At 71.1% G+C, this 54,359-nt stretch carries 59 protein-coding genes and 2 pseudogenes (2 of these 61 cut by a window edge); 26 read left to right on the top strand and 35 right to left on the bottom strand.

Annotated features, from left to right (window positions below; genetic code table 11):
* Window positions 1–134: the start of an APC family permease gene (locus tag ABZ851_RS12460; protein ID WP_361125312.1), read on the bottom strand. It extends 1,351 nt beyond the left edge of the window; the window shows 134 of its 1,485 coding nt (coding positions 1–134); the start codon lies at window positions 132–134; its stop codon lies beyond the left edge, outside the window.
* 165 nt (window positions 135–299) lie between these two features.
* A complete protein-coding gene (locus ABZ851_RS12455) occupies window positions 300–926 on the bottom strand; it encodes a YigZ family protein (RefSeq protein WP_336049612.1) in 627 nt (208 codons plus the stop codon).
* A 263-nt stretch (window positions 927–1,189) separates the two neighbouring features.
* Between ABZ851_RS12455 and ABZ851_RS12450 the strand changes: the two genes are divergently transcribed.
* Both ABZ851_RS12450 and ABZ851_RS12445 read left to right on the top strand, forming a co-directional pair.
* Window positions 1,190–1,978, top strand: coding sequence for a type VII secretion system-associated protein (locus ABZ851_RS12450; protein WP_361125310.1), 789 nt, complete (start codon window positions 1,190–1,192; stop codon window positions 1,976–1,978).
* 189 nt (window positions 1,979–2,167) lie between these two features.
* Window positions 2,168–2,575 carry a CoA-binding protein gene (locus ABZ851_RS12445; protein WP_361125308.1) on the top strand — a complete coding sequence of 136 codons (408 nt, stop codon included), beginning with the start codon at window positions 2,168–2,170 and terminating at the stop codon, window positions 2,573–2,575.
* Window positions 2,576–2,600: 25 nt separating this feature from the next.
* Here ABZ851_RS12445 and ABZ851_RS12440 read toward each other — a convergent pair whose 3' ends face one another.
* The 3 genes from ABZ851_RS12440 to ABZ851_RS12430 form a co-directional block, all read right to left on the bottom strand.
* Complete coding sequence (locus ABZ851_RS12440; RefSeq protein ID WP_361125306.1) at window positions 2,601–2,828, bottom strand: hypothetical protein; 228 nt, start codon at window positions 2,826–2,828, stop codon at window positions 2,601–2,603.
* A gap of 334 nt (window positions 2,829–3,162) precedes the next feature.
* On the bottom strand, window positions 3,163–3,720 hold the full coding sequence (locus ABZ851_RS12435) for a YbaK/EbsC family protein (RefSeq protein WP_361125304.1): 558 nt from the start codon (window positions 3,718–3,720) through the stop codon (window positions 3,163–3,165).
* A 42-nt stretch (window positions 3,721–3,762) separates the two neighbouring features.
* Complete coding sequence (locus ABZ851_RS12430) at window positions 3,763–4,335, bottom strand: XRE family transcriptional regulator (protein WP_361125302.1); 573 nt, start codon at window positions 4,333–4,335, stop codon at window positions 3,763–3,765.
* 106 nt (window positions 4,336–4,441) lie between these two features.
* On the opposite strand from ABZ851_RS12430, the gene ABZ851_RS12425 reads away from it, so the two are divergent.
* Entirely contained in the window at window positions 4,442–5,311 is an 870-nt protein-coding gene (locus ABZ851_RS12425) for a DMT family transporter (protein ID WP_361126216.1), read from the top strand.
* A gap of 41 nt (window positions 5,312–5,352) precedes the next feature.
* Here ABZ851_RS12425 and ABZ851_RS12420 read toward each other — a convergent pair whose 3' ends face one another.
* Entirely contained in the window at window positions 5,353–6,117 is a 765-nt protein-coding gene (locus ABZ851_RS12420) for an acyltransferase (protein ID WP_361125300.1), read from the bottom strand.
* A gap of 143 nt (window positions 6,118–6,260) precedes the next feature.
* Between ABZ851_RS12420 and ABZ851_RS12415 the strand changes: the two genes are divergently transcribed.
* A complete protein-coding gene (locus tag ABZ851_RS12415; RefSeq protein ID WP_361125298.1) occupies window positions 6,261–6,797 on the top strand; it encodes a gamma carbonic anhydrase family protein in 537 nt (178 codons plus the stop codon).
* A 105-nt stretch (window positions 6,798–6,902) separates the two neighbouring features.
* Here the strand turns inward: ABZ851_RS12415 and ABZ851_RS12410 are convergent, their stop codons facing one another.
* From ABZ851_RS12410 to ABZ851_RS12370, 9 genes are all read right to left on the bottom strand, one after another.
* Window positions 6,903–7,667: an enoyl-CoA hydratase/isomerase family protein gene (locus ABZ851_RS12410; protein ID WP_361125296.1), complete on the bottom strand. Its 765-nt coding sequence runs from the start codon at window positions 7,665–7,667 to the stop codon at window positions 6,903–6,905.
* Between the two features lie 24 nt (window positions 7,668–7,691).
* Window positions 7,692–8,930 carry a cytochrome P450 gene (locus ABZ851_RS12405; RefSeq protein ID WP_361126213.1) on the bottom strand — a complete coding sequence of 413 codons (1,239 nt, stop codon included), beginning with the start codon at window positions 8,928–8,930 and terminating at the stop codon, window positions 7,692–7,694.
* A 132-nt stretch (window positions 8,931–9,062) separates the two neighbouring features.
* Window positions 9,063–10,427, bottom strand: coding sequence for a cytochrome P450 (locus ABZ851_RS12400; protein WP_361125294.1), 1,365 nt, complete (start codon window positions 10,425–10,427; stop codon window positions 9,063–9,065).
* Window positions 10,428–10,437: 10 nt separating this feature from the next.
* Window positions 10,438–11,028: an ATP/GTP-binding protein gene (locus ABZ851_RS12395; protein WP_088801398.1), complete on the bottom strand. Its 591-nt coding sequence runs from the start codon at window positions 11,026–11,028 to the stop codon at window positions 10,438–10,440.
* On the bottom strand, window positions 11,003–11,383 hold the full coding sequence (locus ABZ851_RS12390) for a DUF742 domain-containing protein (protein WP_088801397.1): 381 nt from the start codon (window positions 11,381–11,383) through the stop codon (window positions 11,003–11,005). Before ABZ851_RS12390 ends, ABZ851_RS12395 begins: the two co-directional genes overlap by 26 nt.
* Window positions 11,380–11,796, bottom strand: coding sequence for a roadblock/LC7 domain-containing protein (locus ABZ851_RS12385; protein WP_361125291.1), 417 nt, complete (start codon window positions 11,794–11,796; stop codon window positions 11,380–11,382). Before ABZ851_RS12385 ends, ABZ851_RS12390 begins: the two co-directional genes overlap by 4 nt.
* Window positions 11,793–13,031, bottom strand: a complete 1,239-nt coding sequence (locus ABZ851_RS12380; protein WP_361125289.1) for an ATP-binding protein — start codon at window positions 13,029–13,031, stop codon at window positions 11,793–11,795. The genes ABZ851_RS12385 and ABZ851_RS12380 overlap by 4 nt, the downstream gene beginning before the upstream one ends.
* A gap of 432 nt (window positions 13,032–13,463) precedes the next feature.
* The gene (locus tag ABZ851_RS12375) at window positions 13,464–13,820 is read right to left on the bottom strand and encodes a DUF4333 domain-containing protein (protein ID WP_361125287.1); all 357 of its coding nucleotides are present in this window, start codon (window positions 13,818–13,820) and stop codon (window positions 13,464–13,466) included.
* A gap of 132 nt (window positions 13,821–13,952) precedes the next feature.
* Window positions 13,953–14,945 carry an alpha/beta hydrolase-fold protein gene (locus tag ABZ851_RS12370; RefSeq protein WP_361125285.1) on the bottom strand — a complete coding sequence of 331 codons (993 nt, stop codon included), beginning with the start codon at window positions 14,943–14,945 and terminating at the stop codon, window positions 13,953–13,955.
* A 296-nt stretch (window positions 14,946–15,241) separates the two neighbouring features.
* Between ABZ851_RS12370 and ABZ851_RS12365 the strand changes: the two genes are divergently transcribed.
* Both ABZ851_RS12365 and ABZ851_RS12360 read left to right on the top strand, forming a co-directional pair.
* Window positions 15,242–17,311 (top strand): AAA family ATPase, encoded by a 2,070-nt coding sequence (locus ABZ851_RS12365; RefSeq protein WP_361125283.1) that lies wholly within the window; start codon window positions 15,242–15,244, stop codon window positions 17,309–17,311.
* A gap of 100 nt (window positions 17,312–17,411) precedes the next feature.
* On the top strand, window positions 17,412–17,621 hold the full coding sequence (locus ABZ851_RS12360) for a hypothetical protein (protein WP_164993110.1): 210 nt from the start codon (window positions 17,412–17,414) through the stop codon (window positions 17,619–17,621).
* A gap of 102 nt (window positions 17,622–17,723) precedes the next feature.
* On the opposite strand, the gene ABZ851_RS12355 is transcribed toward ABZ851_RS12360, so the two are convergent.
* Both ABZ851_RS12355 and ABZ851_RS12350 read right to left on the bottom strand, forming a co-directional pair.
* Complete coding sequence (locus tag ABZ851_RS12355) at window positions 17,724–18,374, bottom strand: DedA family protein (protein ID WP_361125281.1); 651 nt, start codon at window positions 18,372–18,374, stop codon at window positions 17,724–17,726.
* Window positions 18,375–18,628: 254 nt separating this feature from the next.
* Complete coding sequence (locus ABZ851_RS12350; protein ID WP_361125279.1) at window positions 18,629–19,084, bottom strand: DUF4442 domain-containing protein; 456 nt, start codon at window positions 19,082–19,084, stop codon at window positions 18,629–18,631.
* 339 nt (window positions 19,085–19,423) lie between these two features.
* On the opposite strand from ABZ851_RS12350, the pseudogene ABZ851_RS12345 reads away from it, so the two are divergent.
* Window positions 19,424–19,846: pseudogene (locus tag ABZ851_RS12345) on the top strand (MFS transporter); the annotation flags it as partial.
* Window positions 19,847–19,966: 120 nt separating this feature from the next.
* On the opposite strand, the gene ABZ851_RS12340 reads toward ABZ851_RS12345, so the two are convergent.
* The 3 genes from ABZ851_RS12340 to ABZ851_RS12330 all read right to left on the bottom strand — a co-directional run bounded on the left by ABZ851_RS12340 (window position 19,967) and on the right by ABZ851_RS12330 (window position 22,548).
* A complete protein-coding gene (locus ABZ851_RS12340) occupies window positions 19,967–20,821 on the bottom strand; it encodes a fused MFS/spermidine synthase (RefSeq protein ID WP_361125277.1) in 855 nt (284 codons plus the stop codon).
* A gap of 283 nt (window positions 20,822–21,104) precedes the next feature.
* Window positions 21,105–22,277, bottom strand: a complete 1,173-nt coding sequence (gene tuf / locus ABZ851_RS12335) for an elongation factor Tu (protein ID WP_093491089.1) — start codon at window positions 22,275–22,277, stop codon at window positions 21,105–21,107.
* Window positions 22,278–22,386: 109 nt separating this feature from the next.
* Complete coding sequence (locus tag ABZ851_RS12330; protein WP_177164734.1) at window positions 22,387–22,548, bottom strand: hypothetical protein; 162 nt, start codon at window positions 22,546–22,548, stop codon at window positions 22,387–22,389.
* A gap of 189 nt (window positions 22,549–22,737) precedes the next feature.
* On the opposite strand from ABZ851_RS12330, the gene ABZ851_RS12325 reads away from it, so the two are divergent.
* Window positions 22,738–23,439, top strand: a complete 702-nt coding sequence (locus ABZ851_RS12325) for a VTT domain-containing protein (protein ID WP_361125275.1) — start codon at window positions 22,738–22,740, stop codon at window positions 23,437–23,439.
* A 165-nt stretch (window positions 23,440–23,604) separates the two neighbouring features.
* Window positions 23,605–24,477: an undecaprenyl-diphosphate phosphatase gene (locus ABZ851_RS12320; RefSeq protein WP_361125273.1), complete on the top strand. Its 873-nt coding sequence runs from the start codon at window positions 23,605–23,607 to the stop codon at window positions 24,475–24,477.
* A gap of 111 nt (window positions 24,478–24,588) precedes the next feature.
* Here the strand turns inward: ABZ851_RS12320 and ABZ851_RS12315 are convergent, their stop codons facing one another.
* Together ABZ851_RS12315 and ABZ851_RS12310 are read right to left on the bottom strand one after the other, a co-directional pair.
* Window positions 24,589–24,981, bottom strand: coding sequence for a hypothetical protein (locus tag ABZ851_RS12315; protein ID WP_336053618.1), 393 nt, complete (start codon window positions 24,979–24,981; stop codon window positions 24,589–24,591).
* 383 nt (window positions 24,982–25,364) lie between these two features.
* Entirely contained in the window at window positions 25,365–26,225 is an 861-nt protein-coding gene (locus ABZ851_RS12310; protein ID WP_361125271.1) for a hypothetical protein, read from the bottom strand.
* 237 nt (window positions 26,226–26,462) lie between these two features.
* Here ABZ851_RS12310 and ABZ851_RS12305 point away from each other — a divergent pair, with 237 nt between their 5' ends.
* Window positions 26,463–27,320, top strand: coding sequence for a hypothetical protein (locus tag ABZ851_RS12305; RefSeq protein ID WP_361125269.1), 858 nt, complete (start codon window positions 26,463–26,465; stop codon window positions 27,318–27,320).
* On the opposite strand, the gene ABZ851_RS12300 is transcribed toward ABZ851_RS12305, so the two are convergent.
* Complete coding sequence (locus ABZ851_RS12300) at window positions 27,317–28,234, bottom strand: hypothetical protein (protein WP_361125268.1); 918 nt, start codon at window positions 28,232–28,234, stop codon at window positions 27,317–27,319. The genes ABZ851_RS12305 and ABZ851_RS12300 overlap by 4 nt on opposite strands.
* 101 nt (window positions 28,235–28,335) lie before the next feature.
* On the opposite strand from ABZ851_RS12300, the gene ABZ851_RS12295 reads away from it, so the two are divergent.
* Window positions 28,336–29,241 (top strand): S41 family peptidase, encoded by a 906-nt coding sequence (locus ABZ851_RS12295; protein WP_361125266.1) that lies wholly within the window; start codon window positions 28,336–28,338, stop codon window positions 29,239–29,241.
* A 77-nt stretch (window positions 29,242–29,318) separates the two neighbouring features.
* Here the strand turns inward: ABZ851_RS12295 and ABZ851_RS12290 are convergent, their stop codons facing one another.
* The 4 genes from ABZ851_RS12290 to ABZ851_RS12275 all read right to left on the bottom strand — a co-directional run bounded on the left by ABZ851_RS12290 (window position 29,319) and on the right by ABZ851_RS12275 (window position 32,207).
* Window positions 29,319–29,549: a hypothetical protein gene (locus tag ABZ851_RS12290; protein ID WP_361125264.1), complete on the bottom strand. Its 231-nt coding sequence runs from the start codon at window positions 29,547–29,549 to the stop codon at window positions 29,319–29,321.
* A gap of 2 nt (window positions 29,550–29,551) precedes the next feature.
* Window positions 29,552–29,788, bottom strand: a complete 237-nt coding sequence (locus ABZ851_RS12285) for a DUF6400 family protein (protein WP_336053626.1) — start codon at window positions 29,786–29,788, stop codon at window positions 29,552–29,554.
* Between the two features lie 312 nt (window positions 29,789–30,100).
* On the bottom strand, window positions 30,101–31,345 hold the full coding sequence (locus ABZ851_RS12280; protein WP_361125262.1) for a PP2C family protein-serine/threonine phosphatase: 1,245 nt from the start codon (window positions 31,343–31,345) through the stop codon (window positions 30,101–30,103).
* 97 nt (window positions 31,346–31,442) lie between these two features.
* A complete protein-coding gene (locus ABZ851_RS12275) occupies window positions 31,443–32,207 on the bottom strand; it encodes a helix-turn-helix domain-containing protein (RefSeq protein ID WP_361125260.1) in 765 nt (254 codons plus the stop codon).
* 224 nt (window positions 32,208–32,431) lie between these two features.
* Here ABZ851_RS12275 and ABZ851_RS12270 point away from each other — a divergent pair, with 224 nt between their 5' ends.
* A complete protein-coding gene (locus ABZ851_RS12270; RefSeq protein WP_361125258.1) occupies window positions 32,432–33,958 on the top strand; it encodes an APC family permease in 1,527 nt (508 codons plus the stop codon).
* Window positions 33,959–34,099: 141 nt separating this feature from the next.
* Window positions 34,100–35,815 carry an amidohydrolase gene (locus ABZ851_RS12265; RefSeq protein WP_361125256.1) on the top strand — a complete coding sequence of 572 codons (1,716 nt, stop codon included), beginning with the start codon at window positions 34,100–34,102 and terminating at the stop codon, window positions 35,813–35,815.
* A gap of 9 nt (window positions 35,816–35,824) precedes the next feature.
* On the opposite strand, the gene ABZ851_RS12260 is transcribed toward ABZ851_RS12265, so the two are convergent.
* Window positions 35,825–36,235: an organic hydroperoxide resistance protein gene (locus ABZ851_RS12260; protein ID WP_336053633.1), complete on the bottom strand. Its 411-nt coding sequence runs from the start codon at window positions 36,233–36,235 to the stop codon at window positions 35,825–35,827.
* Window positions 36,236–36,362: 127 nt separating this feature from the next.
* On the opposite strand from ABZ851_RS12260, the gene ABZ851_RS12255 reads away from it, so the two are divergent.
* From ABZ851_RS12255 to ABZ851_RS12225, 7 genes are all read left to right on the top strand, one after another.
* On the top strand, window positions 36,363–36,824 hold the full coding sequence (locus tag ABZ851_RS12255) for a MarR family transcriptional regulator (protein ID WP_361125254.1): 462 nt from the start codon (window positions 36,363–36,365) through the stop codon (window positions 36,822–36,824).
* 272 nt (window positions 36,825–37,096) lie between these two features.
* Window positions 37,097–37,330, top strand: a complete 234-nt coding sequence (locus tag ABZ851_RS12250; RefSeq protein WP_336053636.1) for an acyl carrier protein — start codon at window positions 37,097–37,099, stop codon at window positions 37,328–37,330.
* Entirely contained in the window at window positions 37,327–38,565 is a 1,239-nt protein-coding gene (locus ABZ851_RS12245) for a beta-ketoacyl-[acyl-carrier-protein] synthase family protein (RefSeq protein ID WP_361125252.1), read from the top strand. The genes ABZ851_RS12250 and ABZ851_RS12245 overlap by 4 nt, the downstream gene beginning before the upstream one ends.
* A 102-nt stretch (window positions 38,566–38,667) precedes the next feature.
* Complete coding sequence (locus tag ABZ851_RS12240) at window positions 38,668–39,573, top strand: alpha/beta hydrolase (protein ID WP_361125250.1); 906 nt, start codon at window positions 38,668–38,670, stop codon at window positions 39,571–39,573.
* Between the two features lie 62 nt (window positions 39,574–39,635).
* Window positions 39,636–39,953: a metalloregulator ArsR/SmtB family transcription factor gene (locus ABZ851_RS12235; protein WP_086721403.1), complete on the top strand. Its 318-nt coding sequence runs from the start codon at window positions 39,636–39,638 to the stop codon at window positions 39,951–39,953.
* A complete protein-coding gene (locus tag ABZ851_RS12230; protein ID WP_361125248.1) occupies window positions 39,950–40,801 on the top strand; it encodes an SRPBCC family protein in 852 nt (283 codons plus the stop codon). The genes ABZ851_RS12235 and ABZ851_RS12230 overlap by 4 nt, the downstream gene beginning before the upstream one ends.
* Window positions 40,802–41,332: 531 nt before the next feature.
* On the top strand, window positions 41,333–42,046 hold the full coding sequence (locus ABZ851_RS12225; protein ID WP_361125246.1) for a transglycosylase SLT domain-containing protein: 714 nt from the start codon (window positions 41,333–41,335) through the stop codon (window positions 42,044–42,046).
* Between the two features lie 217 nt (window positions 42,047–42,263).
* Here the strand turns inward: ABZ851_RS12225 and ABZ851_RS12220 are convergent, their stop codons facing one another.
* Window positions 42,264–42,479, bottom strand: a complete 216-nt coding sequence (locus ABZ851_RS12220) for a hypothetical protein (RefSeq protein ID WP_336053646.1) — start codon at window positions 42,477–42,479, stop codon at window positions 42,264–42,266.
* A gap of 713 nt (window positions 42,480–43,192) precedes the next feature.
* Here ABZ851_RS12220 and ABZ851_RS12215 point away from each other — a divergent pair.
* The 3 genes from ABZ851_RS12215 (at window position 43,193) to ABZ851_RS12205 (ending at window position 45,790) form a co-directional block, all read left to right on the top strand.
* On the top strand, window positions 43,193–43,837 hold the full coding sequence (locus ABZ851_RS12215) for a transglycosylase SLT domain-containing protein (RefSeq protein ID WP_361125243.1): 645 nt from the start codon (window positions 43,193–43,195) through the stop codon (window positions 43,835–43,837).
* 406 nt (window positions 43,838–44,243) lie between these two features.
* On the top strand, window positions 44,244–45,107 hold the full coding sequence (locus ABZ851_RS12210; RefSeq protein ID WP_336053649.1) for a lysozyme: 864 nt from the start codon (window positions 44,244–44,246) through the stop codon (window positions 45,105–45,107).
* 224 nt (window positions 45,108–45,331) lie between these two features.
* Window positions 45,332–45,790: a spore-associated protein A gene (locus ABZ851_RS12205; RefSeq protein ID WP_361125241.1), complete on the top strand. Its 459-nt coding sequence runs from the start codon at window positions 45,332–45,334 to the stop codon at window positions 45,788–45,790.
* A 63-nt stretch (window positions 45,791–45,853) separates the two neighbouring features.
* On the opposite strand, the pseudogene ABZ851_RS12200 reads toward ABZ851_RS12205, so the two are convergent.
* Both ABZ851_RS12200 and ABZ851_RS12195 read right to left on the bottom strand, forming a co-directional pair.
* Window positions 45,854–46,324: pseudogene (locus ABZ851_RS12200) on the bottom strand (hypothetical protein); the annotation flags it as partial.
* 299 nt (window positions 46,325–46,623) lie between these two features.
* Window positions 46,624–48,081: an SDR family oxidoreductase gene (locus ABZ851_RS12195; protein ID WP_361126210.1), complete on the bottom strand. Its 1,458-nt coding sequence runs from the start codon at window positions 48,079–48,081 to the stop codon at window positions 46,624–46,626.
* A gap of 522 nt (window positions 48,082–48,603) precedes the next feature.
* Here ABZ851_RS12195 and ABZ851_RS12190 point away from each other — a divergent pair.
* Window positions 48,604–49,854, top strand: coding sequence for an erythromycin esterase family protein (locus ABZ851_RS12190; RefSeq protein WP_361125239.1), 1,251 nt, complete (start codon window positions 48,604–48,606; stop codon window positions 49,852–49,854).
* Window positions 49,855–49,996: 142 nt separating this feature from the next.
* Here ABZ851_RS12190 and ABZ851_RS12185 read toward each other — a convergent pair whose 3' ends face one another.
* Entirely contained in the window at window positions 49,997–50,311 is a 315-nt protein-coding gene (locus ABZ851_RS12185) for a hypothetical protein (RefSeq protein WP_361125237.1), read from the bottom strand.
* A gap of 195 nt (window positions 50,312–50,506) precedes the next feature.
* On the opposite strand from ABZ851_RS12185, the gene ABZ851_RS12180 reads away from it, so the two are divergent.
* Window positions 50,507–51,532 (top strand): alpha/beta hydrolase-fold protein, encoded by a 1,026-nt coding sequence (locus ABZ851_RS12180; protein WP_361125235.1) that lies wholly within the window; start codon window positions 50,507–50,509, stop codon window positions 51,530–51,532.
* 136 nt (window positions 51,533–51,668) lie between these two features.
* Complete coding sequence (locus tag ABZ851_RS12175) at window positions 51,669–51,860, top strand: antitoxin (RefSeq protein ID WP_336053657.1); 192 nt, start codon at window positions 51,669–51,671, stop codon at window positions 51,858–51,860.
* A 157-nt stretch (window positions 51,861–52,017) separates the two neighbouring features.
* Here the strand turns inward: ABZ851_RS12175 and ABZ851_RS12170 are convergent, their stop codons facing one another.
* The 3 genes from ABZ851_RS12170 to ABZ851_RS12160 all read right to left on the bottom strand — a co-directional run.
* Complete coding sequence (locus ABZ851_RS12170) at window positions 52,018–52,221, bottom strand: cold-shock protein (protein ID WP_006601696.1); 204 nt, start codon at window positions 52,219–52,221, stop codon at window positions 52,018–52,020.
* Window positions 52,222–52,512: 291 nt separating this feature from the next.
* The gene (locus ABZ851_RS12165; RefSeq protein ID WP_361125232.1) at window positions 52,513–53,703 is read right to left on the bottom strand and encodes a serine hydrolase; all 1,191 of its coding nucleotides are present in this window, start codon (window positions 53,701–53,703) and stop codon (window positions 52,513–52,515) included.
* 241 nt (window positions 53,704–53,944) lie between these two features.
* Window positions 53,945–54,359: the end of an endonuclease gene (locus tag ABZ851_RS12160; RefSeq protein ID WP_361125230.1), read on the bottom strand. Its footprint extends 482 nt past the window's final position; 415 of the gene's 897 nt are visible here — the last part of the coding sequence; the start codon falls outside the window, past its right edge; the stop codon is at window positions 53,945–53,947.

The following is a 54,359-nucleotide window of genomic DNA, read 5'->3' as shown; positions in this document are numbered from 1 at the left end:
CCGAACGCGGCGACCATGAGCGGGATGGTCACGAAGGGACCGATGCCGCACATCTGGCTCATGTTGATGGCGGTGGCCTGGAACAGGCCGATCCGGCGCACGAATCCCACGCGCTCATCGAGGAGTTCAGGCATCGGGACCCCTTCTCGTGCCGGCGCGCACACCGGTTTCGCGGCCTTTTCCCGCCGCGCCACAGGCTGACACGATCGGCGCTCCGGCGCACCGGTGCGTCCCGGACGTTCCGGACCGGTCCGCATCCGCCGCCCCCTCTCTGCGGCAGGTCCGCGGGGCCCCGGCGGTCAGAGGTCGCCGTACGCCTCGCCGCCGAGCTCCAGCCTCGCCGTGCCGGCGGTGGTGTCGGCGAGCCAGGCGCGGAAGGCCTCGACGTCGGCCTCCGGCAGTCCGATCTCGATCCTGACCTCTGCCCCGTAGGTGACCTCACGCACCGCCCGCCCCGTCGTGCGCAGATCGTTCTCCACCCGGCCCGCGCGCTGGTGGTCGACGGTGACCGTCACCAGGCGGAAGCGCTGCCGGGTGACCGTGCCCAGCGCGTCCAGTGCCTCGCCGACGACGCCGCCGTACGCCCGGATGAGGCCGCCGGCGCCCAGTTTGACGCCGCCGAACCAGCGGGTGACGACGGCGACGACATAGCGGACCTCGCGGCGCACCAGCATCTGCAGCATCGGTACGCCCGCGGTGCCGCCCGGCTCGCCGTCGTCGCTCGCCTTCTGGATGCCGCCGTCGGCGCCCAGGACGTAGGCGAAGCAGTGATGGCGGGCGGTGGGGTGCTCCTTGCGGATGCGCGCGATGAAGTCCTGGGCCTCGGCCTCGGTCGCGACGGGCGCGAGCGCGCAGAGGAAACGGGACTTGTTGATCTCGATCTCATGGACGCCCTCGCGCGCGAGCGTGCGGTACTGCTCCTGCATCGGACCAGCCTATGCGGCCCCTGTGACATGCGGATACCGGCCGGCCGGGCCGGACCGCGCCGCGCTGGGGTGTCCGCCGTACGGGCGCGGGTGTCCGCCGTACGGGCGCAGAGCGCACGGCCGAGCGGCGTACCCACCCCGTCCGCACGGTGCGTCGGTGCGACGTCCGCCCCGGCCGTGGGCACTGTGAGGTCAGTGCGAGAGCCTCGTGTTTCCGGGGCCCCGCTCGTACATGTAGGAACGGCGGGTTTGCGGAGGGCTGCATGGAAGAGAGCACACAGTCGGCGATGACGGCGGGCGTTCCCGTCACGGGCGAGGCGATGCCCGAGCCCCCACCGGAGGTCATCGAGGCGGCACGCCAGGCACCCGATCACTGGCTGGCCATGGTGGATCTGACCTGGCAGGGAGAGGGGCCACCGCCCCTCTGGGCGCTGATCGGGCAGTGGCGCTCGGACGCGTCCGGCGAGATCGTCGAGTGGCGCGACAATCCGGAGTACCGGCCGTCGCCGCAGATGCTGGACTGGGCGGAGCCGACCGATGCGGTCGACAGCGCGCTGCAGCTCGCCGCGACCGGCTACGGACCGGGCGAGGCCGTCTCCGAGGCGCTGGCGCGCGCGGAGGTGTCCGTCCTGGTGACCGCGACCGGTACGCCACTGGCTGCCGCCTCGCCCGAGGGGACTCCGGTGATCCCTGTCTACACCTCGCAGAGCTACCTCGAATCGGTGGGCCGTCTGCTGTACGACCGGCGGCCGGTGGCCGCACTCGTCGAGCAGCTGCCGCCCGGGCATGCGCTGTACCTCAACCCGACCGGTCCGGTGAGCATGCTGGTGGACACCGAGGAGCTGCGCGCCATGCTGGCCGGCGCGTCCGGAACGGCCGATGAGCCGCGGGACGCGACCGTGCCCGTGGCGCCGCGCCCGGGTACCGGGGCCGGTGGGGCCGAGCCGGTGGGCAGCGGCCGGGGGATCGGCAAGCCGGCCCGCGCCGCGAAGGGCGGGACCGCCGTCGGAGCCGGAATGGCCGGCAGCGCCATGGCCCGCGGCGCCAACTGAGCCGCCGGCACCGAAGACCCGCCCCGCCCGTCTTCCCCTTCGGGCGGGGCGTCTGCCGTCCGGCGCGCGCCGGACGTGGCGCGCCCCACGACAGCCCCGCCGCGCCTTCGCGCCGTCCCGCAACGGGAATCTCCGGGTCCCGCCGTCCGTTGTCCGGCACAGGACCCTTCCACCCGCAGGAGGCAGTGCGTGTACGGCGACCCCAGCACGATCCGCAAGATCCTCACCGAACTCGGCGACACCTGGGCCGTCGTGGGCCTGTCCGGCAATGAGCAGCGTGCGGCGCACGGCGTCGCCGAGGTGCTGCAGCGTTACGGCAAGCGGATCGTGCCGGTGCATCCGAAGGCGGAGACGGTGCACGGTGAGCAGGGGTACCCGTCGCTGGCCGCCATTCCCTTCCCGGTCGATGTGGTCGATGTGTTCGTCAACAGCGAGCAGGCGGGCGGCATCGCCGACGAGGCCGTGGCGGTCGGCGCCAAGGCCGTCTGGTTCCAGCTCGGGGTGGTCGACGAGGCGGCCTGGGACCGGGTGCACGAGTCCGGGCTCGCCATGGTGATGGATCGCTGCCCGGCGATCGAGATACCCCGTTTGCGGTGAGCGGCAGGCTCGGGACGTCCCGTGCTCATTCCTCCGGGTGCCGGTGCGGGCTCCCGTCGTCGGAACACTCGACGTTCGGGCAGTGTCCGGTGATGACCACCATCGGCGTTTGCACGCTGGTGGCGCGCTCTCGCCCGGTGAAGATCAGGGGCATATCGCAGCGATCGCACAGGACGGCTTTCCCTTCGCGGCCCTGGGTGGCCGCATGGAGAATCCGAGTGACGTGATCACTGTCGCCATCGTTACCGGTCATGCACTCACCGTAGCCAACACGGGGGCCCGTGGGGGCCGGTTTGCGGCGCTTGAACGCCTGCCCCGGCCAATCGACGGATCCCGTGCGCCCGGCCTCCGCCCGTGGGCAGGTGGTGCGTGAGGGAGATACCCCGTCGGGGCCGAGTGGCGGAGGCGTTGTACCGGCGTCTGGGATTCACCGAGCACTCCACGGCGCTGTCGCTGGAGCTGCCCTCCGGCGCGTTCACCCCGTAGGGCCGGCCGAGCGGGCAGGCTGCCGGGCGGACGAGCGGGACGGACGGAGTTCGACGACCGGGCTTCGGGGGCTCCAGGGGAGCACCCCCCGGCGCCCGGCTCTAGGTGATTGCCAGCCCCTCCAGGACCGTGGCGCCGGGCAGTTCGGCCAGTGCCTTGCCGGGCACGATGAGCTTGCCGCGGCGGCTGCCGCTGCCGATCAGGGCGTAGGGGATGTCGGCGGCGGCCGCGTCCAGCAGCAGCGGCCAGCCGGCGGGCAGGCCGATCGGGGTGATCCCGCCGTACTCCATCCTGCTCTCACCGACCGCCTGGTCCATCGGCGCGAACGAGGCCTTACGGGCCCCCAGATGACGCCGCACCACGCCATTGACGTCGGCGCGGGTGTGCGAGAGGACGACACAGGCGGCCAGGGTGGTCTCGCCGCCGCGCTTGCCCGCCACCACCACGCAGTTCGCGGACTGTTCCAGGAGCCAGGAGCCGTGCCGCTCGATGAGCAGCGCGGTGTCCGCGACGGCCGGGTCCGTGTCGACGAAGCGCACCTCCTCGACGGGTACGGATCCACTCCAGGAGCGCAGCGCGTCGGCCACCGGCGCGGTCAGCAGGTCCAGACACTCCACGGCGGGCCGGACCTCGTCGAAGGCATCCATCGGCACAGGCATGGCGCCAAGTTAACAGTCCTGGCGGAGCGGCGGCCGGCCGTCTCAGCCGGCGAGCGGGATGATCACCGACATGGTCATCCCGACCGGTTCCGTGCCGTCGTTGCGGTAGCCGTGCGCGACCTTGGCCTCGAAGGTTGCCGAGGCACCGGCGGGCACCGTGTGCTCCACACCGTCCACGACCAGCGTCAGCGTGCCGGACCGGACGTGCAGCAGTTCGACGGTGCCGGGCGGGTGCGGATCGGAGGCGCTGCTGTCGCCGGGCATCAGCCGCCAGTCCCACAGTTCGTACGGGCCGGGCGCCTCGGCGCCCACCAGGAGCGTGGTGAAGCTGCCGCCCTCGGTGGACCACAGCCGGACCGCCTCGTCCGGCGCCACGATGCGGACCTGCGGCCCCTGTTCGTAGTCGAGGAGCGTGGTGATGCTGACGCCGAGCGCGTCGGCGATCTTGACGGTGGTGCCCACGCTGGGATTCGTCCGGGCCTGCTCGATCTGAATGATCATGCCGCGGCTGACCCCGGCGCGGGCCGCCAGTGCGTCGAGGGTGAAGCCGCGCTCGGCGCGCCAGTGCTTGAGGTTGCGGGCGAGCGACTGCGTGAGCTGGTCGAGGTCCGTCACGGTCCGTCCAAGTCGAAGGGCAATATATTGGATGCCGCAATACAGTCCGCTGCACTACGGTGTGGTGTACTTCAGCGTCCGGTTCACTGTACTGCGAGGTTTCACCATGACAGCGGTCTTCGCCCTGGCCACCAGCCTTCTGTGGGGGCTCGCCGACTTCGGCGGCGGACTGCTCACCCGGCGCCTGCAGGCGCTGACCGTGGTGGTCGTCTCGCAGACCCTGGCCGCCGTGGTGCTGGGCGCCGTGGTGCTGGCCACCGGGGGCTGGCGGGAGGCCGGGCCGCAGCTGTGGTGCGCGGTCGGAGCGGGCGTCGTGGGGCCCGCCGCCATGCTCTGCTTCTACCGCGCCCTGGCACTCGGTCCGATGGGAGTGGTTTCGCCGCTCGCGTCGGTCGGCACGGTCCTCGTACCGCTCGGGGTCGGGATCGTGGCGGGTGAGCGGCCGGGACTGCTGCAGGCCGCCGGCATGGTCGTGGCCGTGACCGGTGTCGTACTGGCCGGCGGCCCGCGGGTCAGCGGCGCGTCGGTGGCCCGCCAGACGATTGCGCTGACGCTGCTCTCGGCGCTCGGCTTCGGCGCGGTGATGGCGCTGATCTCGGAGGCGTCCACGACGGTGACCGGCCTCTTCCTCGCCCTGTTCGTCCAGCGGGTGTGCAATGTCGCCGTCGGCGGCGCCGCCCTGTACGCCTCGGTGCGGCGTGGTACCCCGGCACTGCCCGAGGGCGGGTTCCCGGCCCTCCGAAGTGCCCTGCCCGCGCTCGGATTCGTCGGGATCGCGGATGTCGCCGCCAACGGCACCTACGCCCTGGCCGCCCAGAACGGGCCGGTCACCCTCGCGGCGGTGCTCGCCTCCCTCTACCCGGTGGTCACCTCGCTCGCCGCGCTCGGCGTCCTCAAGGAACGGCTGCGGGCGGTTCAGACGGCCGGTGCCTCCCTCGCGCTGGTCGGCTCGGTCCTGCTCGCGTCGGGGAGCTGACACACACGGGGCGGGCGGTGGCTTGGCTGCCTGACGGCGGCTCAGGACGCTTCGTACGCCTCCTCGGCCTCCGCTGCCTGCCATGCCCGCAGCGCGACCAGCTGGTCCGGGGTGACGCCCTCGGGGATCGGTACCGGCGCCGGTGTGCGCAGCGGCGGCTGCCAGCCCTGCTCAGCATCCCAGCGACGGACGACCCGGGCGGGCGCACCGGCCACCACCGCATGATCGGGGACCTCGCCGCGGACCACGGCGCCGGCCGCGACCACCACGTTCCGGCCCAGCCGCGCACCGGGCAGGATCACTGCGCCGGTACCTATCCAGCTGCCGGGGCCGATGGCCACCGGGTCGCTGCGCGGCCACTGCTTGCCGACCGGCACCTCGGGGTCGTCGTAGCTGTGGTTGGTGGTGGTGACGTAGACCCCGGGGCCGAAGAAGCAGTCGTCGCCGATCGTCAGCCGGACATCCGCGATCACATGGCTGCCGCGGCCCAGCACCACGCCGTTCCCCAGCGTGAGGATCGGCTCCGGGCCGAGATCCAGGTCCGGCATCATGCCCGCGGTCAGCGTCACGTCCTGGGCGATGATGCAGTGGTCGCCGAGCTCGATCCACGGGTCACCGAAGACCGTGCCCTGCGGATAGGCGAGCCGGGTGCCGGTACCGATCCGCCGGAAGTGGTACGGGCCGGGGCGCTCGGCCGTGACGGCCGCGGCTTCCCTCACCCAGCGCGCGCCGCGGTGGACGGCACGCGACACGGCCCGGCGCCGCCAGGCCGCGAGGGATGAGAACACGTTCTGGTCTATCGGCACCCGCACACCGTACTCAGCCCGCCGGGCGGCGGACCGCGCCCCGGGCTGTGATCTTCGCCCCACCGGCCGCCGTCCCCGCCCGGCGCAGTGGCCGCCGTCTACGGTGCTGTTGGCGCGGCGCATCACGGCGAGGAGATCCACAGATGGCGGGACGGGCATTGATTTCACCGGTGGGCGGCAAGGAGCCGAAGGTCGATCAGGAGGCCTTCACCGCCCCGACGTCCGTCGTGCTCGGCGAGGTCAGCATGGCGGCGGGCGCCAGCGTCTGGTACCACGCGGTGCTGCGGGCCGACTGCGGTCCGATCGTGCTGGGCACCGACAGCAACATCCAGGACAACTGCACGGTGCACGTGGACCCCGGTTTCCCGGTGACCGTCGGCGCACGGGTCTCGGTCGGGCACAACGCGGTCCTGCACGGTTGCACCGTCGAGGACGACGTGCTGATCGGCATGGGTGCCACGGTCCTCAACGGCGCGCACATCGGCGCCGGCTCGCTGGTCGCCGCGCAGGCGCTGGTTCCCCAGGGCATGCGGGTGCCGCCCGGCTCCCTGGTCGCCGGGGTGCCGGCGAAGGTCAGGCGGGAACTGACCGACGAGGAGCGCGAGACCGTCAGCCTCAATGCCACGATGTACCGGGAGCTGGCGGCGCGGCACCGGGCGGATGTGGGCGCCGGGGACTGAGCCCGGCCGCCCAGCGGCGCAGCGGGCGGCCCCCGAGGCCCGACCGGTACGGGACGCCTGCGCGACCTCATCCGTGTGCCTGCGCCGCTGCCCACCGGCACCGCGTCAGCCGCGCCGTTCCGACCCGGCGGCCGCCAGCACCGACGTCAGCATCTCCGCGTCGAAAAGGGTGGCGTCGGCAAGGCGGCCGGCGCCCGCGTAGGCGTTCATCATGACCTTGGCGGTCCGCAGGGCCGCCGGAGACCTGCGGGCCAGCGGCCTGGTCCACCGAGCGATCGCCTCGTCCAGCTCGCCCTCCGGAACGGCCTGGTGGAGGAGGGAGAGCTTGACCGCCTTCGCCGCGTCGAAGCTCTCCCCGGTCAGGATCAACTCGCGGATCCTGGCCGCTCCCGCCTCGTTCAGCAGGCGTGGCAGTACACCTCCCCAAGCCGGCGGCATGCCCAGCGCGAGCTCCGGCAGCCGGAAGCGGCAGGTGTGCGCACCGGCCCGCAGATCACAGAACACCGCGAGCGCGATACCCGCGCCGATCACCCCGCCGTGCAGCCGGGCGATGGTGACCGCGCTGGTGGCCGCGAGTGCTTCACACACCCTTCGCGCCTTGTTGCCCATGGCGCGAAGGGCCGCTCCCGAGCCGTCCGCGGCAAGGGACTCCGCAAACTCCCGGCGGTCCCCGCCCAGGCAGAAGTCCGCTCCCGCGCCGGAGAGGACCACCACCCGTATCTCGGGGCTGTCGTGCAACGCACCCAGTACGGTGAGGAGTTCGTCGAGCATCGGCTCGCCGAGCGCATTACCGGTGTCCGGGCTGTTCAACTGGACGTTGAGCAGGGGTCCCTGGTGGGCAACGGCAAGGGTCTTGAAGTTATCGATCACGACGCTCTTCCTACCTCACGGCTCTCAGGACTCCACCACGGGCAGCGTCATGAGCCGGCGGAAAGCCACCCGCGGTGCCCAGTCGGGCGTACGGCTCAATCGCAGGGCGGGGAACCGCCGGAGCACGCCGGTCAGCAGGGTCGTCGCCTCCAGCCGGGCCAGCGCGGCACCGAGGCAGTAGTGGATCCCGCCGCTGAAGCTCAGATGGGTGGCCTTGCGGCGGACGTCGAAGAGCGCGGGATCGATGTGGTGTGCGGGATCGTGGTTGGCGACACCGACCATGAGGTGCACCATCTGGTCCTTCTCCACGGGAATTCCCGCGAGTGTGGTGTCCTCGCCGGCGATCCGGCTCACCACATGCGTCGGGGAGTCATAGCGCAAGACCTCTTCGACGGCCGCCGGTATGCACTCCGGATGGGCACGCAGCCACCCCCTCTGCCAGGGGTGTTCGGCGAGCAGCCACACCATCGTGGACAGCAGGTTGGAGGTGGTCTCCAGGGCGGCCAGAACCACGAACAGAGCGAGCCGGTAAACCGCCTCGTCCGCGGCGTCCTGATGTGGTTCGAGTTCGTCCCAGGTCCGTATCCACGACGAGATCGGGTCATTTCCGGGCGCCCGGCGGCGTTCCCGTACCAAGGCGATGAAATACTCGCGCAGAGTGCGGGTCGCGGCGTCGGACTGCGCGAGCTGACTCGCCGTGGGCAGCAATTCCTGGGCGAAAACCTGGTCGTGAGTGAGTGACCGCAGCAGCGGATAATCGGCCGTCGGCAGACCGAGCCATTCCCCTATCGTCATCACCGGCAATTCTTCGCTGACCACGGAACCGAAGTCCGCCTCACCGTCCTTCAGTCTCTCCGCCAGCCGGTCGAGCAATTCCTCCGTATTACGCTCGACCGAATCCTTGATGGTATCCAGGCACTTACGGTCGAACATATTGCCCACCGACCGCCTGGCCCGCGTGTGGTGCGGCGGATTGAGGCCGGGCAGTGTGCTGGCCATCTGCTGCGAGGAAGGTGCCATCCAGCGGGTCGCCACACCCTGCCTGGCCCGCCAGCCACTGTCCGGCACCAGCCATGACCTGTTGCGCAACACGTGGTCACACAGGCCGAAAGAGGTCACCAGATGGCCGCCCCAAGGTGCCGGAACGATATCTCCCATCGATCGGAGTTCCGCGTAGTGCGGCAGCGGATTCGCTTGGCCGTCCGGTGTGCGCAGGCGGGAGAAAAGCCTTATCACAGATCGGCGGTCCACGGATGTGACCATGGGTGGGGCAACCACGGCGGATTCCACTGCGAGAACTCCTTCATTCAATGCATCAGGCCAGGACGACCAACCCTGACTACCCCGGTGATTGAACGTTTACGCCCGACGGAAACCGAACCGTTGTCGTGAATGTCACACCTTCCACCAAGAGAGGAACGAGCTCCACCATTTCCCTCGTTGCACCTCATTCTTGTCCTGCCCAGAGGCATTTTCCGTCGCGCGGCCACCCGTTGCCGGACCGGCGGACGGACGCCGCTCGGGGCGTACCGGGGTGAAGCGGGCGGGCAGGGCTTCCAGTGCGCGGTGGAACGGGCCGGGCCGCCAGGTCAGGCTTTCCGCGGGCAGGGCCAGATCGATGTCCGGCAGGGTGTTGAGCAGTTTCTCGATGGCCAGGACGGACACCAGCAGGGCGGGATCCTTGGCGGGGCAGGCGTGCGGGCCCGCTCCCCAGGCGAGATGCGCCCGCTTGCTGAGCATCTGACGGCCCGTAGACAGAGTCGGGTCGGTGTTGGCGGCCGCGAAGCTGATGACCACGGGTTCGCCGGCCGGCAGCTCGGCTCCCCCGAGTTCCATGTCGTGCACGGGGTAGTGCACGCCGTAGTTGGCTATCGGAGGGCTGTTCCACAGCACGTCGTTGATGGCGTCGTCGACCAGCAGTCCGGCCGCGCTCTGGTCGCCCACGTACTTCTCATCCGTCAACAGCAGCCGCAGCGCGCTGGCGATGATGTTCTGCGTGGGCTCCGTCCCCGCCGCGATCAGGGTGACGAGCTGGTGGACCATCTCCTCGTCGGAGAGCCCGGAGGGGTGCTCCATCAGCCAGGAGGTGATGTCCTCACCCGGCGAACGCCGCTTGAGCGCCACCAGTTCCAGCAGTGCTTCGGTCAGGACCTCGTTGGCCTTCTCCGCGTCGACGCCGTCGAAGATGCCCGATATGCCGAAGACCAGGCGGTCACCGATCTCGGCGGGGCAGCCGAAGAGGTCGTTGAAGACCAGCAGGGGCAGCAACTGGGCGTAGTCGGCGACCAGATCCACTCGGCCCCGGCTGCTGAACTGGCTGATGAGGTACGCGGCAACGCGGTCGACATGACGGCTCAGCCGGTGGGTGTCCACCCGGCCCAGGCTCGCCGTGACCGACTGACGCAGCCGCATATGGTCCGCACCGTCGGAGAACAGACAATTCGGCCGGTACATCATCATCGGCAGCACGGGGCTGTCCAGGGGTACGCGCCCCTCGTTCAGGGCGCGCCAACGGCGTGAATCACGCGCAAAGGTGTCCGGATTCTGCAGCACGTGGAGCGCCGCGGCGTAGTCCGTGACGAGTTCGGCCTCCACCCCGGGGGCGAGCTCGACCGGCGCGCTGGGTCCGTGCTGCCGCAGGACCTCGTAGAAGGCCTCGGGGGCTGCGGCGAATTCCGGCCCGTGCAAGGGAGTCCGCTGACCGTCGGCGTGTGCGGGGCAGCCGGGCGGTGGGCCCTGGAATTCCGAGTGAGATTGCATGCCTGAACTCCTAGTTGAGGCGGGACTGTAGATAACGGACGAGCGCGATCAGCGAATCCGCCGAGGAACGTTGGTCCCGTGCGTCACAGTTGACGACAGGCGTCTCAGGAAGGAGGTCCAGCGCCTCCCGGATCTCGTCGAGCGAATGCGTGGGGGTCCCGTCGAAGCGGTTCACCGCGATGGCGTAGGGGATTCCGTAGTGTTCCACCAGGTCCATGACAGGGAAGGACTCGTCGAGCCGCTGGGGGTCGACGAGGACCAGCGCCCCGAGCGCGCCGCGCGTCATGTCTTCCCACACCTGGACGAAGCGCTGCTGGCCGGGCGTTCCGAACAGGTACAGGACCAGCTTCTCGCTGAGCGTGAGACGCCCGAAGTCCATGGCGACCGTGGTCGTCGTCTTGTGGGGCGCACCTGTGGGGTCGTCAATTCCAGCCCCCGCCTGGGTCATTACCTCTTCGGTCCGCAGCGGAGGAATCTCGGACATGGTCCCGATGAATGTGGTTTTACCCACGGCGAAGTGTCCGACCACAAGGATCTTCGCCGCGGTCTGCACTGAATTGCGCAAGTACACGCCGTCATCCAAAGCGAGCCTGGAGCCCATTCAGCACCTCCTCAAGGATTTGCCGGTCGACAAGCTGAGCGCTCGGTATGGGCGCACGTGAATACAGATGGCCCTCCCGCGCGAGATCGGACACCAGAATCTTGACGACACCCACCGGCAGCCGGGTGTGCCCGGCTATCTCGGCGATCGAGAGAAAGCCCCCCGAACACAGCTCCAGCAGACGCAGCTTCTCCGGATCGAGGGGTTTCGTCCTGGGTGGTTCCGCCTGCACGGTGACCAGGGTGATCAGCGAGAATTCATTGCCGTCAAGAAGATCTCGGCCGTTGGTGATGACGTACGGCCGTACTAATTCCGCTGCTTCGTGTTCCAGCTCCGGCTCGTCATCGGTGGTCATGACTGAATATCAGCCCTCTCGCGCGGCGGGCTGGTCAGTGCCTTACCGAGCTGGCCGACAAGCTGCTGCATACGGAACGTGATCTCCGCCATGTCGACATCGGGAGAAGCCGAAACCGCGAGATACGCACCCTCGCCGGCCGAGATGAGAAAGACCCAGCCGTGGTCGAACTCGACCAGCGTCTGCCGCCATTGCGGCCGGCCGGTGGAGGCTGCACCGCCGTGACAGAAATCGGCGACCGTACGGCTCAGCGACTGCATTCCGCTCATCGCGGCGGCGACGGTGTCGGCGTGGTCCCGGCCGACTTCCTTGGAGCGGGCCATGAGCAGGCCGTCAGCGGAGACGAGAATGGCGTGCTGCGCTTCGGGCAATTCCAGAGCACTGTCAAGCATCCACGACAGATCGTAGTTCACTGAACCTCATGCCCTTCATTGCGTGCATTGGTGGAACGACGGCCGGATTGCGTGCCGCGCTGGAATGCCCCCATGACGGAAGCGGTCTGTGCGCTGTCGCGGGCCGGAGTTTGTGTGCTTTCGGAATCGGTCGGCACGATGGATATCGCACCGCGCCGGCGGCGCTTCGGCAGACCGCCGGCCGTCGTCTCGGGAGCCGACTGGGCCGGGGCCTGCTGCCCCATGGGCGCGGCCCCGGGATACGGGGGTGCCGCGGCCGGGTAACCGGGGGCCGCGGGGACCGGAGCAGGTCCGCCGGCAACCGGCTGACCAGGGAGGTTCTCGGGCGGCAACGGCGCGGATGCGGCCACGGCAGGACTCTCCTCGGGCTCGTGCTGGGACGTCAGTAGATCCTCGGGGAGCAGGACGACCGCGCGCACGCCGCCATAGGGAGAGGTGGAGTCCACCGACACACTGAAGCCGTAGCGGGCGGCGAGCACTCCGATGACGGTGAATCCGAACTGCGGCGGGTTGCCGAGGCTGGAGACACTGGCCGCGTTCTCGCTCGACAGCAGCCGGGCGGCCCGCGCCTTCTCCTCCTCGTTCATCCCGACACCGGCGTCGTCGACGACGATGCACACGCCCTTGGGCACCGGGCGGATATTGATCTCGATCATCGTTTCCGGCGCCGAATAGCTGGTGGCATTGTCCAGCAGCTCGGCGAGCACCAGGGCCACCGGCTCCACGGCGCGGCTCAGAATCGCGAAATTGCTCTGCGAGCGGATCTCGACACGCGTGAAATGCCGGATACGGCCCTTCGCGCTGCGCACCACATCGTAGAGCGAGGCATTGTGCCGCCGCCGGCCGAGCCAGCCGTCGCAGAGTACGGCGATGGACTGCGCACGCCGCGCGAACTGCGAGTTCATGTGGTCGATGTCGAGCAGATCCTGGAGAATCTTGTGCTCGCCGTAGGCCTCCTGCAGCTTGGAAATCGCCAGCTGCTGCTCGCCCGCAAGGCCCTGCAGCGTCCGCATGGCGGCCTTCAGCGTGGTCTTGGTGGCTTCCTCCGCCCGGTCCTTGGCCTCTTCCACAGCTTCCGCGTAGTGGTTTTCAAGAGTGGCGTAATGCTGCTTGAGCTCGGCCTGTTCTTGTCGGAGTTCCGTAATCTTCTTTCTGCCGCGAATAATCGCGGTTGCGGCGACAGGGGTACCAGCGATCAAACCCCAGAACGCTGGATCCTGGAAGTATTGCGTCATAGGACTCTCTTCGGACGACGGAGCCACCAGGTGTCGTATATCTGGCCATGACGTGGCGAATCGATCGCGCTCCCAGACATACGTGAACGGCCACGCACAGTCGCCTGCCAGAAAGCCATCAAAGGGCCGGCTAATGGCATAGTTCTCCCCGGGGTGGCGGTTTTCTTAGGCCAATGCGCGGAATTTCTTTCATGCCATATCAGGTGACTACCCCGTTGGCAAGTGCGATGATCTTAGCATCACAGCAACACCCCCCGTCCAACCGCGATCTGATCATGAGACAGGTGTGGTGTTCATTCAACAAAGGCTTGTTCGGGGATCTTTGGGAGCGTTGTCGGGCCCGGCGACTACGGGCCGGCTCATTCCTGACGGCTCGTTAACACGTGTTCACGTGACCTGGACCACGTCGTGCGCGGCAATTGTCAGCCGCGGTCAGCGATGCGGGGCGTCGTGGACATAAGTGATCTCGCTCCCGCGGACCCGGACGACGCGTACCGTCATGCCGCGGTCCGTCCCTTGCAGGTAGTGCGCCGTGCAATGGGTCCGCGCCCCCTTGACCGCACGCAGGTCCCTGGCGCAGTCGACCGAGCGCGGCCCCCGGGAGATCACCGGCAGCGACAGATGACCCGAGATGGAGCGGGCGACCTCGGCGCGCGGAACGGCATCGGTCGTCCCGTTCACCTCGCTGGTCGCGCCCCGCTCCCCCAGCCACTGGGTCCCCGCCGTGAGGCTGCCGCCCAGCAGCGCCGTGCCGGCCAGCGCCAGACCGACGACTCGCAGCTTCCGCACGGCTCTCCTTCCAACGGGCACACCCGTCATGCGGCGGCCACGCCCGCCGGCCGGGTCACGGACAATTCTTGCGGCCGGCCCGGCACCGGCAACAGGAGGACCCTCCCGTGCGACCACCCGGGCGACGGTGCGTCAAACCGACGGTACGGGGCCCTGCATCTGCTCGCTGATCCAGTGCAGTGAGTCGGCCATCCGCTGGATATAGGTGTGAGGGCTGTGCACGCCGCCCGGTATTTCGAAGAGCGTGGAGTGGACCGGCCCGCCGGTGTAGTCCTTGATGAAGCGCTTCACATCGGGGACCGCCGCCTCCTTGCTGCCGAGTTCGAAGGCCAGATAGACCGGCGGGCTCCGCCGCGCGGCCAGCCGCCGCGCCAGGTGGCGTGGGTCGTTGGCACGCATCTCCGCCGGGTGCCCCTGCCACATCGGCGAATCCGGCGCCGTGTCCGGGCCGTTGACGATGGCCGCCTTGAACTTCCGCGGCTCCTTGAGCACGGCCTTCAACGCGGCGAACCCACCCGACGAGGACCCCATGAAGGCCCAGCCGTCACGGCTCTTGTAGGTACGGAAGTTGGCTCGCGCGAAGTCCGGCACGTCCTCGGTCAGCCAGGTGCCCATCTTCGGCTGCCCTGGTATGTCGCTGCCGTCGTAGTACTTCCTGCCGGGGTTCAGCACCGGCATCACGACGATGAACGGCAGTGTCTTGCCCTGCCGCGACCACCGGGCGATCCGCTCCTGCAGCGCGAAGGCGTCCCCGGCCCAGTAGTTGAACGGATAGCCGTACGCGCCGGGCAGCGCGATCAGCACCGGGAAGCCGCTCGCGGCGTACTGCGCCTGGTGGTACTCCGGCGGCACCCAGACCCAGATGTCCCCGGTGAAACCGGACTTGCGCCCGTGCCACTTCGTCGTCACGACCTCGGTGCCGTCCCCCGCCGTACGGAACGGGGTGAAGGAGGAGCGCGGGCCCCGCGGCACGGCCACCCGGGGCTTGCCGTTGCGGGCGTCCGCGGCGTGGACCTGCAACTGCGGCACGCTCGAGGCGTCGACGAAGTCCCGGCCGTCGCCGCAACCGGCCAGCAGCCCCAGGGCCACCACACTCGCCGCAGCACGGACACGCAGGCGCTTCATCGGGACGTACTCCTCGGGTACTCGGGCCGGCCGCGGACAGCCACGCTGCCACTGCCACGCCGGTCGAAAGACACCACTTTAAGATCGCCCGACGGGTCCTCGACGCCCGCCCCCTGCGCCGTGACCTGGTGCTCCGCCCGCCCCGGGGCCCGTGGAGACCTCGCGTCGCGTCAAATACGGCGCCGGGGTTTCCCTCGTTCGATGCGCCCACTCGTTCCTTACCGGACGGTCGGTTCTGGCATCGTGGGTGCCCAGTTCGGAAGGGCGCGGCACTGTGCCGTGGTTGGGGATGACCGATGACCGCGTGGGCCGATCACCGGCCACTGCCCGGCGTAGTGGGGCGGGCCGTTGAGCATGAGCAGGTGTCCGGGCTGCTGAACGGTGCTTCGCTGGTGACGCTCACCGGTGCCGCCGGGGTGGGCAAGAGCGTGCTGGCCCGCGCCGTCCTGGAGGAGCACACCGCTCGGCACGGCGGCACCGTCATCCGGGTCGGCTGCTGGGACGGACTGGCCGAGGGCGGTCCGGCCGAGGCGCTGCTCCGGGCGGCGGGGCAGGCGGACACCGTCTGCCGGGACACCGCCCGGCCCCTCGCCCGGCAGGCGGCCGACCCCGGTCCCGGCGCACCGCCGCCCGTTGGGGCGGACCGGACGGATGCCACCACGGCCCGCACTCCCCCGGGCGCAACGGCCCTCGCGGCGCTGGCCGCACACTGCCGCCGGCAGCGCGCGACCGTGCTGCTGGACGACTGCGACCCGGTGCTCGCCGAGTGCGCACAGCTCGTACGGCGGCTGCTGCGGGCCGATCCGTCGCTGCGCATCATGGCGACCGCGCGGGGCCCGCTGGGACTGGCCGAGGAGCAGGTAGTCGACCTGGCGCCGCTGCCGGTGACGCTGGGCGAGGGGATCGCCGGACCGGCGGTCGAGCTGCTGGCCACCCGGGTCGCCGGCACCGGGACGGCAGCCGCGGCGCCCGAACTCCTGGTCACGGTGTGCCAGGCACTGGAGGGCTCACCGCTGGCGATCGCCCTGGCCGCGCACCAGTTGGACCGGATGTCCCTGCCGCAGCTCGCAGCGCAGGTGGGCACGGACGGTCCGCTGTTCTACTCCGGGCCGGCGGCAACCGTGCGGCACACCTCGCTGCACGCCGCGCAGGCCGCGGGCTACGCCCTCTGCTCGCCCACCGACCGCCGGGTGTGGGCCAGGCTCTCGGTGCTGCCCGGCGACTTCGACCCCTGGCTCGCCGGATGCGTGTGCACCAGCAGTGACGTGCCTGCGGCGGCGGTCGACGGTGCGCTGGAACGGCTCCGTACGGCCTCGGTCGTCGAACGCGTACGGGACGCGGGCGGCGCGCACGAGGACACCGGGGCCGCACTGCCGCCGCGCTACCGACTTCCGCGCGCCGCCCGGGACTTCGGGCGGACGCAGCTGCGGGAGGCGGGCGAGGAGTCCGCGGCGCTGCGACGCTTCCGGCAGGCCTGTGCGGCCCTCGCGGCCGAGGCCCAGATCACCTGGCAGGGACCGAACCAGCAGGTCGCCGTGCGGCTGGTGGAGGACGAACGGGCCAATCTCGATGCGGCGCTGACCCGGCCGCCGCAGGACGCGGAGGATGCGCTCGGCGCGCTGGAGATCGCGGTGTCCCTGTGGTTCCACTGGGCGGCCTGCGGCTTCCGCCGGGAGGGACGGGCCCATCTGGACCGCCTGCTGCTGCTCTCCCGGGACGACACCGCGCTGCGGGCCCGGGCGCTGTGGCTGGCCGGCTATCTCGCCGCGCAGGAACATTCGCCCGCCGCCGCGGAGGCCCTGCTCGGCGAGGCCTGGACGGCGGCCGTGATGCATGCGGACTCCGACGGACTGGCCCGTATCGCGCATGCGCACGGCGTGCTGGAGCTGTACCGCGGGAACACCGCGGCGGCCATGGCGTGCCTGGAGGAGGCGGCCCGGCACCACTCCAGGGATCCGTGGTTCGGGCCGGGTCCCGCCCACAGCTGGGCGCTGCTCGCCATCGCCCTGGCTCCGCTCGACGCGGAGCGGGCGCGGACGGCGGCCCACCGCGCCTGGGAGACCCGGCACTGCGACGGCGATTTCTGGCTGTACTCGACGGTCCTCTACGCCCGTGCGATGACCGAGAGCGCCCATGGGAAGCCGACGGCGGCGCTGCGCGCCTGCCACAAGGCGCTGGTGGCCAAGAAACTCATCGGCGACCCGCTGTTCATCGCGGGGGTACGCCACATGCTGGCGGGCCTGCGCCGGACGGTGCGCGGCGGGACGGCACGGCCGGACGCCGACGAGGAGACGCCGTGGTGGCAGCGCGGCGGTCCCGGCGTCAGGGCCCGGCCGTTCTTCTCACGGTTGCGGGCCGGCTCCTGAGGGCCGGGCCGTCCGCGGCGTGCCGCCGGGGAACACGCTGGGTGACGCGCCGACCGCGTTCGGGATGCGGGAGCGGGGGGCCGGTCGCATGCTGGGAGGCATGAAGCGTGCCCCCGTGATCGTGCATCCGCCCTGCACCGGTGGTCGCCGTGTGTCGCTCAACGGACAGGATCTGGGCCGGGCGCTGCGGCCCGGTGACGTGGCCGCGATACTGCGCCGGGCCGGATTCGGCACCGCGAACTTCGTCTGGGACGACACCGGACTCTTCGAATGGCGCGACGGCGGGCCCGATGTCTGGCTGATGCCCTGACGTACGGGCCGCCAACGAGCCCGCGGCACCGGCTGAGTTGTGCCGGGTGAGCCGCGGACCGCCGTGGAGGGCGGTACGGACCCGCGCTGCGTCCCGGGGAAGTCAGTCGACCGTCGCGGTGACCGGTTCCTCCGCCGCCTCGCGCGCGGCGGCCGCCTTCTTCGCGCGGTACTTCATGAGGAGGAAGGACCCGGCGCCGAACAGCAGGGCGGCGACCAGCCCGAGCCAGGAGAAGCGCTTGAGCCACTCCTCGGCGATCATGCCCACGCTGTAGATCAGCGCGGTCGTACCACCGGCCCAGATGATGCCCCCGAGGACGTTGGCGATCAGGAACTTCCAGTACGGCATCTTCAGCACGCCGGCGAGCGGTCCCGCGAAGATGCGCAGCAGCGCGACGAAACGGCCGAAGAAGACCGCCCACATACCCCACTTGTCGAACTTCGCCTCGGCCATGGCGACATGGTCCGGGCCGAAGTGCTTGGGGAACTTCCGGCCCGCCCACTGCAGCAGGGGCTGGCCCCCCTTGCGTCCGATCAGATACCCGACGGAGTCACCGAGGATCGCACCCGCGGAGGCACAGGCACCCAGCACGACCGGATTGATGTGGTCCTGGGTCGCCGCGAGAATCGCCGCGCTGACGAGGACGATCTCGCCGGGCAGCGGAATGCCCACGCTCTCCAGTCCGATGACCACCCCCACCAGGAGGTAGACGCTCACGGCCGGTACGGTCTCGAGCCACTCCTGGATGTGCAACGCCGCTTCCTCCGCTGGTGTAGGGCCCCGTGGGCCGGGCGCCGGCAGCCATGACACCGGCGCCGGTCGATCCCCTGGCGCGCCTCGGCACGCCCGGGAAGCGTACTCGATGGCGCCGGCGGAGGGCCGAATCCGAGTGCGCTGCGCAACACCTGTTCCCGCGGCCCGGTCCGGGGGCCGAGCGCCCCCTCGGAAACGGCGACGGCCCGCCGTGCGCGGCACGACGGGCCGGGGAAACCCCGCTGTGAATCAGCTCACTTGTTGGGGCGCAGGGTCCACACGATGCTCATCTCGCCGGTGACGGCGCCGTCCTCGCGGGTGATGGCGATGTTCACGGGGAACTCCGGGCGCTCGCCGGCGTCGAGCTCGGCGACGACCTCGGCCACCGGCCGGCCCAGCTCCGCGGTGGCGGTGACCGGCCCCATGGCGAGCTTCTTGTAGCCGATCTCGGCGCGCACGGCCAGCGGCACCGCCCGGCCGAGCTGGTCACCGAAGGCCGCCATCACGATGGCGCCGCTCGCCGACTCGGCGAGGGTGAACATCGCGCCGGCGTGCGGTCCGCCGACGTGGTTGTGGAAGTCGGCCTGGTCGGGCATGCGGACCACGGCGCGCTCGGCGGTGGTCTCGGCGAACTCGAGGTTCAGGGTGCGGGCCATCGGCACGGAGGCCGCCATCATTGCGCCGATCGACGGCAGGGTCTCGGAGGACATGGGCGTCATGTTACCTAGCGGTAGCTTAGGTGTGAAGGGGCGGTCGCGCTCCGCCGCCGGACCGACCGGACGCCGCGGCCCCGCGACAGCGCCCTCCGGAGATATCCGTGTGCGGCCCACGTAACGCCTTGCCTGTCCTTGACCCCCGGCGCAGGAGGTGCGCCGGGGGTCCGCACCGCTCCGCCTTCGCTGTGCCGTTGTCCTGGCCGCATGGGCGGTCGCCGACCGACTGCCCCGGCACCGCGTGATGGTCGCCGCGAACGCCCTCAGCTGCGTCTCCCAGGGCCTGTTCGCACTGCTCGTCCTGACCGGTGAGCCACGGCTGTGGCAGGTGGTGTGCTGGCGGCCCTCGCGGGCACCGTGGGCGGCGCCCTCATGATGACCCGGGTCACACCGCACCGCCTCCCGCTCACCGGTTCGCTGTGCGTCTTCCCGCTCGCCCTCCCGTCCGCCGCGCTCGCCGTGCCCCTCCCCGCAACCGGGCTCGGCGTGATCATGTTCGGCACCGGGGTCGCGGTCGAGGTCTTCTCGATGGCGTGGATGACGGCGCTGTACCAGGAGATCCCCGAGGAGAAGTTCTCCCGGGTCTCGTCGTACGACTGGCTCGGGTCCCTGGCCATGGTCCCGCTCGCCACCGCGCTGGCCGGCCCCGTACAGGACCTCATCGGCCGGCAGGGTGCGCTGGGGGGCTGCTGCGCCGTGATCGTGCTGCTGACGGGGGCGGTGCTGTGCGTGCCCGACGTGCGGCGGCTGACCCGGCGGCCGGCTCCGGAGCCGGCCGCCACAGGGGCGGTCCCCCGCGCGGCCGGAGCCACGGAACCGCACACCGCGGAGGCGGAGTGACCGGTCGTCGCGGCCCTGCCCGCCCGCGGCGGACCGCGCTCAGCCGACGCTGAAAGCGCCGTCGGGCGGCATGGGGGACGCCACCGCCTCGGCATCGCGTACGGGTACCGCATCCGCGATCAGCCGCCGCAGCGCCGCACCGTGCTCGACGCGCGCCGGGAACGCGTCGCCGGCCGTCCGCCGGGCCAGTGCGGCGACGGGGAGCGGTGCGCGCGAGGCGAGCAGCACCGCATTGCCGAACCGGCGGCCGCGCAGCACCGACGGCTCGGCGATCAGTGCGAGATGGTCGAAGACCGCGGCGAAATTGGCGAGTTGGCCGCGCAGGAAGCCGAACGGCGCGCCGTCCGCGAGGTTCGCGGCGTAGCAGCCGTCCGGTCGCAGCACCCGGGCCGCGGCCCCGGCGTACTCGACCGAGGTGAGGTGCGCCGGCACTCGCGAGCCGCCGAAGACATCGGCCACGATGACATCGGCGCTGCCCTCCGGCGCGGCCTCCAGCGCCCTGCGGGCGTCCTCGGCGTGCACCGTGATCCCGCAGTCGCCGGGCAGTGGAAGATGTTCCTTCACCAGGGCGAGCAGCCCGCGGTCGGCCTCGATGACATCCTGCCGGGAGTGCGGACGGACGGCGGCGACATAGCGCGGCAGGGTCAGCGCCCCGCCGCCCAGGTGCAGCACATCGAGCGGCCGGCCCGGGGCGGCCACCTCGTCCAGGACGTATGCCAGCCGGCGTACGTACTCGAATTCCAGCTGGGTCGGCGCGTCGAGGTCCACGTACGACTGGGGTGCACCGTCCACCGTGAGCAGCCAGGCGCGCGGGCGGTCGACGTCCGGCAGCAGCTTGGCCGTGCCGCAGTCCACGGTCCGGGTGACGGGTATCGGCTCGGGTGCTTCGTCCACCGTCCCATTGTGCCGGTGCGGCCACGGTGTCCCGGCCCCGGCCGTCGCGGGCACCGGTCGCCGGCGCGGCCCCGCCCTGGCCTGGCCTGGCCTGGCCAGTGCGCGCCCGCCATCGGGGCTTCCTCGCTGCGCGGCCGACCGCCCGCGCAGCGTGGCGCAGCGGTGAGCCCTCGTACCCGTTCGTCCGGGCGAGCAGTCTCGCACCCACCCGTCCGCGGCGACCGGAGGCGGCTGCGCCCGGCACCCCGAGAGGTGCCGGGCGCAGCCCGCCGGCCTGCGGTGCCTACTCCCCGACGGTGCGCACCGTGCCCGCGCCGACGGTGCGTCCGCCCTCGCGGATGGCGAAGCCCAGGCCCCGCTCCAGCGGCACGTCCCGGCCCAGTTCGACCGACACCGTCACCGTCTCCCCGGGCCGGGCGACGCCCCGCTCGCCGAGGTCGAGGTCGCCGACCACGTCCGCGGTACGGATGTAGAACTGCGGCCGGTAACCGGTGGACAGCGGCGTACGGCGGCCGCCCTCCTCGGTGGAGAGCACATACACCTCGGCGGTGAAGCGGCGCCGCGGTGTGACGCTGCCCGGTGCGGCGACCACGTGCCCGCGGCGCACCTGGTCGCGGTGCAGACCACGCAGCAGCAGCGCGACATTGTCCCCGGCCTCGGCGGATTCCATGGGCTTGCCGAACGTCTCCAGCCCGGTGACCGTCGTCTCGGTCTCCGCGCCGAGCACCGCGACCCGGTCGCCGACCCGCACCGTGCCGCGCTCGACGGCTCCGGTGACGACCGTGCCGCGGCCGGTGATGGTCAGCACGTTCTCCACCGGCAGCAGAAAGGGCGCGTCGACATACCGCTCGGGCATCGGGACATAGGTGTCGACGGCGTCCAGCAGCGCGTCGATCGCCGCCGTCCAGCGCGGGTCGCCCTCCAGGGCACGCAGCCCCGAGACCCGTACGACGGGCACGTGCTCCCCGTCGTAGCCGTGCGCGCTCAGCAGTTCGCGCACCTCCAGCTCCACCAGGTCGGTGAGCTCCGGGTCGCCGGCGTCGGCCTTGTTGAGGGCGACGACGATGTGCCGGACGCCCACCTGCTTGGCGAGCAGCACATGCTCGGCGGTCTGCGGCATGATCCCGTCGAGCGCCGAGACGACGAGGATCGCGCCGTCGAGCTGCGCCGCGCCGGTCACCATGTTCTTGATGAAGTCCGCGTGGCCGGGCATGTCGACGTGGGCGTAGTGCCGGGTGCCGGTCTCGTACTCGACATGCGCGATGTTGATGGTGATGCCGCGGGCGGCCTCCTCCGGGGCCCGGTCGATCCGGTCGAAGGGCACGAACGTGCCACTGCCGCGCGCGCTGAGGACCTTGGTGATGGCCGCGGTCAGCGTCGTCTTGCCGTGGTCGACGTGGCCCATGGTGCCGATGTTCACGTGCGGCTTGGTGCGCACGTATGCCGTCTTGGGCATGGTGTTCTTCCTCGCAACGATGCGGTGAGAACGGCGACTTGGCGCCGTGGGGACCCCTGAACCCGGCCGACCCTCCCCCTGCGGGGTCCGCCGGACGATCCGGAGAGGGTCAGCTTCGTGCGCCGTCGGCCGCTGCGGCGGCCGGGACGGCGACCGCTGCGACGGCAGTGACTGCGGGAACGCAGGCGGCGATGGCCGCGAGGAAATCGACGGCAGCCTTCGGCTCGTCCGCGACTGCGGACGGGAGCGGGAGGAAGGCGTACCGGAACATGCGCCCTATGGTGCCGGGTGCCCGCCGCCGCGTCGACCGATTTATCCGGCCGCCGTCCCGATACGCCTGGAGGGGGCAGCCGGCCGCCGGTGTACCCGGCGATGCGTCAGGACGCACCGATGCCCGGCGGCTCACGCACCGTCGGCACCGTTACGGCTCCCCGGCAGCCCCGTCGGTTAGGCTCCCGGGGTGTTCCCACCCGCCGCAGCGCCCGCCGGCCTCACCGCGCGCTGCACGCGCGCGCTGTTGTCTCCCCGGTCCCGGCTGTGCCTGCTGCTCACCCTGCTGGCCTGCGGCGCGGCCGTGACGCTCTGGTGGCAGCCGCAGCATCTGCTGACCGGCGCCCACCCCGCCGGGTCGGCCGGCCCTGCCGCCCTGGCGCTCTTCGCCCTGGCATACGGCGCGTGCACCAGCGCCTTCGTCCCGCGCCCGGTCCTCAATCTCGCGGCGGGGGCCCTCTTCGGCAGCCAGGCCGGGCTGGCCACCGCACTGGCCGGCACGGTGCTGAGTGCCGCGCTGACGTTCGGGCTCGGCCGGCTGCTCGGACAGGACGCCCTGCGCCCGTTGTTGCGCACCCGCTGGCTGACGGCCGCCGACCGGCAGCTGAGCGAGCACGGCTTCCGCTCGATGCTGGTCGTCCGGCTCTTCCCCGGCCTGCCGTTCTGCGCCATGAACTACTGCGCCGCCATCTCCCGTATGGGCTGGGGCACCTACCTGGCCGCCACGGCACTCGGCAGCATCCCGAACACCGCGGCCTACGCCGTGGCCGGCGCGCGGGCTTCGACGCCCACCTCACCGGTGTTCCTCGCGGCCATGGCCTTCATCGCCCTCAGCGCTCTGGGCGCGCTGGTGGTGGCGTGGTGCAAACGCAAGGCGCTCCGCGAGGACTGACCGCGGGTCGGGCGGGCACCGCACGTCCAGGACCCTTTGGCCGCCCGGACATCTTCGGGCGTTACGCTGCCCCCTGTCGGCGATGAACCGCATCCGCCGCCACCGACCGTTTTCTCCCCTCTTGCGCAGGTCAGCGCCTGACCACCCTTGGATAGCGTATTTTCCATGTCTTGGTTTGAATCATTCGTCCTCGGACTCGTCCAAGGGCTGACCGAGTTCCTGCCGATCTCCTCCAGTGCGCACCTCCGTCTGACGGCGGCGTTCGCGGGCTGGCAGGACCCCGGTGCGGCGTTCACCGCCATCACCCAGATCGGCACCGAAGCGGCCGTCATCATCTACTTCCGCAAGGACATCGGGCGGATCATCTCGGCCTGGGCGCGCTCCCTCTTCCACCGGGAGCTGCGACACGATCACGACGCCCAGATGGGCTGGCTGGTGATCGTGGGCTCGATCCCGATCGGCGTCCTGGGCATCACGCTCAAGGACGCCATCGAGGGCCCGTTCCGCGATCTGCGGCTGATCGCCACCACCCTCATCGTGATGGGCGTGGTCCTCGGCATCGCCGACCGCCTGGCCGCCCGTGACGAGACCGGCGGCCGGCACCGGGCCGCCAAGCAGCGCAAGTCCCTCACGGATCTCAGCGTCAAGGACGGTCTGCTGTACGGCATATGCCAGGCCATGGCGCTCATTCCCGGCGTCTCCCGCTCGGGCGCCACGATCAGCGGCGGCCTCCTGATGGGCTACACCCGCGAATCCGCGGCCCGCTACTCCTTCCTGCTCGCCATCCCGGCGGTATTGGCCTCCGGCGTCTTCGAACTCAAGGACGCGGGCGAGGGCCACGTCTCCTGGGGCCCCACCCTCTTCGCCACGCTCATCGCCTTCGCCGTCGGCTACGCCGTCATCGCATGGTTCATGAAGTTCATCTCCCACAAGTCCTTCATGCCGTTCGTCATCTACCGCATCCTCCTGGGCATAGCCCTGTTCGCCCTGGTCACGGCGGGGACCCTGACGCCGCACGCGGGCGAGACGGCGGGCTGAGAGGGCATGGTCACGCGCTCGGGAAGGGCGGGCCTGTGACCGACCCGGCGGGCACTGAGCGAATCAGACGCCCAGGGGACTCATGGCCCAGGGGCTCGGAGGATCAGGAGATCAGGGGATCAGTACACAGTGGTTCTCGATCACCCTGCCGCTGCGGTCCAGGCCACCGCAGACGGCCAGTCGCGGATACGCCCTGATCTCGCGGTTGACGACGAACCGCCACCGCGACACGTTGGCCTTGCGGTTCCCGTAATCGCCCACGAAGGCGCGCAAGGTCCCCGGCAGTCCGTCCCGCGTCGTGACGGTGATGTCCTGGACGTAGTCGCGCCCCTGGTAGGCCGTGGCCACGCAGATGTAGGTGCCGCAGGTGGACTTGACCTCGGCGCTCGCCGGTGCCGCGGTCGCCAGCCCCAGCGCGCTGACTGCGGCGAGGGCCGCCCCGACCGCCGCCGAGCGCCGCCGTGCAGTGGTCACCGGCCGGACGCTCTCCTGTCGCGTGTGCATCACAAGACCCCCCTTGGCTGCTTGCGGTCGGCTGACCGCACCCCTCCCCACACTGTCGCGGGCCCGCCCGGATTCGACAAGTAGCAAGAGAATTACGGAGCGCTACGACCGGCGATGGCTCACGGGGTGGCAGCCGTCAGCGATAGCCGGTGTCATCAGCGGTAAGGCCCCGGTCCTGGACCTCCACGACGTAGCGCCCCGACCGGCTCCGGCCCGCCCTCTTCTCTTCTTTCTCTCTCCCTTTTCTCCCGCCTCTCTTCGTCCCCTCTTCGTCCCCTCTTCGTCCCCGCTCAGGAATTCCGGCGGGGACGCGTCGCCCTCGGCCGGGCCGGTGCCGGCCTGCGAGGCAGGGTGGGTACGTCTCGCAAGTGCATCGTGTGGGGTCAAGAACTGAGGTGGTATTGGGCCCAGGGCTGATGGGAGGGTGCGGCATCCTCGTGGGAGGGCGCGAGGGTCCCCCACGGGGCGAGAGCGTTGTCCCATTCCGAGGCCAGGGCGGTCATGTCCGGGACGGACTCCGCGGGCGGCATCGTGCCGGTGTGCCAGGCGGACGCCATCTGGTGCCCCGAGGGCGCGGCGTTCCAGGAGTTCGTCTGCTGTGCGGGGATGGTGTATTCGGACTCGTGCACATCGCCGGGGCCGCGCCGGTGGCGTCCCGCGTGGCTCTCCGCGGGGCCGGGGTAGAACCGCCCCTGGGCCGAGAGTTGTTGGGCGCGGGTGACCAGGCGGGTGAGGTCGAGCCCGAATTCGGCGGCGAGTTCGCGCAAATCCACGCCGGTCTGCCAACTGCCGATGAGGACCGCGTCCATCGCCGGCGACCAGCTCTGTTCCGCTGCCCCAGGGCCGCCGGCACCTTCGCGGGGCAGGCCGGTGGGACGTGTTCCGGCAATCGGGTTCTGGTGAGAATATTCGGCGGCGGGATCGGGCGCCGGTGAGACCTCTTCCGGTTCCCGCGGTGGCGCGGCGGGAGTGGCGGCCGCCAGCAGTTCCTCGGCGACCGCTCGGGCGTCGTCCTTGCCCACCGTGCGCCGGGCGATCCGTACTTCCCGCTCGTTCAAACCGAACAGACCGGCCACCGCGCCGGTGCTGCCCACCGTGACCGCGAATGCCGCCAAAACCCGTGACCGGTCCGCCTGCGCCTCGTCAAGTCGGGCCTGCGCCTCGCGCACCCGCTCATCGCCCAGACAAAACGCTTCTGCCAGCACGGCGTTGCGGTCCCACAACTCTCTAGGATCCATACCCATTCAACGGCTCTTGGTCAGAGGTGTCCCGACCCGGCCCAGCAAAGCACCCCAAAGCACTCATCGAACCACCAGATGACAATCACCCCGGCGCCCGGCCGGCGACCGCCCCCGGTCTGGTCGGGATGTCATATTCCCTGGTCACACGCTTGCGTAACTACTCAGCGCCGGTTGTCGGTGCCATGGGTTATTGTCATGATCGATGACATTTTCATAGTTCCATGTGCTCATGGGGGGGCCATGACTCATTTCTCCCGTATCCCGTCCCGCGTCGCGGGGGCGCTGCTCACCGGAGCCGTGCTGTGCGGCACGGCGGCCTGCACGACGTCAGGCGACCACACCGCCGCGTCGGGGAACATCAACGCCGCACCGGTCGCCGCGGTGCAAAAGGCCGTCGACAAGGGGGCCAAGCTGAACTCCGTCTCGTACCAGCTCTCCGGCAGGGTCCCGGGGCAGGGAACGGTCGACGGCAAGGTGTCGTTCAGCATGCGTCCGCGCGCCATCGACATGCGGATGAAGGCCTCCGGAGGCAAGGAGGAGGGCGAGTTCTCGGTGCGGCTCGTCGGGGACGCGGTGTATCTCGGCGGGGGCGGGAAGGCGACGGCCGCGTTGGGCGGCAAGCACTGGATCAAGTTCGCCATGAAGGACAAGGGGGCCGACGCCCTCGGGGGGATGCAGCAGCAGGCAGACCAGGACCCGGCGGCGCAGGCGTCCTTGCTGCCCCAGTCCGACGACGTCAAGAAAGTCGGCGAGGAGACCGTCGACGGGGTGCGGACCTCGCACTACGCCGGTGTGGTCGAGGTGGCGGATCTGCTGAACAAGCGGGGCGCCAAGAGCGCGCTGGATGCCGAGCGCCGCAAGAAGGTGATCGAGCAGTATCAGCAGCTCGGGGTGAGCAAGCTGACGCTCGACATATGGATCGGCCCCGGCGACCGCACCGTGAAGTTCCGTGAGCGTGCGCAGGCGGCCCAGGGTCCGCTGGACGTGAGCATACGGTTCTTCGACGTCAACAAGCCGGTCAGGGTCCAGGTGCCGCCCGCATCCGACACGGTGGATCTGGGGCAGAAGCTCAACGAAGCCGGAAGGCGCCTGGGTTAGGGGGCGTGGGGCGGCGCGGCCTGGCTGTGTTGGCCGGACAGGGTGCCGCCGCGTGGTGCGGGCTCGTCGAGGTGCGGCAGGCCGATCGGGTTGGGGAAGGGCAGGACATCCGCGGCCAGGAGGCGCCGGACCAGGGGTTCGAGCGTATGCAGCAGCCGCTCGGTCTCCGCCTCGGGCAGCGGGTGCAGCAGGCGTCCGGCCAGCCGGTCGGTCGCCGCCTCGATGCGCTCGCGTTCTTGCCGGCCGTGTTCGGTCGCGTCGCCCCGTGCGTCCACGAGGCCGCGGGCGCGCAGCCGGTCCGCCGCGTCCGCCCACTCCTCCTGGCTCCAGCCGCGGTCCTGCCGCATGGTGTCTCGGGGAACGCGCCCCGAGGCGACGGCCAGGACCAGTGCCTCGCAGCCGTCGAGCCCTTCGTCAGCGAGCACGGCGAGATGGGCGTCGCCTCTGAACTCCCTTACCGCGGTGACCAGTTGCCACAGGCGCTCGACAGGGTCGGCGTGGTCGCACAGCGCGCGGTTGGCGGCGAACAGGGGACGGGCGAGGGGCGGTGCCTCGTCGACGATCGTCTGGAGCGGGGGCAGCACCGCGGCTGCCGTGCGCTCCAGCCCGGGGTCGATCGCGCGCAGCGCCTGGGCCGCGCGGCTGCCGCGCTCGTCGAGGACATGTGCCGGGCTGACGACGCGCCAGGCCGCGGGCAGCGCACGGGCCACCATCCCCGGGGCGAACACTCCGAGTACGGCCGTGGCCGCCGCGGGCTCCACCGCTCCCAAGGGCGCCGTACGCGAGGCGAAATAGCCCATCCAGAAGCCCTTGAGGCCGAGGTCCTTGCCCAGGCGGCGGCACCTGTCATCGAAGTAGCAGACCGCATGCAGCGGCTCGGACACCAGCCAAAGCGATCGTGCGTGCAGCTCCATGCCCGCACGCTACCGCCGGCCGACGCCTGCTGCACCGCATCCGCGGCGCGAAGGCCGCCCGTACCGGTGCCCTCGGCGCAACCGACCCGAATCGAGGACCAGTGGCAACACCCGGCAACGCAGAGATCATCAGCAGTGTGCTCGACCGCATCACGGCCGGCTATGTCTTCCCCCGGCGCGCCGCGGAGGTCGACCGGGCCCTGCGCGCACGGCTGGCGGCCGGTGAGTACGACGAGCTGAGCGGTGCCGCGCTCTGCGAGGCGGTCACCGGACATCTGCAGGCGGTCTGCCCGGACAGGCACCTCAGGCTCTTATGGCAGGACGAGCCCCGGCCGCTCACCGCACCCGCGGACGAGGGGGCGGGCCGGGCGGCGTTCCTCGCCCTGATGCGGGCCGAGAACCATGGCATCCACCGCACCGAACAACTCGACGGCAACATCGGCTATCTCGACGTGCGCTGGATAACCGATGCCAGGGAGGGCGCCCACGCGATCGGCGCGGCCATGGAGCTGGTCGCGCGCACCCGTGCCCTCCTTTTCGATCTGCGGAAGTGCCGGGGCGGCTTCCCCGCCGGCGCCGCGATGTGGTGCAGCTATTTCTTCCCCGACGACGAGGTTCACCTCAACGACATCTACGAGCGCTCCACCGACTCCACCCGGCAGTACTGGACGCTCCCGTATCTGCCCGCACCCCGCTATCTCGGCCGTCCGGTGTATGTGCTCACCAGCGCGACCACCTTCTCGGGCGGCGAAGAGGTCGCGTACACCCTGCAGGCCCAGGGGCGCGCCGAGGTGGTGGGTGAGACGACGGGAGGCGGTGCGCACCCCACCGCCCGTCATCCGGTGACGGAGCACATCACGGTCACCGTGCCGACGGCCCGGACCGTCAACGCCGTCACCGGCACCAACTGGGAGGGCGTCGGGGTGCAGCCGGATCGTGCCGTACCGGCCGAGAAGGCGCTCGAGGCGGCACACGGAGAGGCGAGGGAGCGGTGGGGCCAGCGGTGAAGATCCGGCGGAGGCAGCACGCGCCAACGACAGGGAACGGTGTGCGGGAGCGAGAGGCGCCCGACGGCGGTCCGGCGTCAGCCGTCGGTGCGGCCGCCCGCTCCGAAGCCCGACTCCCAGGCCCACAGGTGGGTGCAGTTGGGACACTGCAGATGCAGGACGCTGCCCTTGTGCGACAGAAGGTAGCGCCAGTGGTCACCGCAGGTGCGGCCGTCGAGGCAGTTGCCGCAGTCCTGGTGGTCCTGGCAGCGGGGGCACGGTACCCAGGCGCGGCGGCCGATGTCGGCGGTCGGGTCGAGCGGCAGCATGCTCAGCCCTGCCCGGGGCCCGGCAGCACCTCGGCAGCGACCAGCATGTCGTAGGTGGCCTGCTGCTCCGCGTCCAGGCCCGAGTAGAGGAGCCGGTAGGCCTCGTCCTCGCCCTCCACCACCGCGATGGGGTCCCAGGTGTCGCCCAGCGCCGCGAGGACTTCGGCCCGCCGCCGGGCTTCGTGGGCGGCGAGGTCGAGCTCGAATATCTGGTGGTCAGAGGTGTTGCGGTCGTTCATGATGCGCGTCCTGTGCCACTTGCGGATGATGCGGACGTGTCTATCAAGCCGGGCGGCACTGAGGAAGCGTCAGGCGGAGCGGAGCGGGCCGGAGACCACTGGAGTGCAGGGTCGGTAGCTCAACGTGACGAAATGCAGGGGATATATCGGGCGTAAGCAGGGCCCTCGCTGAAGCGCTGGATGCCGTATGCCGGATTTTGCTAGGAATTCGGGGGGAATCCGAGGCGTGACGTAATTCATCCCTGTGGTGTCGGATCCTCCCTGCGGAAGTGGAGCGTGTCCGGCCGCTCCGCTGCCGGGGTGCGGGCCGCCTCAGGGAGCGCCGGCGCCCCCGGCAGTGGACGGTGACCGGGTAGGCAGGCGCCGTACCGCGACCGCGGCGGCGTCGTCGCCGAGCCTGCCGTCCGTGTGGGCCAGCAGATCCGCGCGCAGCCGGCGCAGGACCTGCTGTGGACTGCCGTCGCCCCAGGCCCCGGCGCGCTCGGCAAGGGGGTAGAAGGCGCCCTTGTGGTCGCGGGCCTCGGTCACCCCGTCCGTATAGAGCAGCAGCAGATCTCCTGGCGCGAAGGGGAAGGTCTCGACCTCGTAGCCCGGGGCGCCGGGCAGGCCACCGAGGCCGATCGGCAAGGCGGTCCGCTCGCCGTGCAAGGGGACCGGCGCCTGCCCCGCGCGCAGCAACAGCGGGGGCGGGTGACCGCAGTTGATGATGCGCAGCACGGGCCAGCGGTCGGGGAGGTCCAGCAGCACGGCGGTCGCGAAGGTCTCCTCGCTGTCGGCGACGGAGTCCGGGCCGGGGGCCGGGGCGACGGGGAGGAGGCCGTCGTTGCTGTCGGGGGTCGGTGCGGGCGCCGGCTCCGCCCCGGCGTCGGCGCCCGGCGCCTCGTACCACTGGCTGCTGTCCCAGCGGACGGCGCCGTCGAGGTGGACGGCCAGCCTGGGCAGGGTGGCCTGCCGGTGGGCGGCTGCCCGGAAGGCGCCGAGGAGAAGGGCGGCGTCACCGTAGGCGGGCAGCCCCTTGCCCCGGACGTCGCCGATGATCAGCCGGGTGCTGCTGGCGGTGCGCGCCGCCGCGAACAGATCGCCGCCCATCTCCGCCTCCTCCTCGGCGGCCAGGTAGAACGAGGCGATCTCCAGGGCACCACTGCGCGCGGGCAGCGGCCGGAGCAGCACCTGCTGGGCGACCGCAGCCACCGAACGGCTCTGGGTGAGCCGCCGCTCGTTGCGGTCCCGTACGACGGTGAAGAGCACGACCAGGCCGGAGACGACCACCAGCGCGACGATCTGGGTCTGCAGATTCGCGGTGAACAGCACCTGGCGCGCGATGCCGATGAACACCTGGGCGGCCACCGCCAGCGCACCGATCGCGGCCGTCAGGCGGGGCCCGGCGAACGCGGCGGTGATCGCGGGAGCCGCGACGAGGAGCGGCCCCAGATGGATGTCGGGCGGCGCGAGAGCATCGATCACACAGACCGCCGCGATGAGCCCGATCGGGATCAGCACCAGGGCGTGGGCCAGTTCCCGTCGTCCGTGCAGCGGTGTCCGCCAGGGAGGGGGCATGCCTCATGTTTGCACTGGGGTGAGCGAAATGCCCGGATCACCCCAGTCACGCCGCCGCCCCGCCCCCTATTCCGGCGCCCGGCCTCTCGCCGCTGCCTCACCTCCCGTTACCGGGCGCCTCTCGCCGCAGGGCCGCGATGAGGAGATCGAGCGCGGGCTCGATCGCCGAGCCCGCCATGCGCGGAAGGTGGTCCCGGACGCGGTGCAGGCTGGGGAACTCCTCCGCGGGCAGACCGGCGTACCCGTCCCGCCAGGCCTGCTCGTCCGCCACGCGCTGGGCAGGAGCCAGCCGCAGCACGCCGGCGTCCAGTGCCGCGTGGCCCAGGGCGGTGTCGACCAGTGCGTGGTAGTGGCGGACGGCGGTGGCCTCGTCGAACCCGGCCTGGAGCAGCAGCCCGATGCCCGTGTCGACCGCGCGCTGCTCATGGGGCCGGCCCGTGACCCGGACGGTGCTGAACACGGCGATCTGCGGGTGGCGCAGTGCGGAGCGGTAGGCCCGCAGACCCAGGTCGCGCAGGTCGGCGGCCCAGTCGCCGCTGCGCGCGAAGCCGTCCATGGACTCCCCGATGAGGCGGTCGGCCAGCGCCAGCAGCAGATCCTCGGTGTTGCGGAAGTAGCGGTAGACGGCGGAGGGATCGGCACCGAGCGCCGCACCGAGTTTGCGCACGGTGAAGGCCTGCGCCCCCTGGGCGTCGATGAGTTCGCAGGCGGCGTCGACGATGAGATCGGCCGACAGGACCACGCCGGAACTGGTCGGCCGGCGCCGCTTGCGCTCGACCGGGACGCGCTCGCTCTCCACCACGCCGAACCCCTCCGCATCGCTCAGCCCCGGCCCCCGGGCCCTCTCGGGCCAGTTAACCACCAGGTTACGTCAACACCGTTGACACAAGGATGAACGGCCTGTTTCATCGGCGGACATACACGGATCACCGCGGTGCCGTATCCCGCACCACCCCCTTCCGTACGACGCAGCCGGCCCGCTACCCCGGGCCCGGTCCGCGCCGTCCTGCCCCGCCCCACCCGCACCTCCGCGTCCCCCTGGCCCGCCCGAGACCGGTCCGGCCCGCAGCCCAAGGAGTGAGTGCCATGCCTTCCGCAGTGCAGCAGGACCCCGGCCCGGCGAGAATGCGCCGCTCGCTGGGGGTGAAGGACGGGGTGGCGATCGCCGCGTCGAGCACCGCCGCGACCACCAGCATCGGCATCGGTATGGGCACCCTGGCCGCATATACGGGACGGCAGACGCCCGCCCTGTTGCTGCTGGCCTTCCTGCCCATCCTCGGGATCGCGCTGTCGTACGCCCGGCTCAACCGCACCGAGCCGAACTGCGGCAGCGGCTACACCTGGGTGGGCCGGTCCATCGGCCCCTGGCCCGGGTTCCTGACCGGGTGGGTGGTGCTGGTCGGAAGCGTGATCTTCATGGCCTATACGGGTGCGGTGACCGGCTCCGTGGTGCTCCAGCTGCTCAACAAGCTGGGCCTGCACAGCATCGGAGGGATTCGCCTGGATCCGGCCTCGACCGGCATCAGCACCGCCGTCGGGCTGGTCGCGCTGGTAACCGTCACGGTCACGGCGATCACGGGGGTGCGCACCGCGACCCGGCTGCAGATGTGGCTGCTGATCTTCGAGTACGCGGTCCTGCTGCTCTTCTGCGGCTACGCCCTCGCCACCGGTGACCAGCCGTTCTCGCTCTCCTGGCTCAACCCGTTCGAGATCTCCTCGCCCCAGGCACTGGCCCAGGGGATGGTGCTGGCGGTGTTCTTCTACTGGGGCTGGGACGCCGCGTTCAGCGTCAACGAGGAGACCCGCAGCTCCACCGACGCGGCCCGCGGCGGACTGATCGCGCTGGTGGCCATGCTGGGACTGTTCCTCATCGGTTCACTCGCCTTCCAGCGGGTGATGAGCACGGACGAGCTCATCCACAACGGGCCGCAGGCACTCACCTTCCTCGGCAGCTCACTGGCGCCGGAACCCTGGGCCTCGCTGCCCCTGGCCGCCCTGATGTGCTCGGCCTTCGCTTCTCTCCAGTCGAACGTCATCCCCACCGCCCGCGGCACGCTGGCCATGGCCCGCGACCGCACCCTGGGCCCGGTCTGGCAGCGGGTGCACCCCCGCTACGGCTCCCCCGCCGTGGGCACCCTGCTGATCATGGCTCTCGCAGCGCTGCTCGCCGTGCTCGCGGTCGGCATCCCCAAGCTCAACGACATGATCCTGACCGCCGTGAACTCGATAGGCCTGACCGTGGCCCTCTACTACGGACTCACCGCCCTCGCCTGCGCGGTGCGCTTCCGTGCCGCCCTGCGCGACGGAGTGGTGCGCGCGCTGCGCGATGTGATCGTCCCCGCGGTGAGCGCGCTGACGCTGTTCGGGCTCGGCGGCTATCTCGTCTGGGACTACGCGACCATGAGCGACCACTTCGAGGCGACCCCGGACAACGGCTGGTTCATGCTGCTGCTGCCCGCGCTGTTCATCGCGCTGGGCCTGGCCACCGCCGCCTGGGCCAAGTGGGTCCGCCGCGCCCCGTACTTCCGTACCGGCCAGGGGACGGACGCCGACGCGATCAGCCTGCCGATGGACGCGGAAGCCGCCGCGCTCCCCCACCCGTCGGAGGGCTGACCGCCCCGCCCCTCCCTCGGCCCGCCTGCCTCGGTTACGGCATCCGCCACAACCACCACCACGGCACCCGCTACGACACCTGCCACGACCACCGAGCGATCCGCACGCAGTACACCCGACGCACCTGGAGCGACACCCCCCATGGATCTCAGCACCACCGTGGACCCCGAGCCCACCCCGGACACCGCCGCCCGCGGCGCCACCGATGCGGGTCCCGCCGACCTCGTCTTCCTCTCCGGCCCCGTGCACACCGTCGACGCCGCGCGCACCCGGGCGAGTGCGGTGGCGGTCCGCGATGACCGCATCATCGCCGTCGGGCACGACGCGGAGGTCCGCGACCTGATCGGGCCCGCCACCGAAGTCGTCGATCTGCACGGCAAGCTGCTCATCCCCGGCTTCCAGGACGCACACATCCATCCGGTCGGCGGCGGAGTGGAGCTGGCGCTGTGTGACCTGAGCGCGGCCGTCACCGCCGAGGCGTACCGCGAGCTGATCAGCGCGTACGCGGCGGCGCATCCGGAGGCGGCGTGGATCACCGGCGGCGGCTGGTCCATGGAGGCCTTCCCCGGCGGCATGCCGACCCGGGAGTTCCTGGACGCCCTCGTCCCCGACCGGCCGGTGTTCCTCGTCAACCGCGATCACCACGGCGGCTGGGCCAACTCCCGCGCCCTGGAACGCGCCGGGATCACCTCCCGTACGCCGGATCCGGCCGACGGGCGCATCGAACGGGACGCGGACGGCCACCCGACCGGCATGCTGCAGGAGGGCGCCATGGAGCTGGTGGGCGATCTGATCCCGGAAGCGACGCTCGCCGAGCGGACCGCCGGGCTGCTCAGGGCGCAGCGTCTCCTCCACGGGTGCGGGGTGACCGCATGGCAGGACGCGATGCTGGGCCGCGCTCCCGGAGGGGCCGATCCCACCCCTGCGTATGTGGCGGCCCGCAGCGACGGCAAGCTCACGGCACGGGTCAGGGGAGCACTGTGGTGGGACCGGGCCCGTGGGGCCGAGCAGATCCCTGAACTCATCGCCCGACGGAAGGAGTTGACCGGCGGACGGCTCCGGGCGACCAGCATCAAGATCATGCAGGACGGCATCGCCGAGAACCACACGGCCGCCATGCTCAGCCCCTACCTCACCGCCTGCGGCTGTTCCTCCGACAACAGCGGTATCTCGTTCATCGACCCCGAGGACCTGCGGACCTACGTCACCCTGCTGGACGCGGAAGGCTTCCAGGTGCACTTCCACGCCCTGGGAGACCGGGCCGTACGCGAGGCGCTGGACGCCGTCGAGGCCGCCCGGCGGACGAACGGCCGGCGCGACACCCGGCCACACCTCGCGCATCTCCAGGTGGTCCACCCCGACGACATCCCCCGCTTCCGCCGGCTCGGCGCCACCGCGAACATCCAGGCACTCTGGGCGGCCCACGAGCCGCAGATGGACGAACTGACCATCCCCTTCCTGGGCCCCCAACGTGCCGCCTGGCAATATCCGTTCGGGGACCTGCTGCGCTCGGGCGCCACCCTGGCGGCGGGCAGCGACTGGCCGGTCAGCTCGCCCGATCCGATCGCCGCGCTGCATGTCGCGGTCAACCGCCGGGAGCCCGACGGCCCCGCCTCGGCGCCGGTCTTCCTCCCCGAGCAGCGCATCGACCTGGGCTCCGCCCTCGCCGCGTACACGGCCGGCAGCGCCTACGCCAACCACCTCGACGACACCGGCACCATCCAGACGGGAAAGCTGGCCGATCTGGTCGTCCTGGACCGTGACCCCTTCGACGGGGCCGACGAGGAGATCGCCGCGACCCGCGTGCTGCAGACCTTCGTCGGGGGACGCCGGGTGTACGCGGCCGAGGACGCCTGAGCGCGTCGCCTACTCGATGACCAGCTCGACGTCGATGTTGCCGCGGGTGGCCTTGGAGTACGGGCAGTACTGGTGCGTCGCCTCGACCAGTTGCCGCCCGGTCTCGCCCGCGAGGGTGTCCGGCAGCTCCACCCGCATGACGACGGCCAGGCCGAAGCCGGTGTCGTCCTTGCCGAGGGAGACCTCAGCAGTGACCGAGACGTCCTTGGTGTCGAGCTTCATCTGACGGCCGACATTGCCCATCGCGCTGGCGAAGCAGGCCGCGTAGCCGGCGGCGAAGAGCTGCTCCGGGTTGGTGCCGGCGCCGTTGCCGCCGAGGGCCGGCGGCATGGCCAGGGCCAGGTCGATCCGGCCGTCGGAGCTGACCGCCCGGCCTTCGCGGCCGTTGGCGGTGGCGACAGCGGTGTACAGCGCATCCATCACGGTTCCCCTTCGGTGGCGGGCGGCCGCTTCCCGGCCGCCCGATGGGCATCACAGTGACACACATTTAAATTGCGCGCAACTAGATTGCGCACAACTAAATGCCGCGGCGAGCTAACCTGGCCCCATGACCTCCGCCACCAGGCCCCCGGTACCCGACGCCGAACTGCTCCGCCTCGACCACCAGGTCTGCTTCTCGCTGCACGCCGCCTCCCGGGCGTTCGGCAGCGTCTACCGCGACGCCCTGAAGGACCTGGGCCTGACCTACCCCCAGTACCTGGTCATGCTGGTCCTGTGGGAGCACGGCCCCCGGCCGGTCAAGGCCATCGGCGAACAGCTCCGGCTGGACTCCGGCACCCTCTCCCCGCTCCTCAAGCGCCTGGAATCGGCCGGCCTGGTGCGCCGCGAACGGAGCACCGAGGACGAGCGCTCGGTCACCATCCACCTGACCCCCGCCGGCGACGGCCTGCGCGAGGCGGCCCTGCCCGTCCCCCGCAGGATGCTGGCCGCCACCGGCCTCACGATCGAAGAACTCCGCACGCTCCAGGGCCTGTTGGGCCGGGTGACCAGCGCCCTGGACGAGGCCTGACCCCGGAGGATCCCGGAGTCCGCCCGCCCCGTGCCCGTACCTCCCGCCGGTCCGCGGCGTTACGTACGTAGGTGCTTTCCGCGGCGTCCGCAAGGCGGGACGCCAACGCCCCGCCCCCTCCCGGTGCGCTCATCACCCCATTGAGCTACCAAGGTTGGGGAGTCATCGGGACAAAGGCGTATAAAGGGGGGTCAAACCAGCCGGAGCCGCCGGTGAAATCCCGCCCACGACGCGGTTGGCAGCATCGCCTACGACAAGCGGAGGAGCACCACGTGAACGCGGCAGAAGTTGTCAACACCTTGCTGGTCCAACGATTCGGGGTCTCTCCGGCCGACCTCACCGATGAGGCCGTGCTGCGCGGCCTGCGCCTCGACTCCCTGGCGCTGGAAGAACTCCGCGTCCTGATCGAGGAACGGCTGGACATCGACCTCGACGAGGTGTCGCTGACCCCGCGGAACACCGTGGGCCAGCTGGTGGCGGCCGTCGACGGCAAAGTTCCGGCATGACGGCCCGCCAGGAGCCGTTCGCCGCGGCCGTGACAGGACTGGGACTGGTGACCGCGGCAGGGGTGGGGGCGAAGGCCACCTGGCATGCCGTCACCCAGGACACCGTGCCCGGCGGCGTGACCCACCAGGAAGAACTCGCCGATCTGCCCTGCGACTTCATGTACACCATCGTGGGCCTGGACACCACGGAACTGCTCGGGGTGGCCACCCAGCGGCTGATGGACCGCTTCGCGCAGCTCGCGGTGATCGCCGCCCGGGAAGCCCTCCTCGACGCCGGCCTCGACCCGGAATCCTGGGACAGCAGCCGGGTCGCGGTGGTGATCGGCTCCGCACACGGCGGGCTGCCGTTCTACGACCAGCAGCATGTCGCCATGGCCGGGCGCGGCGCCCGCCGGGTCTCCCCCAAACTCGCCCCGCTGACCGTCGTCAACAGCGCCGCCAGCAGCGTCTGTATGGACATCGGCGCCCACGGCCCCAGCCTGGGCGTGGCCACGGCCTGCTCCTCCGGGACCGTCGCCCTGGGCACCGCGCACCAGCTGCTGCGCGCCGGGGTCTGCGACATCGCCCTCGCCGGCGGGGCGGAGTCGGTGCTCTCCCGGCTGCTGATCGCCAGCGCCTGCCAGATGAAGGCGGTCTCCACCCGCCGGGACGATCCGGCCACCGCGTGCCGCCCCTTCGATGCGGACCGGGACGGCTTCGTGGTCGGCGAGGGCGCCGGGCTGCTCGTACTGGAGCGGCCGGAGCACGCCAGGGCCCGCCACGCCCCCGTGCGGGCGCACCTCCGCGGCTACGGCGCGTCCAGCGATGCCTACGCCGCGGTGGCCCCCGACCCCGAGGGCAAGGGCATCGAGCGGGCGCTGCGCACCGCGCTGGCGGACGCCGGGGTGCAGGCCGGCGATGTCGGCCACGTCAACGCGCACGGCACCTCCACGGTCGCCAACGACCACATCGAGGCCGCCGTGCTGCAGCGGGTTCTCGGCGATCACCCCCTGGTCACCTCGACCAAGGCGATGACCGGGCACGCGCTCGGCGCCGCGGGCGGGATCGAGGCCGCGCTCACCGTGCTCGCCCTGGAACAGCAGCTGGTGCCCCCGACCGCCAACCTCGAGGTGCTGGATCCGCGGATCCCGGTCGACGTCGTGCACAAGGAGGCCCGGCAGGCGGCATTCGACTGCGCGGTCAAGACGTCGCTCGGCTTCGGCGGGCACAACGCCGCACTGGTGCTGACCCGCTAGGTCGTGTCCGCAAAGTCCCGTCGCGACGACAGGCCCGAGGCCGCCCCCTGCGCGCCGCGTCGGCGCGTCCGTTCCCGCCGGTGCTTCGAGAAGGAATCTCACATGTCCGAGGAAATGATCCGCTGCTTGTCGGTGGGCGGGGTGTCCTACTCCTACCGGCGCCTGCGGCAGCCGGCGCGGATCACCGAGCCCGTGCTGGTGCTGGGCGGCGCGCTGCAAGGGATGTTCGGCTGGCCGCAGATGGAAGATCATGTGGGTCCGCTGGCGGATGTGGTGACCGCCGACCTGCCGGGCATGGGGAGCGCCGATCCGCTCCCTTCGGGGCCGAGCATCGACCTCGTGTGCGCGGCGATCAAGGGCATCATCGACGATCTGGACGTCCCGCGGATCAACCTCTTCGGCTTCTCCTACGGGGCGGGCCTGGCCTACGGATGCGCCCGGCGGTTCCCCGGGCGGATCGCGCGGCTCGCCCTCGGCGGGGTTCCGGCGCACATCAGCGAGGCGCAGAAGGAACTGTGGCGACGGGCGTCCGACCACCTCGCGCACGGCGACACCGAGGCCTTCGCCACCTTGGTCGCCGAGGGGCTGATGTGCCTCGACGACCGCCGGCACGTCGCCCACCGGAAGCTGGCGTACCGCTATGTCCGGCGTTCGATGCTGCATGCGGCCCGCAACTCCCGGCACGCCATCGACTCGCTGCGCCGCGGGATCTCGGACCGTCCGGACTTCTCCGCCGGGCTGACCGGTATCCCCACGCTCGTCTTCAGCGGGGAGCACGACACGGTGACCTCGCCGGCCCGGCAGCGGCACTTCGCGTCCACCATCCCGGGCAGCCGCTTTCTGACGATCCCGGACGCCGATCACTGGGTGGTGCTCGAACGCCCGCAGGATGTGGCGGACTTGGCCGCACGGTTCTTCACCGACGGGCCGCTGGGCTCGGCGCCCGCTCTCGCACCCGTGGCGCGCGAGCGCGAGGAGGCGCCGGCAGCCGGTCCGGCGTGTGCGTGATCCGGCGCCCCTTCACTCCACATTCCCTTGCGGTTATATAGCCAGACCGGCATGCTGAAGTCATGCCCCTACCGTTCGACGTACTTGCGGAGCCGAGCCGGCGCCGGATTCTCGACCTGCTCCTGGAGCGCCCACGGCTGGTCGGCGAGCTCACCGAGCAGCTCGGGCTGAGCCAGCCGGGCACCTCCAAGCATCTGCGGGTGCTGCGCGAGGCCGGCCTGGTCCGGGTCCGGCAGGACGCCCAGCGCCGCTGGTACGAGCTCCGGCCCGAGCCGCTGGCGGAGCTGGACGCCTGGCTCGCGCACTACCGGCATCTGTGGACCGGGTCCCTTGACGCCCTGGAACGGCATCTCGACGCCATGGAGGACGACCCCCGATGAACCCGCACTCCGACAGCCTCACACCCGCCGGCGACGGCCGGAACGCTCTGCGCATGGAGCGCAGGCTCGCCCATCCGCCCGCGAAGGTCTGGTCGGCGATCACCGACCCGGCGCACCTCGGGCAGTGGTTCCCCTCCGAGGTCACCGTGGAGCTCCGGCCCGGCGGGGCGATGACCTTCACCATGCCCGGCGTGACCGGTATCGCCATGACCGGCACGGTCACCGACGCCGAGGAGCCCCGGCTGTTCGCTTTCACCTGGGGCGAGGACCACCTGCGCTGGGAGATCAGGCCGGACGGCGACGGCTCGCTGCTGACCTTGGTGCACACCTTCGGCGACCGCTTCGGCGGCGCGAGCTTCGCCTCCGGCTGGCATCTGTGCCTCACCGCGCTCTCGCAGCTGCTGGACGGCGCGCCGACGGCCGTGCCCCGGGACACCGGGGAGCTGCACGAGGCATACGTCGAGCAGTTCGATCTCGGACAGGGCGCGGTCGAGGACACCCCGGACGGCCCGCGGATCCGCTTCGAGCGCCAGCTCGTGCGGCCCGCAGAGGCCGTCTGGGCGGCGCTGACCTCGGGAGACGAGCCCGTGGAAGGTGCGCCCGCGCCGGCCGGCTTCACCTGCCGGGAGGCGCCGGCCGGGCCCGTCACCGAGGTGCGGGCCCCTTCCGTGCTCGCCTACCGCCGGGATCCGGAAGGCACGGTCCGGTGGGAGCTGGGCCGGGGCACCGGCCATGGCGCCCGGCTCGTCCTCGTCCAGACCGGCCCGCGGGGTGCCGACGCGGAGGCCGCGCTGCAGGCCTGGCACGACCGCATCGAGCATCTTGCGGCCCGGCTGCTGGAGAGCTGACACGGACCGGCTTCGCGTCGGCGCCCGCCGCATTCCCGCGCCCCCCAGGAAAGCCCTGGGGGGCGCGCTGCCGTGTGGGCGCAACGCCATGCGGACCGACTCCGCGATATCCCGTCGGCGCCCCGTCGGCGCCCTTTCGGAATTGCTCCTCATCCCCCGCGGGCCAGGCCGCTCACCCATGTGAGCCAGGCAACTTCGCGGTGCCGCGAAAGGGCCTCGGGAGCCGGTCCGGGGTGATGCCCGGCACGCGACGTACGTCACGTACGAGCACACCTAGTCGGTGCCTTTCCCGGCCCTGAGCGCGAAACACCGCATTTACAACGGACATCTCACTGCATCTCACGAAGATAGGTAGTACAAGGCACCTTTGCCTCTATCCAGGGCGCTGGCTAAGCATGTTCGGCGTAGCACCGAGAACGAGCCTGCGATCTCAGCCAGAGCGGCGAAACGCGGCCAATGACCCTCGGTCTCACGCGCCAACCGAAGGCCGCCTCCCCCGCCATCAAGCCCTGGAAGAGGTCAAGAACCCCCATGCCCCACTTCACCCTGTCCCGCCCTGTCCGCATCACCCGCGCCCACAAGATTTCCGCGGCGCTGGTGGCCACCGCGAGCGGCGCCGCGGCGCTGGCGTTCACCGCGGCACCGAGCAACGCCGAGACCCCCGCCGCCCACGCGCCGTCCGCGGTCAGGCCCGTCAGCGCAAACGGCCTTCCGCTCACCGCGAAGGACCGCGCCGACGACGGCAAGCAGGGCCGGCAGCTCGCCTCGTCCGTCACCGCCGGGCTGAAGGTCACCGCGGTGGAGAAGCAGGGCCACACCGCCCAGCAGGCCGCCAACCGGTCCGTCGAGCGCAAGGTCATAGCCGCGCCCAAGGCCGCGAAGGCCGCGCCCAAGGCAGCGCCGAAGGCCGCCCCCAAGCGCTACGCGAACAACCTCGACGGCTGGATCCGCCAGTCGCTCGACATCATGAAGGCCAAGGGCATCCCCGGCTCCTACGAGGGACTGCACCGCAACATCATGCGGGAGTCCAGCGGCAACCCCAACGCCGTCAACAACTGGGACATCAACGCCATCAACGGCGTGCCCTCCAAGGGCCTGCTGCAGGTGATCCAGCCCACCTTCGACACCTACCACGTGTCCGGCACGCCCAAGAACCTCACCGACCCGATCGCCAACATCACCGCCGCCGCCAACTACGCGGCCCACCGGTACGGCTCGATCGACAACGTCAACTCGGCCTACTGAGCCGGAGCGACGCGACCGTGAGAACGGTCGGAGCAGACTGATACGGGCGCCGCGGTGCGGCGCCCGGCACGGCAACGGCAGTGGCCCTGCCCGCATTGCGCGGGTGGGGCCACTGCCGTTGCCGTCGCGGTCGCCGCGGCCCCTGCCGTCGCCGTGCCCCTTGCCATGGGCCGGAAGCCGGCTCCCCTGCCGGGTGCCGGGGCCCGGCGCCGCGCGTTCAGAAGCGGTCGCGTCGCACCGTGCCGCCGCCGAAAAGGGTGTCGAGGATCTGGGCGGCGAGGCGAACTCCGGCCCGCTCCCTGGGCGTGAGCGGGTGGTCGCGGTGCCAGCCGGGCTGGGGGTGGCTGTCGGCCGGGGCCGCGGCGGCGACGCCCGTCGCGAGGAAGCCCGAGACGAGAAGGCCGGTGAGAACGACGGCAAGACGACGGAGCATGAGCACGTCCCTACGAGGAGTGATGGCTGTGTGCGGTGCCACCTTCGGGGAGCCGCGGGCCCGCAGTCATGCGACAGCTCCGGCGGCTGCTGCGAACGGACCAGCAGCACCGCCGTATCGCCGTACCGAGGACTCACCAACGGCCCATCCGGCATGCACCCTTCCCCGTGCCGCCCCTCCCCGCAGCAGAACCCCGGCCCGCTCGTGAATCAGCGCACAATTTCCGCCCTATTGGGCCCCGGCCGCGGTGCGCCTCACCACATTTGGGGATTCCCGGGCCGCCGCGCCGGGCAGTTGCCGGGACAAATCTGCCGCCGTCCGCACGCGAAACAGCGCCGGAGACCGGTAATTCCGGTGTGAGCCAGGCAACTTATACGGACCGGTCGAGCGGCCTTTGAAGGCCCTCTCAAGTGACTCGGGGCACGCGACGTACGTCACGTACGAGCTTGCCTAGTTGAATTCCATGCGGCCATTCCGGGCCAACGCCGCCAGAAACGCTTATCACTTCAGGTATCCGGGTTTACCTCACGAAGATGAGTAGTACCGAGCAACATTGCCTCGATTCGGGACCGGCGTTAACCATGGATTCCGACGCACTGAGAGCGAGCTTGCGACTTACGCCCCACGGCGATCGCGGCAAAGACCTCCGGTGCGGAACGCGCCGCCAAAAAGGCCGCCTCCCCGTCCCCAGTACCTGGAAGAGGTCAATCTGCATGCCTAGCTTCACCCTGCCCCGCATTACCCGCATCACCCGCACCCACAAGATCGCCGTGGCCGTCCTGGCCGCCGCGGGTGCGACCTCGGGCCTGGCCATGACCTCGGCTCCGGACACCGCCCAGGCGGCGTCCGCGCACGCCCCGGCCGCGGTCAAGCCCGTCGATGCGAAGGGACAGCCCGGCAAGGCCGACGACGCCAAGACCGGCCGTGCCGTGACCGCCTCGGTCGCGGGCCACACCAAGGTCGCCGACGTCGCCGAGCAGCACAGCACTCAGCAGGCCGCCAGCCGCTCCACCGAGCGCACCGGCGTCAAGGACTACTCGAACAACCTGGACGGCTGGATCCGCCAGTCCCTGGACATCATGAAGGCCAAGGGCATCCCCGGCTCCTACGAGGGCCTGCACCGCAACATCATGCGGGAGTCCGCCGGCAACCCCAACGCCGTCAACGGCTGGGACGTCAATGCCGTCAAGGGCACGCCCTCCAAGGGCCTGCTGCAGGTGATCCAGCCCACCTTCGACACCTACCACGTGTCCGGTACGCCCAAGAACCTCACCGACCCGGTCGCCAACATCACCGCCGCGGCCAACTACGCGGCCGACAAGTACGGCTCGATCGACAAGGTCAACTCGGCCTACTGAGCCGGCGGAGCCGACCAGCCGTCGCCGGCCCTCCCGGCCGGCCCAGCCTGATGAGGCCACGGGCATGACGGAGCACACAAGCGAGCCGACAGGCTCTGCATAAGGCAGCTTGCGAAGCGGCGGAATGGCGCGTTCGCCGCTGCGCGGTGGAGCGGGTCCCGGCGGTGCCGGGGCCCGCTTCGCTCTGTCGCGCGGCGCAAGGGCCGGGGCCGAAGAACAGGGGCGGGGGCCGTCGACGCGGCCATCCGCTCCTGACCGCCGGACGGGTGAGATGTGGGGCTGCTCGGCGGACCGACGGCCTGTTGGGCCATGGCGTCAGGCAGTTCTGCGTATAAGTCTCTTATCGGCAGGATTCTGCTCAAAAGCTGCCGAACCTGACTCAACCGAAGGCCTTCGGAGGCATGCGATGCCCTTGCGCAGATCCGGTCCGGCCCGCCGTACAGTCCCTCTTGCGGCCGGAACTCTCGTCTCTCTTCTCTCCGTGCTCGCTCTGCCCCTCGCGCTGCCCGGCTCCGCCACGGCGTCGGACTCCGAGAAGAGACCCGCCCACCCCGAGCAGGACTGGATGGGTTCCACCATCGCGGCCCACGAGGGCAGCAGCGTCCGGGCAGGTGGTCTGGAGCCGCAGGCGTCGTCCAGAAGGGCCGTGTCCGGCGTCGACGTCTCCAGCCACAACCGCAGGGTCCACTGGAAGTCGCTGCGCAAGTCCGGGGTGCGTTTCGCGTATGTCAAGGCCAGCGAGGGGACCAGCTACACGAACCCGTACTTCGCGCAGCAGTACCGGGGCTCGTATTCCTCCGGCATGATCCACGGCGCGTACCACTTCGCGCTGCCCGACCACTCCAGCGGCAGTGAACAGGCGGAGTACTTCGCCGACCACGGCGGCGACTGGTCCAGGGACGGCAGGACGCTGCCCGGCGCGCTCGACATGGAGTACAACCCCTACGGCGCGACCTGCTACGGCAAGAGCCACAAGTCGATGGTCAAATGGATCCGCGACTTCGTGCTGACCTACCGGGAGGAGACCGGCCGCTACCCGGTCATCTACACCTCCACCAACTGGTGGAAGCGCTGCACCGGCAACTCCGGCAAGTTCGGCAGGACGAATCCGCTGTGGATCCCGCGCTACGGCTCGTCCGTGGGCTCGCTGCCGCGCGGCTGGGAGTACCACAGCATCTGGCAGCACACCTCCTCGGGCCACTCGGTCGGCGACCGCAACCGCTTCAACGGCACGTACACCCGCCTCAAGGTCCTCGCGAACGGCGGCTGACACCGCCTCACCTCCATGTTCCCGGCCGGTCCCCGGCGCCTTGTGCGCGCCGGGGACCGGCCGTTGTGCGCCCGCGTGCGCCGCGAACCGCCCGTGTACGGTTTTTGGACAACCGGGGTCGAACAAAGGTGAATTCCCTTCCGCTGCGCAACCATCCGCGGGCGACCGCTGTCCAACACGGTGAAAAGACCACGCGACGCACTCACCCGACGGGGGTAATTCAGATGAAGCGTTCACGTGCCATCGCAGGATCCGCAGTGCTGGCCGTGGCGAGTATCGCCACGATGACGGCGGCCACCACCGCATCCGCGGCAACAAAGGCCGCCGCGTACAACGGAGCCTGCGGAAGCGGCTACAGCGTAGTGAATTCCGTACCGGTCACCGGAAAGGGGACCGTGTACCTGACGTACAGCGCAAAGACCGGAAAGAACTGTGTGGTGACGGTCCGGAACAGCCCGGGTAAGCCGGTGTACATGTACACGTATCTCTCGGCCACCAACGGCGGTTCCGGCTGGGTTTACGACGAGGGGAAGTACACCTCGTACGCCGGTCCCGTCTACCTGCCCGCGAAGGGCATCTGTGTGGACTGGGGCGGCACGATCGAGTCGGTCAGCGTCAACGTGTCCGGCTCCAACTGCGGCCGGATGGCGCCCGGCGTCGTCACGCACCACACGCGTCACTGAGCAGACCGTGAGGGCGGGTTCCCGGGCAGCGCGCCCGGGAGCCCGCCTTCCGGGTGTCTCCGGTCAGGCCCTGCCCAGCGCCCGTAGCGCGGATCGGGCCGCATTGTGGCCGCTCATCCCGTGGGCACCGGCTCCCGGCGGGGTGGCCGCCGAGCAGAGGAAGACCCGGGAACGCCGGTGCGGTACGGATCGAGGGCGACGCGGGGACGCATGGTGAGCTGCAACGGGGTGTTCGCGCCGCCGATGATGTCGCCGCCGGCGGGACGGCGTTGCCCCGTTCGAGTTCGGCGGTCGAGGTGGCGGTGGCGGCCACGATGCGCTCCCGGGTCCCCGGGGCGAAGCGCGCACCCGGGGCGGCAGCCGGTCGCCGATCGGCGCTGCCGCGGCGGCCGGCATCGGATCGAGCAACACCGTTGCGGCGGGCGGGAGTTCATCGAGTGAGCGGATCGGGGCCCCGGTCTCGATCCGGCCGCCGGCCTCGGCGAGCAGGGCGGTCAGCGCGGTGGCGATGGCACCCGAGCCGCCTTTGGCCACCGAGCCGCCTTTGGCCACCGGCCAGCCGTACCGGTGCCCGGCCGCGATGACCATGAGCCCCACGGACGCGCCGACCGCCGCCAGGCCGGTCCCTCGGCGCCGAGCCCCTGATGGGCGCCGCCTCCCCGTATTTGCGCACACTCGATCTCGCGCCGTACGGCCTGGAGTGGCTGTGGCCCGCCCCCACCACCACTGCCCGCTCCCGCGCACGCCCGGATCGCTCCGTCATGGCACCAGCATGCCAAGGGTCCCGGAACCCGGCGGGGGCTGCCGCGGATTCCACTCCGCCCCCGGGCCGTTCACGCCGGGCGGGCGTGGTACTCGGCAGCCGCGGCGGCCGCGATATTGCGGGCCATCCCGCCGAACACCGCGGCGTGGAACGGGGAGATGGACCACCAGTACGCATGGCCGGTCAGTCCGTGCGGATGGAAGAGGGCCCGCTGGCCGTAGCGCGTGCGTCCCTGGGCGTCACGGCCGACCGTCAGCTCCAGCCAGGCCAGACCGGGCAGGCGCATCTCGGCGCGCAGCCGCAGCAGCCGGCCCGGAACGACCTCTTCGACCCGCCAGAAGTCGAGCGAGTCACCGACCCGCAGCCGGCCCGCGTCCCGTCGGCCGCGGCGCAGCCCCACCCCGCCGACCAGCCGGTCCAGCCAGCCGCGCAGCGACCAGGCGAGCGGGAAGGAGTACCAGCCGTTGTCCCCGCCGATGCCCTCGACCACCCGCCACAGCACCTCGGGCGGGGCGTCCACGGTCCGCTCCCGCCGGTCGGTGTAGAGGCTGCCGCCGGACCAGTCGGGGTCGGTGGGCAGCGGATCGCTCGGTGCGCCGAGCACAGCGGCGTTGGACCAGCGGGTGGTGACCTCGGCGTCCCGTACCCGGCGCAGCGCCAGTTCCAGGGCGTCGTCGAAGGCGAGGGGGTGGCCCGGTGGGTCGGGGGCGGGGACGTAGCGGGCGATGTCGTGTTCGTGGCAGACGACCTCGTAGCGCAGCGATTCGGCCAGGGGGCGGGCCAGGCCGGGGGGCACGGGGGTGACCAGTCCGATCCAGAGGCTGGACAGGCGTGGGGTGAGCATCGGGACGGGGAGGATCAGCCGCTCGGGCAGCCCGGCGACCCGGGCGTAGCGCTGCATCATGTCCCGGTAGGTGAGGATGTCGGGCCCGCCGATGTCGAAGGTACGGCTGACATCACCGGGGAGGCGGGCACAGCCCACGAGGTAGCGCAGCACGTCGCGGACGGCGACCGGCTGGATGCGGGTACGCACCCAGCTCGGCGTGACCATGACCGGCAGCCGCTCGGTGAGATAGCGCAGCATCTCGAACGAGGCCGAGCCGGAGCCGATGATCACGGCGGCGCGCAGGACCGCGGTGGGGACACCGGAGGCCAGCAGGATGTCGCCGACCTCGGCGCGGGAGCGGAGGTGGGGCGACAGGTCCCGCTCGGGGATGCCCCGGGGGCCGAGACCGCCGAGGTAGACGATCCGGCGCACCCCGGCGGCGCGGGCCTGCCGGGCGAAGATCTCCGCGGCCCTGCGGTCGGTGTCCTCGAAACTCCGGCCGCTGCCCAGGGCGTGCACCAGGTAGTAGGCGACCTCGACGCCGTCCATGGCACTACGGACCGACGCGGCGTCGGTGACATCGCCGCGCAGGATCTCGGTGTCCCCGGCCCAGGGGTGGTCACGCAGCTTCTCCGGCGTCCTGGCCAGCGCCCGTACGGCGAACCCGGCCGCGAGCAGCTCAGGCACCAGGCGGCCGCCGATGTATCCGGTGGCGCCGGTGACGAGGGCGCACGGGCGGTGCGGGGGCGACGGCGGGGACGCGTCTTCGACGGTGCCGTGCTCGGTCCCGTTGCGGTCGGTCCCGTTGCGGTCGGTGCCCTTGTTCTCGACGCCCTGGTCGTCGGTCCCGTTGTCGGTGCCCTTGTCGGCCACGGGCACGGCCTCCTCCGGCTGGCGGCGGCACGATGGCCCTGCCCGCCAAGTGTGGCACCGGCACGGATACGGGGCATCACGGCCCGGGCGGGGCGGGTCCGGCCCGGGCGGGGCGGGTCCGGCCCGGGGGACATCGCCGAGCGCCTGGCCGAATACGGTCGGGCGGTTGGGGAGGGAGTTGTCGTCAACGTCACGGGGCGTGTACTCCCAGCACGGACACCCGGAGGCAGTGCGAGACCTCCAGGACTTCCTCGCCGCATGCCGGGAGGGGGAACAGACACATGATCAGGTGGCGGGAGCGGGTACGCCCAGGCGCCGCCCAGCCGCACACACAGGGGGAGACGCACCACGGTGCCCGACGACATCACTCGCTGGCTGACCGAGTACGCCAGGCCACTCGGCTCGCTCACGCCGGGCGCTCCGCGCCAGGACCTCGAACCGCTCGGGGCGGCCCTGCGGGGCGTGCGGATCGTGGGCCTGGGCGAATCCACCCACGGCACCCGTGAGTTCTTCCGACTGAAGCACCGGATCGTGGAGTTCCTGGTGCGCGAGGCGGGCTTCACCACCTTCGCCATGGAGGCCAGTGCGTCTGCCGCAAGGGCCCTGGACGCATACGTGCGGCACGGCACCGGCGACCCCTCGCGCCTCATCACCCGCCTGGGGTTCTGGACCTGGCGCACCGAGGAAATGCTCGACCTCGTCGGATGGCTGCGTGCCCACAACCGCGGCCTTCCCGAGAGCCGGCGAGTGCGCTTCGTCGGCACTGACCCCCAGCGCTGTACCGACTCGCTCGAGGCGGTCGCCGCCTTCCTGCGCCGGGTGGCACCCGAGCGGGCGCGGGACGTGGACGCACTTCAGGTGCTGAAGCAGGCCCACCCCGCCTCCCGGCCCGACCCGGAACAGGCTCTTCTGCGCCGCGTCGAAGCACTCGCGGGCTTCCTGGCGGACCACCGGGATCAGTTCGCCCGGCGCACCACAGCGGATGCCGCTCACGAGGCCCTGGAACACGCCCGCATCCTCACCCGCGCCGCCGATCTCGTGACCCGCTCGCCCGGCATGCGCCCCGGGGAACACAGCGTGTTCGCCGCCCGTGACCGCTACATGGCCGACGCCGTGGCACGGCTCGTCGACGACAGCCCCTCGGACCGCGTCATTCTCTGGGCCCACAACGGGCACCTCACCAAGGGCACATACGGCGACGGAGTGCCCGCGCTCGGCAGCAGACTCCGGGAGCGCTACGGCGACAGCTATTACGCTCTGGCCCTGCTCTTCGGCAAGGGCTCTTTCCTCGCCCGCCGCGGCAACGACCGGCAGGGCCCACCACGCCCGCACCGTATCGGCACCGGAATCCGGTCCGTCGAAGCGCGCCTCGCACAGGCCGTCCCCGGCAACTACTACGCCGACCTGCGCACCCCCGGCCCCTCCCCCGAAGCCGCCCGGTGGCTGCACACCCCGCACCTGCACCGCAGCTTCGGTGCGGGCGTGCCACGGTTCACCTACCGCCTCCACATGGCACCACTCGTCCCCGCCGACGACTACGACGGCATCGCCTTCGTCGCCCACTCCACCTGCTCCCGCCTCCTGCCACCCGTGCGGACCTGAGCCTCGGAGTGTTCCGGCGGTGGCCGGCGCAAGCCGGGGGCTTCACACACGACGAGATCCACGGCTCCGGCGGACAGCGCCCGTGGAACGACGCCGCCACCCACACGGTCCGAGGCACACGGCGGGCGGGCTCGGGCGTCGCTCACGCCCCGGGGCCGCCCGAGCGCGAGCGGGCGTCACGGCAAGTGTCACGGCGCAGCTCCTGGCGCCGTTCGCGTCCGGTGCCGCGCCCGGTTGTCCGGCCAGGGCCCGGCTGACGGCCGTGCGCCGCCTCGTGGTCCGGATCGCGGCTCGGGTCCAGGCCCAGCATGTCCGTCAACAACGACAGGTCGTCCGCGTCCCGCGCCCGGCCGGCCAGCGCCTTCCTGGCGAGCCTGCGTTCCTCGTCGCACGGCATGGCGCGCGACGCGGCGTCATCGGCACTGCGGTGTTCCTCACTGCGGTGTTCATCGCTCACCGCTGCATTCTCGGCCGGGCCGCACGACCGTGCCCGTCGAGCGAGCCGGAGGCCGGCCGAGGGAAACCACCAGGGACGCGTTACTCCGTATGAGTGAACCGGGCCCGAAAGCCTGCGCGCGGCAGGGGAACCTCCCCGGCCTCGTTTCCCTCTTTATGAGCACTTGTACTTGATCTTCCAGTCGCGGAGTCCCTCGTGAAACGCCCTTCTGCCGTCGCGTTCGTGGCCACCCTCGCCGCTGCCTGCGCGCTGCTCGCCGGCTGCTCGGAGACCGGAAACCCGGTCGACTTCAATGCCGGCGCCTCCGGCGACGGCGCCGCGCGGGCCCGGCCCGTCGACGCGGACACCCTCCTGCCGACCGGCCCCAAGAGTGACTTCCGGATCACCCGGACCCTGGACGACGGCACCCATATAGCGCGGGCGACCCTGAGGGGTCCGAAATCCGGTGTCACGGGAAGCGTCTGGGTCTGGGCGCCGAAGGAGTACCACGACCCGAAATACGCCAAGAGCGGATTTCCGGTGCTGATAGCCCTGCCGGGTGGCCTGGGCAGCCCGAAGGAGCCCGGCGGCGTCACGAATTACTGGGTGGGCGGCGACATCGAACTGCAGGAGAACCTCACCCGGTGGACCGAGGAGGGCAAGAGCCTCCCGTTCATCGTGGTGATGCCGATGCTCAACCCGGACACGCAGTACCACGACGCCAGCGACATACCCGGCCGGCAGAAGATGGGGACCTGGCTGACGGAGGACGTCGTCCAACTGGCCAAGGCCAATTTCCGTACGTTCAAGTCCCGCGACGGCTGGGCCTTCATGGGGTCGTCCTCGGGCGGCTTCGCCGGGCTGAAGTCCGTGCTGAAACATCCGGAGAAGTTCAAGGCGGCCATAGCCAGCGGCCCGGACATCGTGCCGGATTCGCCGTTGTGGGCGGGGCACCGGGCGCAGCGGGACGCCAACGACCCGGCAAAGCTCGCCCAGCGGCTGCTGCGGAAGGGCGGGCCGGACATCTACCTCGCCTTCCAGGCCGGCAGCCGGGAGCCCGCCGCCGTCACCACCGCCATAGACCGCTTCCGCCGGGCCTATGGCAAGGGCCCGATCCATACCGCCATGCAGCTGATCCCCGGTGGCCGGCACAACGCGTGGGACTACCAGAAGGGCATGGCCGCCGGTTCGATCAAGTTCATCAGCGACCGGATGAAGGCACCGGTGGCGAGCGGTCACTGAACCGGGGCGAGCGGTCACTGAACCGGGCCGCCACGGCCGCCGGGGCGCCCCGGCACCGCCCCGGCGCGCGGATGCAGATCACCTGGCAGGGGGTGATGCTGGAGTCGTGGGGGGACCGTGGTGAGGAGGACCACTCATGTCCATGATGGACAAGATCAAGAGCATGCTGAAGGGCCACGAAAGCCAGACGGACAAGGGCATCGACAAGGCCGGCGACATGGTCGACGACAAGACCCAGGGCAAGTACAAGGGCCAGGTCGACACGGCGCAGGAGAAGATGCGGGACCAGTTCGGCGGGGAGGGCCAGGACCGGCCACCGCAGCCCTGAGACTGCGGCCCCCGTCCGGCCCGCCGGCACGCGAGGGCCAGGACCGGCCGCCCTTGGCCCTTCGCCGCGGCCGACCGGGTGACGTCCGAGGCACCCGTGACGTGCGTCGGCGCCCGCCCCCGGGCCGGGAACGGGCGCCGACGGGGCTCTGCCGGACCTACGCCAGACGGATCTTCTCCGCCTGGGGACCCTTGTGGCCCTGGGTGACCTCGAAGGTCACCTTCTGGCCTTCCTGCAGCTCGCGGAAGCCCGTGGCATCGATGTTGGAGTAGTGCGCGAAGACGTCGGCGCCGCCGCCGTCCTGCGCGATAAAGCCGAAGCCCTTCTCCGAGTTGAACCACTTCACCGTGCCGGACGCCATATCCGTCTCCTTCGTTCAAGGGGGCTCGAATCGGGTTCCGCGTGCTGCGGACCCCGGAGGTGATCGCCCTGGTCCGGAGACGCGCTACACAGCAAGGACGCCCGTGAATGCGACACGGGCGTCCGGCACTTCGGAACCACGACAGCTGATCAGGACGCTACACCGAGCAGCGCCCGGCAGGCCGCACAAGCGTGGCGGACGCGTCGCCCTTCACCGGGCAAGGCCATCGCGCGTCCTCCGTATCCCTGACCGATCGGATGGATGTACGACGTCCGGCGGCGCGCCACGGGCTCAGTCAAACTCCGCGCCCCGGCTCTCGGACGGCTTGCGACGGCGCCACCACAGAGCGGTGCCGAGCGCGGCGAGGGCGATGACCCCGACGGCTCCGGCGGCGGAGACGAACCACCAGTACCGCGCCTCGGTGTCGGCGTCCGTCTGCGACACGACCGCCGTCTTGTGCAGCGGCACGACGGACCGCGAGTGGTGCGCGACGGGCTGCGACACGCCGGTGCCCCCACGGGGCTGCAGCGCGGGCAGCACGCCGACGGCGGCCGCCCGGGGAGCCGCCTCGAATCCCCAGTCCAGCAGGTCCCGGGTCTCCTCGTAGACGGCGTTGCGGCTGCCGGACTGCGGGTTCATCACGGTGACCAGCAGCGTCCGGCCGTCCCGCCGGGCCGCGGCGATCAGGGTGTTTCCGGCGTGGGTCGTATAGCCGTTCTTCACCCCGATCAGGCCGTCGTACGGTTTGACGCCGTGCGAGCCGACCAGCAGCCGGTTGGTGTTCACGATGTCGAACGCGTCCGGACCACCCTCCTCCGGCAGTTCCGTCCGTTTCGTGGCGGCGAAGTGGGCGAAGTCGGGGTCGGCGAGGCCGGCCCGTCCGAAGAGCGTCAGATCGTAGGCGGACGAGAACTGGCCCGGCGTGTCGAACCCGTCGGCGGACGCCACGGTGGTGTCGCGGGCACCGAGGCGGTCCGCGGTCTCCTGCATATCGTCGATGGTCTTGTTCCAGCCGCCGTTCATGCCGGCCAGGGTGTGCACCGCATCGCTGCCCGAGCGGAGGAAGACCGCGTCCCACAGGTCCGCGACGCGATAGGGCAGGTCCTCCTTGAGGCCGGCCAGCGAGCTGCCCGCCTCGATACCGTCCAGGTCCCGGAGGGAGACGGTGTGTACCTCCCCCTGGGAGAACTTCGGCAGCACGGTCACGGCGAAGAGCGCCTTGAGGGTGCTGGCGGGTGGCAGGGGCCGGTGGGCGTCCTTGGCCGCGAGGACCTTGCCGGTCGCCATGTCCGTCACCATCCACGACAGGGCGGAGACATCCGGTGGCTCCGGCACGTCCGGCCGGGGCAGGAACTGCACTCCCCGGCCGTCCAGCCGGCTCTCGGCACGGACCGGATCGGCCACATGCGCGGCGGCCCGCAGATCGTCGATGCCATGGGGGCCATCGGCGGCCGCCGGGACCGGCACGGCCAGCAGGCTCACGGCACAAACGGTGGCTGCGGTAACGACTCTGACGGGGACCCAACTCGCGCTCGACATGTGGCCCACGCTAAAAACGACCCCGGCCGCGCGCTGGCTGGCCTACGCCATCCGATGTGCGAGCGCCCCGACTGCCGTACGCGGCGCCCCGACTGCCGTACGCGGCACGCCGACTGCCGTATGCGGACACGCCGGGGCCGGGCGAAGACCGCCGCCGGCCCCGGCCCTGACTGCCGGATGCGGCCTACCAGATCGAGTCGACCCACTCCGGGTGGTCGATGAACGGGTTCCGGTTGTGCTGGTACTTATCGAAGATCACCTGGTTGCGGTGCTTTTCGAAGGAGTCCGGCGGGTCCTGCTTGCTCCACTGCTTGAGGACGGAGAGCCGTCCGATGTGCGGCTGGGTGCCGTTGTCGACCTTGTCGTTGGGCTCCAGGTCGGCGAAGCCGTCACCGCCGTCATAACGGACGGCCATATAGAGGATCATGCGGGCGACATCGCCCTTGACCGCGTCACGGGGCTCGAAGGAGTCGTCGTCGGAGCGGCTGCCCGGCGCGCCGTCCACCGCCGTACCACCGTTGTCGAAGTCCTTGTCGCCGCGGACGCTGTTGACGGACACGTCCTCCGGGCGCAGGTGGTGGAGGTCGGTGCCGGGACCG

The sequence above is a fragment of the Streptomyces sp. NPDC047049 genome, from assembly GCF_040643995.1.
GTDB classification, from domain to species: Bacteria; Actinomycetota; Actinomycetes; order Streptomycetales; family Streptomycetaceae; genus Streptomyces; species Streptomyces mooreae.
The sequence above is the reverse complement of the archived record's forward strand: the minus strand, read 5'-3'. Positions and strand labels throughout refer to the sequence as shown.

What these genes read in the sequence shown, in the direction of transcription:
- ABZ851_RS12225 (WP_361125246.1), top strand. Translation starts at nt 41,333, where the DNA reads ATGCCCCACTTCACCCTGTCCCGCCCTGTCCGCATCACCCGCGCCCAC.
- ABZ851_RS12415 (WP_361125298.1), top strand. Translation starts at nt 6,261, where the DNA reads ATGGCGGGACGGGCATTGATTTCACCGGTGGGCGGCAAGGAGCCGAAG.
- ABZ851_RS12270 (WP_361125258.1), top strand. Translation starts at nt 32,432, where the DNA reads ATGCCTTCCGCAGTGCAGCAGGACCCCGGCCCGGCGAGAATGCGCCGC.
- ABZ851_RS12290 (WP_361125264.1), bottom strand. Translation starts at nt 29,549, where the DNA reads ATGCTGCCGCTCGACCCGACCGCCGACATCGGCCGCCGCGCCTGGGTA.
- ABZ851_RS12175 (WP_336053657.1), top strand. Translation starts at nt 51,669, where the DNA reads ATGTCCATGATGGACAAGATCAAGAGCATGCTGAAGGGCCACGAAAGC.
- ABZ851_RS12370 (WP_361125285.1), bottom strand. Translation starts at nt 14,945, where the DNA reads ATGAAGCGCCTGCGTGTCCGTGCTGCGGCGAGTGTGGTGGCCCTGGGG.
- ABZ851_RS12320 (WP_361125273.1), top strand. Translation starts at nt 23,605, where the DNA reads ATGTCTTGGTTTGAATCATTCGTCCTCGGACTCGTCCAAGGGCTGACC.
- ABZ851_RS12280 (WP_361125262.1), bottom strand. Translation starts at nt 31,345, where the DNA reads ATGCCCCCTCCCTGGCGGACACCGCTGCACGGACGACGGGAACTGGCC.
- ABZ851_RS12260 (WP_336053633.1), bottom strand. Translation starts at nt 36,235, where the DNA reads ATGGATGCGCTGTACACCGCTGTCGCCACCGCCAACGGCCGCGAAGGC.
- ABZ851_RS12220 (WP_336053646.1), bottom strand. Translation starts at nt 42,479, where the DNA reads ATGCTCCGTCGTCTTGCCGTCGTTCTCACCGGCCTTCTCGTCTCGGGC.
- ABZ851_RS12315 (WP_336053618.1), bottom strand. Translation starts at nt 24,981, where the DNA reads ATGCACACGCGACAGGAGAGCGTCCGGCCGGTGACCACTGCACGGCGG.
- ABZ851_RS12305 (WP_361125269.1), top strand. Translation starts at nt 26,463, where the DNA reads ATGACTCATTTCTCCCGTATCCCGTCCCGCGTCGCGGGGGCGCTGCTC.
- ABZ851_RS12395 (WP_088801398.1), bottom strand. Translation starts at nt 11,028, where the DNA reads ATGGGCTCCAGGCTCGCTTTGGATGACGGCGTGTACTTGCGCAATTCA.
- tuf (WP_093491089.1), bottom strand. Translation starts at nt 22,277, where the DNA reads ATGCCCAAGACGGCATACGTGCGCACCAAGCCGCACGTGAACATCGGC.
- ABZ851_RS12365 (WP_361125283.1), top strand. Translation starts at nt 15,242, where the DNA reads ATGACCGCGTGGGCCGATCACCGGCCACTGCCCGGCGTAGTGGGGCGG.
- ABZ851_RS12435 (WP_361125304.1), bottom strand. Translation starts at nt 3,720, where the DNA reads ATGCCTGTGCCGATGGATGCCTTCGACGAGGTCCGGCCCGCCGTGGAG.
- ABZ851_RS12400 (WP_361125294.1), bottom strand. Translation starts at nt 10,427, where the DNA reads ATGCAATCTCACTCGGAATTCCAGGGCCCACCGCCCGGCTGCCCCGCA.
- ABZ851_RS12235 (WP_086721403.1), top strand. Translation starts at nt 39,636, where the DNA reads ATGCCCCTACCGTTCGACGTACTTGCGGAGCCGAGCCGGCGCCGGATT.
- ABZ851_RS12425 (WP_361126216.1), top strand. Translation starts at nt 4,442, where the DNA reads ATGACAGCGGTCTTCGCCCTGGCCACCAGCCTTCTGTGGGGGCTCGCC.
- ABZ851_RS12245 (WP_361125252.1), top strand. Translation starts at nt 37,327, where the DNA reads ATGACGGCCCGCCAGGAGCCGTTCGCCGCGGCCGTGACAGGACTGGGA.
- ABZ851_RS12240 (WP_361125250.1), top strand. Translation starts at nt 38,668, where the DNA reads ATGTCCGAGGAAATGATCCGCTGCTTGTCGGTGGGCGGGGTGTCCTAC.
- ABZ851_RS12170 (WP_006601696.1), bottom strand. Translation starts at nt 52,221, where the DNA reads ATGGCGTCCGGCACGGTGAAGTGGTTCAACTCGGAGAAGGGCTTCGGC.
- ABZ851_RS12230 (WP_361125248.1), top strand. Translation starts at nt 39,950, where the DNA reads ATGAACCCGCACTCCGACAGCCTCACACCCGCCGGCGACGGCCGGAAC.
- ABZ851_RS12350 (WP_361125279.1), bottom strand. Translation starts at nt 19,084, where the DNA reads ATGTCCTCCGAGACCCTGCCGTCGATCGGCGCAATGATGGCGGCCTCC.
- ABZ851_RS12210 (WP_336053649.1), top strand. Translation starts at nt 44,244, where the DNA reads ATGCCCTTGCGCAGATCCGGTCCGGCCCGCCGTACAGTCCCTCTTGCG.
- ABZ851_RS12360 (WP_164993110.1), top strand. Translation starts at nt 17,412, where the DNA reads ATGAAGCGTGCCCCCGTGATCGTGCATCCGCCCTGCACCGGTGGTCGC.
- ABZ851_RS12455 (WP_336049612.1), bottom strand. Translation starts at nt 926, where the DNA reads ATGCAGGAGCAGTACCGCACGCTCGCGCGCGAGGGCGTCCATGAGATC.
- ABZ851_RS12310 (WP_361125271.1), bottom strand. Translation starts at nt 26,225, where the DNA reads ATGGGTATGGATCCTAGAGAGTTGTGGGACCGCAACGCCGTGCTGGCA.
- ABZ851_RS12390 (WP_088801397.1), bottom strand. Translation starts at nt 11,383, where the DNA reads ATGACCACCGATGACGAGCCGGAGCTGGAACACGAAGCAGCGGAATTA.
- ABZ851_RS12440 (WP_361125306.1), bottom strand. Translation starts at nt 2,828, where the DNA reads ATGACCGGTAACGATGGCGACAGTGATCACGTCACTCGGATTCTCCAT.
- ABZ851_RS12405 (WP_361126213.1), bottom strand. Translation starts at nt 8,930, where the DNA reads ATGGTCACATCCGTGGACCGCCGATCTGTGATAAGGCTTTTCTCCCGC.
- ABZ851_RS12215 (WP_361125243.1), top strand. Translation starts at nt 43,193, where the DNA reads ATGCCTAGCTTCACCCTGCCCCGCATTACCCGCATCACCCGCACCCAC.
- ABZ851_RS12205 (WP_361125241.1), top strand. Translation starts at nt 45,332, where the DNA reads ATGAAGCGTTCACGTGCCATCGCAGGATCCGCAGTGCTGGCCGTGGCG.
- ABZ851_RS12380 (WP_361125289.1), bottom strand. Translation starts at nt 13,031, where the DNA reads ATGACGCAATACTTCCAGGATCCAGCGTTCTGGGGTTTGATCGCTGGT.
- ABZ851_RS12265 (WP_361125256.1), top strand. Translation starts at nt 34,100, where the DNA reads ATGGATCTCAGCACCACCGTGGACCCCGAGCCCACCCCGGACACCGCC.
- ABZ851_RS12300 (WP_361125268.1), bottom strand. Translation starts at nt 28,234, where the DNA reads ATGGAGCTGCACGCACGATCGCTTTGGCTGGTGTCCGAGCCGCTGCAT.
- ABZ851_RS12285 (WP_336053626.1), bottom strand. Translation starts at nt 29,788, where the DNA reads ATGAACGACCGCAACACCTCTGACCACCAGATATTCGAGCTCGACCTC.
- ABZ851_RS12330 (WP_177164734.1), bottom strand. Translation starts at nt 22,548, where the DNA reads ATGTTCCGGTACGCCTTCCTCCCGCTCCCGTCCGCAGTCGCGGACGAG.
- ABZ851_RS12255 (WP_361125254.1), top strand. Translation starts at nt 36,363, where the DNA reads ATGACCTCCGCCACCAGGCCCCCGGTACCCGACGCCGAACTGCTCCGC.
- ABZ851_RS12450 (WP_361125310.1), top strand. Translation starts at nt 1,190, where the DNA reads ATGGAAGAGAGCACACAGTCGGCGATGACGGCGGGCGTTCCCGTCACG.